Source organism: Ruegeria sp. CDSA089 (assembly GCF_059612205.1).
The window spans coordinates 443,346-499,200 of record NZ_JBXWQD010000002.1; the positions used below are offsets into that span (position 1 = coordinate 443,346).

General features: G+C 59.4%; 55 protein-coding genes and 1 riboswitch (2 of these 56 only partly in view). Of the genes, 31 read left to right on the forward strand and 24 right to left on the reverse strand.

The window, feature by feature from the left end:
* From AC2FJ6_RS07865 to secG, 7 genes are all read right to left on the reverse strand, one after another.
* A protein-coding gene (locus AC2FJ6_RS07865) for an ABC transporter ATP-binding protein (protein WP_170769362.1) crosses the window boundary here: on the reverse strand, positions 1-346 show its 5' portion. Its footprint begins 431 nt before the window's first position; only the first 346 of its 777 coding nucleotides appear in the window; the start codon lies at positions 344-346; the stop codon falls past the left edge of the window.
* Between the two features lie 125 nt (positions 347-471).
* The gene (locus AC2FJ6_RS07870) at positions 472-1,215 is read right to left on the reverse strand and encodes a phosphate/phosphite/phosphonate ABC transporter substrate-binding protein (RefSeq protein WP_174819334.1); all 744 of its coding nucleotides are present in this window, start codon (positions 1,213-1,215) and stop codon (positions 472-474) included.
* Positions 1,216-1,220: 5 nt separating this feature from the next.
* A complete protein-coding gene (locus AC2FJ6_RS07875) occupies positions 1,221-1,658 on the reverse strand; it encodes a tellurite resistance TerB family protein (RefSeq protein ID WP_170769364.1) in 438 nt (145 codons plus the stop codon).
* Positions 1,659-1,678: 20 nt separating this feature from the next.
* A complete protein-coding gene (locus tag AC2FJ6_RS07880) occupies positions 1,679-2,128 on the reverse strand; it encodes a tellurite resistance TerB family protein (RefSeq protein ID WP_170769836.1) in 450 nt (149 codons plus the stop codon).
* 103 nt (positions 2,129-2,231) lie between these two features.
* Entirely contained in the window at positions 2,232-2,999 is a 768-nt protein-coding gene (locus AC2FJ6_RS07885; protein ID WP_170769365.1) for an isocitrate lyase/PEP mutase family protein, read from the reverse strand.
* A gap of 94 nt (positions 3,000-3,093) precedes the next feature.
* Positions 3,094-4,737 carry a CTP synthase gene (pyrG, locus tag AC2FJ6_RS07890; protein ID WP_170769366.1) on the reverse strand — a complete coding sequence of 548 codons (1,644 nt, stop codon included), beginning with the start codon at positions 4,735-4,737 and terminating at the stop codon, positions 3,094-3,096.
* A 161-nt stretch (positions 4,738-4,898) separates the two neighbouring features.
* Positions 4,899-5,267 (reverse strand): preprotein translocase subunit SecG, encoded by a 369-nt coding sequence (gene secG / locus AC2FJ6_RS07895; RefSeq protein ID WP_170769367.1) that lies wholly within the window; start codon positions 5,265-5,267, stop codon positions 4,899-4,901.
* 150 nt (positions 5,268-5,417) lie between these two features.
* Here secG and nthA point away from each other — a divergent pair, with 150 nt between their 5' ends.
* The 5 genes from nthA (at position 5,418) to AC2FJ6_RS07920 (ending at position 8,789) form a co-directional block, all read left to right on the forward strand.
* Complete coding sequence (gene nthA, locus AC2FJ6_RS07900; RefSeq protein ID WP_170769837.1) at positions 5,418-6,032, forward strand: nitrile hydratase subunit alpha; 615 nt, start codon at positions 5,418-5,420, stop codon at positions 6,030-6,032.
* The gene (gene nthB / locus AC2FJ6_RS07905) at positions 6,029-6,706 is read left to right on the forward strand and encodes a nitrile hydratase subunit beta (protein WP_170769368.1); all 678 of its coding nucleotides are present in this window, start codon (positions 6,029-6,031) and stop codon (positions 6,704-6,706) included. Before nthA ends, nthB begins: the two co-directional genes overlap by 4 nt.
* Complete coding sequence (locus AC2FJ6_RS07910) at positions 6,703-7,038, forward strand: nitrile hydratase accessory protein (protein WP_170769369.1); 336 nt, start codon at positions 6,703-6,705, stop codon at positions 7,036-7,038. The genes nthB and AC2FJ6_RS07910 overlap by 4 nt, the downstream gene beginning before the upstream one ends.
* Before the next feature lie 213 nt (positions 7,039-7,251).
* On the forward strand, positions 7,252-8,547 hold the full coding sequence (locus tag AC2FJ6_RS07915; RefSeq protein WP_170769370.1) for an adenylosuccinate synthase: 1,296 nt from the start codon (positions 7,252-7,254) through the stop codon (positions 8,545-8,547).
* Positions 8,547-8,789 carry a DUF2842 domain-containing protein gene (locus AC2FJ6_RS07920; protein ID WP_170769371.1) on the forward strand — a complete coding sequence of 81 codons (243 nt, stop codon included), beginning with the start codon at positions 8,547-8,549 and terminating at the stop codon, positions 8,787-8,789. The genes AC2FJ6_RS07915 and AC2FJ6_RS07920 overlap by 1 nt, the downstream gene beginning before the upstream one ends.
* A gap of 15 nt (positions 8,790-8,804) precedes the next feature.
* Here the strand turns inward: AC2FJ6_RS07920 and AC2FJ6_RS07925 are convergent, their stop codons facing one another.
* Both AC2FJ6_RS07925 and AC2FJ6_RS07930 read right to left on the reverse strand, forming a co-directional pair.
* Complete coding sequence (locus AC2FJ6_RS07925; RefSeq protein WP_170769372.1) at positions 8,805-9,350, reverse strand: GNAT family N-acetyltransferase; 546 nt, start codon at positions 9,348-9,350, stop codon at positions 8,805-8,807.
* 167 nt (positions 9,351-9,517) lie between these two features.
* Entirely contained in the window at positions 9,518-11,191 is a 1,674-nt protein-coding gene (locus AC2FJ6_RS07930; RefSeq protein WP_496668763.1) for a hypothetical protein, read from the reverse strand.
* A gap of 123 nt (positions 11,192-11,314) precedes the next feature.
* Between AC2FJ6_RS07930 and AC2FJ6_RS07935 the strand changes: the two genes are divergently transcribed.
* The gene (locus AC2FJ6_RS07935) at positions 11,315-12,022 is read left to right on the forward strand and encodes a thiamine diphosphokinase (protein WP_170769374.1); all 708 of its coding nucleotides are present in this window, start codon (positions 11,315-11,317) and stop codon (positions 12,020-12,022) included.
* Here AC2FJ6_RS07935 and AC2FJ6_RS07940 read toward each other — a convergent pair.
* From AC2FJ6_RS07940 to AC2FJ6_RS07950, 3 genes are read right to left on the reverse strand one after another with little or no spacing between them, the layout of a single operon-like run.
* Positions 11,967-12,881: a DMT family transporter gene (locus tag AC2FJ6_RS07940; RefSeq protein WP_170769375.1), complete on the reverse strand. Its 915-nt coding sequence runs from the start codon at positions 12,879-12,881 to the stop codon at positions 11,967-11,969. The two genes, AC2FJ6_RS07935 and AC2FJ6_RS07940, sit on opposite strands and share 56 nt — an antisense overlap.
* Before the next feature lie 45 nt (positions 12,882-12,926).
* A complete protein-coding gene (locus tag AC2FJ6_RS07945; protein WP_170769376.1) occupies positions 12,927-14,300 on the reverse strand; it encodes an L-serine ammonia-lyase in 1,374 nt (457 codons plus the stop codon).
* Between the two features lies 1 nt (position 14,301).
* Positions 14,302-15,003 (reverse strand): glutathione S-transferase family protein, encoded by a 702-nt coding sequence (locus AC2FJ6_RS07950; RefSeq protein WP_170769377.1) that lies wholly within the window; start codon positions 15,001-15,003, stop codon positions 14,302-14,304.
* A gap of 168 nt (positions 15,004-15,171) precedes the next feature.
* Between AC2FJ6_RS07950 and rpiA the strand changes: the two genes are divergently transcribed.
* The 6 genes from rpiA to AC2FJ6_RS07980 all read left to right on the forward strand — a co-directional run bounded on the left by rpiA (position 15,172) and on the right by AC2FJ6_RS07980 (position 21,330).
* On the forward strand, positions 15,172-15,957 hold the full coding sequence (gene rpiA / locus AC2FJ6_RS07955) for a ribose-5-phosphate isomerase RpiA (protein ID WP_170769378.1): 786 nt from the start codon (positions 15,172-15,174) through the stop codon (positions 15,955-15,957).
* A 102-nt stretch (positions 15,958-16,059) separates the two neighbouring features.
* Positions 16,060-17,418 carry a glutathione-disulfide reductase gene (gene gor / locus AC2FJ6_RS07960; RefSeq protein WP_170769379.1) on the forward strand — a complete coding sequence of 453 codons (1,359 nt, stop codon included), beginning with the start codon at positions 16,060-16,062 and terminating at the stop codon, positions 17,416-17,418.
* 72 nt (positions 17,419-17,490) lie between these two features.
* The gene (gene hflK, locus AC2FJ6_RS07965; RefSeq protein WP_170769380.1) at positions 17,491-18,633 is read left to right on the forward strand and encodes an FtsH protease activity modulator HflK; all 1,143 of its coding nucleotides are present in this window, start codon (positions 17,491-17,493) and stop codon (positions 18,631-18,633) included.
* The gene (gene hflC / locus AC2FJ6_RS07970; RefSeq protein ID WP_170769381.1) at positions 18,633-19,511 is read left to right on the forward strand and encodes a protease modulator HflC; all 879 of its coding nucleotides are present in this window, start codon (positions 18,633-18,635) and stop codon (positions 19,509-19,511) included. The genes hflK and hflC overlap by 1 nt, the downstream gene beginning before the upstream one ends.
* Complete coding sequence (locus AC2FJ6_RS07975; protein ID WP_170769382.1) at positions 19,511-19,705, forward strand: DUF2065 domain-containing protein; 195 nt, start codon at positions 19,511-19,513, stop codon at positions 19,703-19,705. The genes hflC and AC2FJ6_RS07975 overlap by 1 nt, the downstream gene beginning before the upstream one ends.
* Positions 19,706-19,890: 185 nt before the next feature.
* Positions 19,891-21,330, forward strand: a complete 1,440-nt coding sequence (locus AC2FJ6_RS07980) for a Do family serine endopeptidase (RefSeq protein ID WP_170769838.1) — start codon at positions 19,891-19,893, stop codon at positions 21,328-21,330.
* A gap of 218 nt (positions 21,331-21,548) precedes the next feature.
* On the opposite strand, the gene AC2FJ6_RS07985 is transcribed toward AC2FJ6_RS07980, so the two are convergent.
* The 5 genes from AC2FJ6_RS07985 to AC2FJ6_RS08005 form a co-directional block, all read right to left on the reverse strand.
* Complete coding sequence (locus AC2FJ6_RS07985; protein WP_170769383.1) at positions 21,549-22,217, reverse strand: Crp/Fnr family transcriptional regulator; 669 nt, start codon at positions 22,215-22,217, stop codon at positions 21,549-21,551.
* A gap of 101 nt (positions 22,218-22,318) precedes the next feature.
* Positions 22,319-22,924 (reverse strand): inner membrane-spanning protein YciB, encoded by a 606-nt coding sequence (locus tag AC2FJ6_RS07990; protein WP_496668765.1) that lies wholly within the window; start codon positions 22,922-22,924, stop codon positions 22,319-22,321.
* A gap of 16 nt (positions 22,925-22,940) precedes the next feature.
* A complete protein-coding gene (locus AC2FJ6_RS07995; protein ID WP_170769385.1) occupies positions 22,941-23,843 on the reverse strand; it encodes an EamA family transporter in 903 nt (300 codons plus the stop codon).
* A gap of 87 nt (positions 23,844-23,930) precedes the next feature.
* Positions 23,931-25,070, reverse strand: a complete 1,140-nt coding sequence (gene ftsY, locus AC2FJ6_RS08000; protein ID WP_170769386.1) for a signal recognition particle-docking protein FtsY — start codon at positions 25,068-25,070, stop codon at positions 23,931-23,933.
* Positions 25,071-25,128: 58 nt separating this feature from the next.
* Complete coding sequence (locus AC2FJ6_RS08005; RefSeq protein WP_496668768.1) at positions 25,129-25,767, reverse strand: lysoplasmalogenase family protein; 639 nt, start codon at positions 25,765-25,767, stop codon at positions 25,129-25,131.
* 127 nt (positions 25,768-25,894) lie between these two features.
* Between AC2FJ6_RS08005 and AC2FJ6_RS08010 the strand changes: the two genes are divergently transcribed.
* On the forward strand, positions 25,895-26,290 hold the full coding sequence (locus tag AC2FJ6_RS08010) for a hypothetical protein (protein ID WP_496668770.1): 396 nt from the start codon (positions 25,895-25,897) through the stop codon (positions 26,288-26,290).
* Positions 26,291-26,297: 7 nt separating this feature from the next.
* Here AC2FJ6_RS08010 and xseA read toward each other — a convergent pair whose 3' ends face one another.
* A complete protein-coding gene (xseA, locus tag AC2FJ6_RS08015; RefSeq protein WP_496668772.1) occupies positions 26,298-27,788 on the reverse strand; it encodes an exodeoxyribonuclease VII large subunit in 1,491 nt (496 codons plus the stop codon).
* A gap of 75 nt (positions 27,789-27,863) precedes the next feature.
* Between xseA and purD the strand changes: the two genes are divergently transcribed.
* The gene (gene purD / locus AC2FJ6_RS08020; RefSeq protein WP_170784361.1) at positions 27,864-29,126 is read left to right on the forward strand and encodes a phosphoribosylamine--glycine ligase; all 1,263 of its coding nucleotides are present in this window, start codon (positions 27,864-27,866) and stop codon (positions 29,124-29,126) included.
* Positions 29,127-29,219: 93 nt separating this feature from the next.
* Here purD and AC2FJ6_RS08025 read toward each other — a convergent pair whose 3' ends face one another.
* Positions 29,220-29,939, reverse strand: coding sequence for an FG-GAP repeat domain-containing protein (locus tag AC2FJ6_RS08025; protein WP_237215749.1), 720 nt, complete (start codon positions 29,937-29,939; stop codon positions 29,220-29,222).
* Positions 29,940-30,001: 62 nt separating this feature from the next.
* Positions 30,002-30,325, reverse strand: coding sequence for a 2Fe-2S iron-sulfur cluster-binding protein (locus AC2FJ6_RS08030; protein WP_170769391.1), 324 nt, complete (start codon positions 30,323-30,325; stop codon positions 30,002-30,004).
* A gap of 127 nt (positions 30,326-30,452) precedes the next feature.
* Here AC2FJ6_RS08030 and AC2FJ6_RS08035 point away from each other — a divergent pair, with 127 nt between their 5' ends.
* The 3 genes from AC2FJ6_RS08035 (at position 30,453) to AC2FJ6_RS08045 (ending at position 32,862) form a co-directional block, all read left to right on the forward strand.
* Positions 30,453-30,842 (forward strand): OB-fold nucleic acid binding domain-containing protein, encoded by a 390-nt coding sequence (locus AC2FJ6_RS08035; protein ID WP_237215751.1) that lies wholly within the window; start codon positions 30,453-30,455, stop codon positions 30,840-30,842.
* A gap of 75 nt (positions 30,843-30,917) precedes the next feature.
* The gene (locus tag AC2FJ6_RS08040) at positions 30,918-31,868 is read left to right on the forward strand and encodes a hypothetical protein (RefSeq protein WP_496668775.1); all 951 of its coding nucleotides are present in this window, start codon (positions 30,918-30,920) and stop codon (positions 31,866-31,868) included.
* A 175-nt stretch (positions 31,869-32,043) separates the two neighbouring features.
* Entirely contained in the window at positions 32,044-32,862 is an 819-nt protein-coding gene (locus AC2FJ6_RS08045) for a DUF2189 domain-containing protein (protein ID WP_170769394.1), read from the forward strand.
* Positions 32,863-32,906: 44 nt separating this feature from the next.
* On the opposite strand, the gene AC2FJ6_RS08050 is transcribed toward AC2FJ6_RS08045, so the two are convergent.
* Positions 32,907-33,596, reverse strand: a complete 690-nt coding sequence (locus tag AC2FJ6_RS08050) for a glutathione S-transferase N-terminal domain-containing protein (RefSeq protein ID WP_170769395.1) — start codon at positions 33,594-33,596, stop codon at positions 32,907-32,909.
* Between the two features lie 130 nt (positions 33,597-33,726).
* Positions 33,727-33,804: riboswitch (SAM riboswitch) on the forward strand.
* A gap of 62 nt (positions 33,805-33,866) precedes the next feature.
* Between AC2FJ6_RS08050 and metZ the strand changes: the two genes are divergently transcribed.
* A complete protein-coding gene (gene metZ, locus AC2FJ6_RS08055) occupies positions 33,867-35,057 on the forward strand; it encodes an O-succinylhomoserine sulfhydrylase (RefSeq protein ID WP_170769396.1) in 1,191 nt (396 codons plus the stop codon).
* 173 nt (positions 35,058-35,230) lie between these two features.
* The gene (gene folE2, locus AC2FJ6_RS08060; RefSeq protein WP_496668777.1) at positions 35,231-36,334 is read left to right on the forward strand and encodes a GTP cyclohydrolase FolE2; all 1,104 of its coding nucleotides are present in this window, start codon (positions 35,231-35,233) and stop codon (positions 36,332-36,334) included.
* 387 nt (positions 36,335-36,721) lie between these two features.
* Here folE2 and AC2FJ6_RS08065 read toward each other — a convergent pair whose 3' ends face one another.
* Complete coding sequence (locus tag AC2FJ6_RS08065; RefSeq protein ID WP_170769398.1) at positions 36,722-37,477, reverse strand: hypothetical protein; 756 nt, start codon at positions 37,475-37,477, stop codon at positions 36,722-36,724.
* On the opposite strand from AC2FJ6_RS08065, the gene AC2FJ6_RS08070 reads away from it, so the two are divergent.
* Entirely contained in the window at positions 37,476-38,924 is a 1,449-nt protein-coding gene (locus tag AC2FJ6_RS08070; protein ID WP_170769399.1) for a TrkH family potassium uptake protein, read from the forward strand. The genes AC2FJ6_RS08065 and AC2FJ6_RS08070 overlap by 2 nt on opposite strands.
* Positions 38,924-40,501 (forward strand): thiamine pyrophosphate-binding protein, encoded by a 1,578-nt coding sequence (locus AC2FJ6_RS08075; protein ID WP_496668779.1) that lies wholly within the window; start codon positions 38,924-38,926, stop codon positions 40,499-40,501. The genes AC2FJ6_RS08070 and AC2FJ6_RS08075 overlap by 1 nt, the downstream gene beginning before the upstream one ends.
* 50 nt (positions 40,502-40,551) lie before the next feature.
* Here the strand turns inward: AC2FJ6_RS08075 and AC2FJ6_RS08080 are convergent, their stop codons facing one another.
* Positions 40,552-42,285 (reverse strand): serine protease, encoded by a 1,734-nt coding sequence (locus tag AC2FJ6_RS08080; RefSeq protein ID WP_496668781.1) that lies wholly within the window; start codon positions 42,283-42,285, stop codon positions 40,552-40,554.
* 203 nt (positions 42,286-42,488) lie between these two features.
* Here AC2FJ6_RS08080 and AC2FJ6_RS08085 point away from each other — a divergent pair, with 203 nt between their 5' ends.
* On the forward strand, positions 42,489-43,418 hold the full coding sequence (locus AC2FJ6_RS08085; protein ID WP_170769402.1) for a glycine--tRNA ligase subunit alpha: 930 nt from the start codon (positions 42,489-42,491) through the stop codon (positions 43,416-43,418).
* 8 nt (positions 43,419-43,426) lie between these two features.
* On the opposite strand, the gene AC2FJ6_RS08090 is transcribed toward AC2FJ6_RS08085, so the two are convergent.
* Positions 43,427-44,059, reverse strand: a complete 633-nt coding sequence (locus AC2FJ6_RS08090; protein ID WP_170769403.1) for a MarC family protein — start codon at positions 44,057-44,059, stop codon at positions 43,427-43,429.
* Positions 44,060-44,137: 78 nt separating this feature from the next.
* On the opposite strand from AC2FJ6_RS08090, the gene AC2FJ6_RS08095 reads away from it, so the two are divergent.
* The 9 genes from AC2FJ6_RS08095 to glmM all read left to right on the forward strand — a co-directional run.
* Positions 44,138-44,659, forward strand: a complete 522-nt coding sequence (locus AC2FJ6_RS08095) for a DUF6446 family protein (protein WP_170769404.1) — start codon at positions 44,138-44,140, stop codon at positions 44,657-44,659.
* A gap of 4 nt (positions 44,660-44,663) precedes the next feature.
* Positions 44,664-45,878: a sodium/glutamate symporter gene (gene gltS / locus AC2FJ6_RS08100; RefSeq protein ID WP_496668783.1), complete on the forward strand. Its 1,215-nt coding sequence runs from the start codon at positions 44,664-44,666 to the stop codon at positions 45,876-45,878.
* Positions 45,879-45,887: 9 nt separating this feature from the next.
* Entirely contained in the window at positions 45,888-48,086 is a 2,199-nt protein-coding gene (glyS, locus tag AC2FJ6_RS08105; protein ID WP_170769405.1) for a glycine--tRNA ligase subunit beta, read from the forward strand.
* Between the two features lie 108 nt (positions 48,087-48,194).
* Positions 48,195-50,690 (forward strand): putative PEP-binding protein, encoded by a 2,496-nt coding sequence (locus tag AC2FJ6_RS08110; RefSeq protein ID WP_331252071.1) that lies wholly within the window; start codon positions 48,195-48,197, stop codon positions 50,688-50,690.
* Between the two features lie 187 nt (positions 50,691-50,877).
* A complete protein-coding gene (locus AC2FJ6_RS08115; RefSeq protein WP_170769407.1) occupies positions 50,878-51,519 on the forward strand; it encodes a cell wall hydrolase in 642 nt (213 codons plus the stop codon).
* A gap of 73 nt (positions 51,520-51,592) precedes the next feature.
* Positions 51,593-52,963 (forward strand): multicopper oxidase family protein, encoded by a 1,371-nt coding sequence (locus AC2FJ6_RS08120; protein ID WP_170769408.1) that lies wholly within the window; start codon positions 51,593-51,595, stop codon positions 52,961-52,963.
* Positions 52,964-53,064: 101 nt separating this feature from the next.
* On the forward strand, positions 53,065-53,985 hold the full coding sequence (locus AC2FJ6_RS08125; RefSeq protein ID WP_170769409.1) for a dihydroneopterin aldolase: 921 nt from the start codon (positions 53,065-53,067) through the stop codon (positions 53,983-53,985).
* A complete protein-coding gene (folP, locus tag AC2FJ6_RS08130; protein ID WP_170769410.1) occupies positions 53,982-54,980 on the forward strand; it encodes a dihydropteroate synthase in 999 nt (332 codons plus the stop codon). Before AC2FJ6_RS08125 ends, folP begins: the two co-directional genes overlap by 4 nt.
* Positions 54,981-55,015: 35 nt before the next feature.
* Positions 55,016-55,855: the 5' portion of a phosphoglucosamine mutase gene (gene glmM / locus AC2FJ6_RS08135; RefSeq protein WP_170769411.1), read on the forward strand. The gene runs 504 nt beyond the window's last position; 840 of the gene's 1,344 nt are visible here — the first part of the coding sequence; the start codon lies at positions 55,016-55,018; the stop codon falls past the right edge of the window.

Here is a 55,855-nt window from a genome sequence, read left to right on the forward strand (position 1 = left end):
CCATCACGTTTTGCAAGATGGTCATATGGGACCACAAGTTGAATTGTTGGAACACCATCGACAGATTGGTGCGGATGCGCAGGACCTGTTTGGGGTCGGCGGGGCGGCGGTTGTGGCCCGAACCGCTCCACTGAACCGGTTCTCCCTTGAACAGGATTTCGCCCTGTTGGCTGTCTTCCAACAGGTTGCAGCAGCGCAGTAGTGTAGATTTTCCGGACCCGGATGAGCCGATCAGCGATACGACATCGCCGCGTCTGGCCGTAATATCCACCCCTTTCAGCACCTCAAGATTGCCGAAGCTTTTGTGTAGGTTCTTGATCTCGATGACCGGAGTGGAATCTGTCACGGGCGACCTGAGTGTTATTGGTGTTGGTGCGGTACTAGGGCTTAAAAATCAGCCTAATGCAATGCGCAAATGACATATATGAGGTCCGAAACCGTCAAATTGACCAGACGTTCTGGTCGAATCGATCAGGGATTGAGCAGCTTGGCAGCATCCTGCGAAGGGTTGGGGATGGCTAGATAGTCGCGGGCCGGTATCTCTATCAGATCCAAAAGGTGCAATGCATTGCGGTCGCGCGGGGATAAGGCGTTGATCGCACGCCGAACAGCTTGAGTTATGGCGGCCGCATCTTGAGTGCCCGATGTGATATAAGGCAGCGCCGGAGTGGGAGCTGTTGCCTCGACATCCCGCAATGCGGTTCCCAGCTTGGTGTGTTCCTTCAGCATCAACCAGGTTAGCGCATCCAGCGCTGCGAAATCGGCCAGACCGTCGGCAACAGCGCGCGCTGAGTTGGCATGTGCGCCTGTTTCCAAAGCAGACATCGGGCGTAGGCCCAAAGCCTCCAGGTGTACCAAAGGTCCGGTCCATCCAGACTGAGAAAGCGGCTCATTATAGGCAAAAACACCACGTGATAGCTCGGTCAAGTCGCGCGGGTCCTGAGTTCGCGCCACAAAAACCGAACGATAGTGGCCCGGTGGGCATCCCGAAAGCCCATGATCCGGTGTTCCTACCAGTTGCACCTGATCTTGCAAATGGGTGCGATAGGGCATTCCGCAGGTCTGCGCGAACAACAGGTCAGGGCTTTGCCAAACCTCCCATGCGTCGACATCGCGGGTCAGTTCGACAGGTCCATAGCCCAGATTGTCTCGGATCAGGGTCCAAAAGCGGTCGTGGGCAGGCCGCAGGCCGGGCATGTCGTACATGCCCAGCATCGCAATCACGACTTGGCGGCCTTTTGTCTGGCCAGCGCAGAATCCACATCGCTGACGCCAAGCAAGCTAACCACAAGTCGTAGCAGCGAGTCCTCCTCGCCGGTGCGGTGCCCATCAGCCAGCGCTACAGACCAGAGCGCCTGTACGACGGCCAGACGATCGTCATAGGCCACGGCTTCTTTGATGGCGCGGGTAAAGCGCACGGTATCGGGGGCCTCGGACTCAAGATCTTCGGCGCGGGCGCGCAGACCGGCCGCCTCGAACGGGGACAGGCCATAGCGTTCGGCGGAAATTCGGTCGATTCGCGCCATTTCGCTGTCGGCATAGTCATTGTCAGACCGCGCGATGCGCACCAGCAGCGCCGTTAGGGCAAGGCGGGCATCATCATCGACAAGTGGGTCGGGCTGGGGCTGCGTGAGCCGGGACAAGAAATCACTGAACATGGGTCAGATATAGATTGGGCCTAAGCCTCTTCCAAGCGCCTTTGCACCCGTTCGCGGGCTGTCTGGCTGTCATTATAGCTGAGCCCCATCGAAATACGGGCCTCTTCCACGATTTTCATCTCTCCCTCATCTGACTTTCCGTCGGCCAACACGACTTCCCACAAGGCGTCAAGCGCGGCGAGGCGTTCGTGCAGATCTGTGGTTTCGCGGATCAGTTTGCCGAACGTGTCGGTTTCTGGCGCAGCAGCGTGTAGCTTTTCGCAGGTGGCGCGAACCTTGGCGGCCTCGATCGCGTTATGCTGATAGAGCCGCGCAAGAATGCGGTCGATCAGGCTGATCTCTTCCAGTTTATAGTCCCGGTCCGCTTGCGCGACCCGCACCATCAGAGCCCCAAGGGCCAATTCGGCATCGGGGTCGGGCAGGGCATCGTGTTGGGGCGGGCGAAAGGCCTGAAAGAACTTTTTCAACATAGCGTGAGGATATTCCATATTTTGTAGTCCGCCAAGCACGGACTACAGGCCATAGCCTCAAATTGACATTTCTTTGCCGGGCGTCGCCCTGCGTGGCGGGGCGTCAGCCCAAGGCCGCTGCGGCCTGTTCCTGTAGCCACGCCACCATTTTGCGATAGGGCACAGGGCCATAGCTGATCCGCGCAACCCCCAGCTTGGCCAAAGTTGCGGTGTCGGGAGTGCCGGGCAGGGCAATGATGTTCACCGGCAGATCCGTGGCCTCACACAGGCGACCGATCATGGCTTCATCCTTTAAACCGGGGGCAAAGAATCCGCTGGCACCTGCATCGGAATAGGCTTTGGCGCGGGCGATGGCGTCGTTCAGCATCGCGTCGTCATGGGTGTCCGGCTGCGCCTTGAGGAAGATATCAGTCCGCGCGTTGACAAAGGCGGGGATACCGGCGGCATCACAACCCGCGCGCATCGCGGCCACGCGGGTCGCCTGCGTTTCGATGTCAAACAGGTCCTTGGTGCCGATGATCTGATCTTCGAAATTGAAACCGATGACCCCGGTCTCCAGCGCGCGCTGTACGTTATCCGAAATGCCCGCCGCATCCGTGGCATAAGCCCCTTCGAAATCCAGCGTCACTGGAAGGTCCACCGCACCGATGATGCGCCGAGCGTTGTCCAACACATAATCCATGGGAATGTTCTGACCGTCCCCGAAACCCTGCGCCATCGCAACTGGTGCGCTGCCCGTGGCCAAGGCTTTGGCCCCGGCATCCTGCACGGCCTTGGCGCTGCCCGCGTCCCAGATATTGTAGAGGATCACCGGATTGCCCTTTTGATGCAGGGCGGCAAAGGTCTTGGCGCGGGTGGTTTGATCGGTCATGGCAGGGCTCCTGTCTTGAAATTTGAAGACAGTTAACCCTGCAAAGGGGCGTTTCGAATAGAAAAATCGAAAGCGCCCCTCACTTTGAGGTGACTTAGACCAGACGCGACGTCTCTTTCGCAGCGCGTACGAAGTCGCGGAACAGAGGGTGGGGCTCAAACGGTTTGGATTTGAGCTCGGGGTGGTATTGAACCCCGATGAACCATGGATGATCGGACCATTCGACAATCTCGGGCAGACGGCCATCGGGTGACATGCCCGAGAATTTCAGGCCCGCTTTTTCTAACTTATCCCGATATTTGATGTCGACCTCATAGCGGTGACGGTGACGTTCTTCGATATTTGAGCCGCCATAAACCTCGGCCACCTTGGATCCATCCGCCAGAACCGCATCATAAGCGCCCAGACGCATGGTGCCGCCCTTGTCGTCGCCAACTTTGCGTTCGACCTTGTGGTTGCCCTGTACCCATTCTTTCAGATGGTACACCACGGGTTCAAAACGCTTTTTCCCGGCCTCATGGTCGAATTCTTCGGACCCGGCCTCGGTGATGCCTGCTGCGTTGCGGGCGGCCTCGATCACAGCCATCTGCATGCCTAGACAAATGCCCAGGTAAGGCACCTTATGTTCGCGGGCATATTGGGCCGCCTTGATCTTGCCCTCGGTGCCGCGCTCACCAAAGCCGCCGGGGACGAGGATTGCGTGGAAGCCCTCTAGATGCGGGGCGGCGTCTTCGGTGTCGAAGACCTCGGCATCGACCCACTCGACCTTTACGCGGACACGGTTCGCCATGCCGCCATGGGTCAGCGCCTCGGCGATTGATTTATAGGCGTCTTCCAATTGGGTGTATTTGCCGACGATAGCCACCTTCACTTCGCCCTCGGCGTTGTGGATGCGGTCGCTGACGTCTTCCCATTTCGCCAGATCTGGCTTGGGGGCCGGGCTGATCTGGAACGCGTCCAGAACCGCCTGATCCAGACCTTCGCGGTGATAAGCCAGCGGGGCGTCATAGATGGTGCTGAGGTCCTGCGCCGCGATCACGCTGTCTGGGCGAACGTTGCAGAACAGGGCCAGTTTCTCACGTTCTTTCTTCGGAATCGGGCCTTCCGAGCGGCACACAAGAATATCCGGTGCCAGACCGATGGAGCGCAGTTCCTTGACCGAGTGCTGGGTCGGCTTGGTTTTCAGCTCGCCGGACGCCTTGATGTAGGGCAGCAGCGTCAGGTGCATAAACATGCACTGACCACGCGGCTTGTCCTGACTGAACTGACGGATGGCCTCGAAAAAGGGCAGGCCCTCAATATCGCCCACGGTGCCGCCGATTTCACACAGCATGAAATCAACCTCGTCCTCGCCAATGGCGATGAAATCTTTGATCTCGTTGGTGACGTGGGGGATCACCTGAATGGTCTTGCCCAGGTAGTCTCCGCGACGTTCTTTCTCGAGCACGTTAGAGTAAATCCGACCCGAGCTCACCGAGTCGGTCTTGCGCGCAGCAACACCTGTAAAACGTTCATAGTGGCCAAGGTCCAGATCGGTCTCGGCCCCGTCGTCGGTGACGAACACTTCGCCATGTTCAAATGGCGACATCGTGCCGGGGTCAACGTTCAGATAGGGATCCAGCTTGCGCAGGCGAACCGAGTAGCCCCGCGCCTGCAACAAAGCGCCCAAAGCCGCCGAAGCCAGCCCTTTGCCCAAGGACGAAACCACACCACCGGTGATGAAAATAAAACGCGCCATGTTGTTCGGCTAGCTCCCGTGAGACGTCAAAATCAGCTGCCCGACGGTTTACGAAAAACCGTTGCATCACGGGACTTCACACATAAAGGATTCGCGCCCATAGCGCAAGAGAACCGCAAGATGCTGTTGCAGTTCTCTGTCAGATTCCTAAGTTTTGTGGCTTAATCCGCTTGCGGGATCAGCGGCGCGTTGTCGCCCTGCGCTGGCGGCAGCAGATCGTCCGCCGACGGAACCGCCGGTGCGCTTTCTTCGGTCGAAGCCGGAGCAGGGACGCCCAAACGGTCAATGACCGAGCTGCCCGAGGATTTCTGCGCCGCAATGATCGTCAGCGTGATCGAGGTGACGATAAAGCACGCCGCCAGAATCCATGTCACCTTGCTCAGCGCTGTTGCAGCGGCGCGTCCGGTCATGGCACCGCCACCGCCGCCGCCACCCATGCCAAGGCCACCGCCTTCGGACCGCTGCATCAGGACGACGGCGATCAGGCCCAAGGCCAAAAGAAGATGGATGATGAGAACGACGTTTTCCATGGTGGTCCTGTACAGCGTGGCGTGTATCGCGTGGTACTTATGCAAGTTTGGGTCCGGGGGCAAGACACGAGTTTCCATCACCTCTGGTGATGTGTGATATCACGTCAAAGGGACTGGACAGAATGGCGGATCGTGACGCAACCTGCCGCCATGCCACATGACGATCACGACCACCCGCACGCGCTGTTGCCGCCGGAACCTGCGCTTCGAGTCAAGGCGCTGGAGACGATTCTGACCCGTAAGGGTCTGATCGACCCGGCGGCTTTGGATGAAATTATCGACACCTATCAGAACAAGATCGGCCCTCAGAACGGGGCGCGCGTTGTCGCCAAGGCCTGGGCGGACCCCGAGTTCAAGCGCGCCTTGCTGGAAGATGCAACGCCAGTTGTCGCCGATCTGGGGTTTTACGGGCGTCAGGGCGAACATATCGTGGTCGTTGAAAACACGCCCGAGCTGCACAATATGGTCGTGTGTACCCTGTGCAGTTGCTATCCGTGGCCGCTGCTGGGTATTCCGCCGGGCTGGTACAAATCCGATGCCTACCGCGCCCGCGCCGTGCGTGAACCACGCAAAGTTTTGGCTGATTTCGGCGTGTCTCTGCCCGAAGACACCGCCATTCGCGTCTGGGACTCAACGGCTGAGATTCGGTATCTGGTTCTGCCGATGCGTCCCGAAGGCACAGAAAGTCTGTCCGAGGACGAGCTAACCGCCCTTGTTACCCGCGACAGCATGATCGGCACCGGTCTTCCCAAGGTGCCCTCATGACCCGCGTTCACGATATGGGCGGGCGGTTCGGGGATGGCTCAGTTATCCCCGAGGCGGAAGATGCTCCAGTTTTCCCGCAGGAATGGCATGGGCGTGCTCTGGCCGTAACTTTGGCTGCTGGCTTCCTGGGGCAATGGAATATCGACATCTCGCGCCATGCGCGCGAACGTCTGTCACCAAAGGACTACACACGGTTTTCCTACTACGAGAAATGGATTTCGGGCTTGGCCGACCTCTTGATTGAACGGGGTGTCCTGACGTTGGAGGACCTAAAAGGCGGGAACGGTGACACCCCCCATCCGTTGGCGTCGCGAGCCCTGAAAGCAGAGAACGTCAGCGCCGCCCTGGCCAAGGGCGGACCTGCGGATCGTCCGTCCCAGATTGCCATTCGTTTCCAACCGGGACAGTCCGTTCGCACGGCGCACCCATCTGCCAACCGCCTGATGGATGGAGGGCACACTCGGCTGCCAATCTACGCGGCCGGTGCGCAAGGGCGGATTTTACGCCTCCATGGGACACATGTATTGCCTGACTCCAACGCGCATGGGTTGGGGGAAGCTCCTGAACCACTCTATGCAGTGGCATTTGCGGCTTCAGAGCTTTGGGCAAACCCGGAAAACCCAAAGGACGAGGTCGTGCTGGACCTCTGGCAAAGCTATTTGGAACCCGCATGACTGAACGCATCACACACACTGCGCCCGAGCCGGTTTTCGCCAAACCCTGGCACGCCCAAGTCTTCGCAGTGACTGTTGCATTAAACGAAGCAGGCCGATTCGAATGGCCGGACTGGGCTGCCCGGTTTTCGGCAACATTGAAACGAAGAGGACTTGCGAAAGAGTTGGACGGCGGCGACGATTATTTCCATGCATGGTTGGAAGCGCTGGAGACTTTGTTGGAAGACAGCGGAGAAACCAGCGCGCAGGATATCGGCAAGATGTCTAGAGCTTGGGAAAACGCATATCTGAATACGCCGCATGGTGATCCGGTGAAATTGGCAACCGGGTAGGGGGCTCTGCCCCCGCCGCCCGTTCCGGGCGTCTCCCCCGGGATATTTCTGGCCAGATGAAGCAGGGGACCGGCTCTTCATCTGGCTATAAATATCCCCGCCGGAGGCACCGCGCGCAGCGCGGTTCGAAGCTGCGGCGAATTATCGGTTTCCCTGTCGCTGACACATCGCTATACGAGCCGAGTTTGATTACTCAGCGCAAAAGGACCTGTTATGGCCAATGTGGTTGTTGTCGGCGCCCAGTGGGGCGACGAAGGTAAAGGCAAGATCGTCGACTGGCTTAGCGAGAGGGCAGATGTGATCGCGCGTTTTCAGGGTGGACACAACGCCGGTCATACACTGGTTATCGATGGCGAGGTCTACAAACTGCACGCGTTGCCGTCCGGCGTAGTCCGCGGAGGCAAGCTGAGCGTGATCGGTAATGGTGTTGTGTTGGACCCTTGGCATCTGCTCAAGGAGATTGGGACCATTCGCGCGCAGGGTGTCGATATCTCTCCTGAAACACTAATGATCGCCGAGAATACACCTTTGATCCTGCCTATTCACGGCGAGCTCGATCGGGCACGTGAGGAAGCCGCAAGCAAGGGCACCAAGATTGGGACCACTGGTCGTGGGATCGGCCCGGCTTATGAGGACAAGGTGGGGCGCCGATCCGTTCGTGTTGCTGACTTGGCCGATGAGGCAACGCTCGAGGCGCGCGTCGACCGGGCGTTGCAGCATCATGATCCGCTGCGTAAGGGCTTGGGGATCGAGCCGGTTGACCGCGACGCGCTGATTGCGCAGTTGAAAAACGTCGCGGCGGAGATCCTGCCCTTCGCCGCACCGATCTGGAAAGTGCTGAACGAAAAGCGCAAGGCCGGTAAGCGCATTTTGTTCGAAGGGGCACAGGGGGCTTTGCTGGATATCGATTTCGGCACCTATCCGTTTGTGACCTCGTCCAACGTGATTGCCGGTCAGGCGGCAACGGGTGTGGGTATCGGGCCGGGATCGATCGATTTTGTGCTGGGCATTGTCAAAGCATACACGACCCGTGTTGGCGAAGGTCCGTTCCCGACCGAACTGGATGATGCCGACGGTCAGCGCTTGGGCGAGCGGGGCCATGAATTCGGTACCACCACGGGGCGCAAGCGCCGCTGTGGCTGGTTTGATGCCTGTCTGGTGCGTCAGACCTGTGCAACCAGTGGTGTGAACGGCATCTCGCTTACGAAACTGGACGTTCTGGACGGGTTCGAGACCTTGAAGATCTGTGTTGGGTACGATCTGGACGGTGAACGTCTGGACTACCTGCCCACCGCTGCGGATCAGCAGGCGCGTTGCAAGCCCATTTACGAAGACATGCCGGGTTGGAGCGAATCCACTGAAGGCGCGCGGAGCTGGGCGGACTTGCCTGCCAATGCGATCAAGTATGTGCGCCGGGTCGAGGAACTGATCGAATGCCCTGTGGCCCTTTTGTCCACCAGCCCGGAGCGGGACGACACCATTTTGGTGACCGACCCGTTTGCTGACTGATGAGCGGCGAAGAAAAGCCGGGCCTTAGCTATAAGGCGCGGCGCAGATGGTCTCTGGTTCTGCTGTTGGTGGGATTGCCGGCCTATATCGTGGCGGTTGTAACGGTCGTGAACTGGCTCGATCGACCGCCGATTTGGTTAGAACTTCTGGTCTATGTGGTTCTGGGCGTGCTCTGGGCTTTGCCGTTCAAATTTGTGTTTAAGGGTGTTGGCAAGGACGACCCGGATAACCCACAGGATTGACCGCCAATACCGACCTCACCTTCGAGGCCAACTGAGAATTGCACGGGCGAATGCATGGTATTCTCCGGAGATTTCTTCAGCCAGGCTAAAGGGTGAAGGCCATGGCGTCGCCAGTGTTGCTTCGATCTGGCCTGTGATTAGTTTCAATTCTGCTTTGTGCTTGGCTGCCAGACGACGCATCTTTTGGTTGGTGGCAAGGCACAGCATGTGGACTTCGTTGATCCCGCGATTGCGTGCAGCGGTAAGGAGGCGGGAGAGCAACCCGTCTCCAATGCCCCTGTCTTGCCAGCCAGTTTCAACAGTTAGCGCGACCTCTGCTACGTAGTTCAGGCTGTCCGGAACAGCCCGAAGTTCCCCTACGCCGCGCAGTCGTGAATCCGGGAAAGCCCCAAAAATCAACGCCGCATCATCAAAGATACCGGAAAGATAAGCTTCAACGAATTCTGTGCTGACGGGCGCGCCGAAACGCGATGTCAGTGCGTCACTATCCAATGATTTGAAGTGGCTTTCGATTTTGGGCCTGTCATAGGGCCTCAGACGGCGAATCGGAAGTTCATACATGGCGCGACCTCTGTTTGAACCGAGGGAAAAGTGCCTGGCGTAGTGGTTCAAACCTAGCATAATTCTGCGGTGCAGCATAGCAGGACGCTAGGTACTTTCAGTTTAGTGCTCAAAAAAAAGGGCCAGAGGAATTTCTCTGGCCCTTCTGGTTTTAGTTTTTTTGGCGGTCAGCCCGCGGCGCGTTCGTCGTCGTCGGGGCGGAAGCCGATATCCGTTGAGGCTGCAAACCGGCCACCACCGGCTTTTTCGATTTTGCCGTCGCGCAGCAACTGACCGAATGAGCGCAGGCTTTCCTCGCGGTTGAAATCCGCCTGTTGGAGCGACCGGATTTTGTTCATCAATTGCGGACGCGAGAACTGCTCCTGACCTTCGATAAATGACAGATAGGATGCGGCGGCTTCCAGAAGGTCGGGCAAGGACTGGGCGCCCTGTTCTTGTGCGAAAAGGGCAAAGCCGCCTTCTTCGCCCGCCTGAGCATCCTCAGATGAAGACACGCGGCGCGGCGTGACGGGGGCTGCCTCAGGGGCATCCGCGTCGATACGCTGCTCGGCGACCAGTTTCAGCGGGGCCATCTTATCTGATTGCGGGCGCGTGCCGGTGACCTGAATGTCCGGCCGGCGTGGGCTGACCGATGCGGTCAGATCACGATAGACGCTGTCATCAGATGTTTCTTCGGCTTTTGGCTTGTCCTTGCGCTCGGCTTCGGTCGCGGCCACTGCAGCGCGCAGGTGCGAGTATGTCTCGCGCTGATCTGTGGTTGCCGGGTCCTCCATCTGGACATCGGCTTTGTCCATAAGACGCGAAACGTCCTGGTCCAGGCTTCCGGTATCCGAGGCAGAGTCCGCCGCGCGTCGGGCAAGAAAAGCCTCGACATTCGAAATCTCGCTCAGCAGGTCTTCTTCATCGTCGGCAGTCAACACCCCTTCCTCTTGGGTGGTGTCGTCCTCCGGCATATCCATGGCTTCCTCGTCCTCCTGCAGCAGGTTGACGGGATCGTTTTCTTCCATGGCATCGGCTTCGGGTGTCAGGTCTTCTTGCGCTGCTTCCTCGGCCTCTTCAACCATCGCGGCAAGCTGAATTTCTTCTTCCGGCTCACCATCAGATACTTCGGTTGGGGCTGCTTGGACTTCTTCTGCAGGTTCACCGAATTCGGTGCTCAGGGTATCGTCGAAGACCTGCTCAGTTTCTTCAGGCGCATCTTCGACAATCTCATCTTCGGCCAAGGCTTCTTCGATCGCGGCCACGGCCTCTTCCGGGGATTCCTGCGGTTCAGTATCGGACGCTTCGCCCAAATCCTCGGCGCTTAGCGAACCAGCTTCGAACGCTGCGGCCACAGCGTCCGACGGTCCGGCCGCCGCCTTCATCAAGGTCGTTTCTTCATCCTCGGAATAGATGACGGTGTTTTCGTCCGAATGGGAAACGACCGCGCGGATGCGTTGCAGTTTGGCGGCGATGCTGTCGGCGGCAGGGGGGGACGCGTCTTCGATCTCGTCCGCCTCGGCAGCCACCGGATCGGGTTGAGTCGGTACAGGCTCAGGGTCGGCGGCGGGCGTGGGTGCGGCGGCAATCGGGGCGGGTGCGGGTTGTTCAGTGGCACGCAACAGCAGGCCGGAGTCATTCTGGCTGGCTTCCACCCGCCGCGCGACATCGCGCTGAGCGATGCGGGCCAACATCTCGGCATCCGGTTGCGGGGGTTCTGACCCAAAGTAGCGATCCTCGGCGGCAAGGTCGCGGAAATATTCTGCGATTGCCTTCATTGTCTCGAAGGAATCGTCAAAGCCTTCCAAAGTGCATGAGAAGGTTCCGTATGAAACGGTCAAAACCTTGTTATTCTGTACCATCAGACGCACGTCCTTTACAAACTACGAGAGCCAACCCGCCCGGCGATGGGCATACCCATTGGCCCTGAACTATGCCAATCAGCCTATCATTTTGTGGTTTCAATGTGTCCAAATCCGGGAAAAATGATCAATCTTAGAAAAAACACGGGAATTGTACGCTGTGATGGGCCAATAACGCTAGTCGGCGGCGGAGAAATCAACCCAAAGGACATCGAGCTGGCGCTGATTCGCGCCGAAACCTGCGTTGCAGCTGATGGAGGGGCCGCACCGCTGCTGGATGCAGGGGTCATTCCCGACGCGGTGATTGGCGATTTTGATTCGCTTTCACCGGATCACAAGGCGCGGATTCCGGCGGATCGGTTGTTTCCCATACGTGAACAGGACAGCACGGATTTCGACAAGGTTCTTCGCAATGTGGAAACGCCGCTGGCGCTGGGTGTCGGGTTTCTGGGTGCGCGTCTGGATCATCAGCTGGCGGTGCTTAACGCTCTGGTTCGGCATCAGGATCGCCCCTGTATCTTATTGGGCGCGCAGGAAGTGGTGTTTCACGCACCACCCCGGATCACATTGCCTTTGGCGGTGGGGGAGACCGTGTCATTGTTTCCTTTGCGGCGCATAACCGGGCGCAGTCAGGGGCTGGAATGGCCGATTGACGGGTTGGAACTGGCCCCGGATGGGCAGGTCGGGACCTCGAACCGCGTAGTATCAGAGGTGACGCTGGAAATGGAAGGGCCGGGGCTGCTTGTGATGGTGCCTCGGGATGCGTTGGATCAGGTCATGCAGGCGTTTCTGTCGGGGCAGACCGGGCGCTGGCCCGCTCTCGCAGAATGACGAAAAGTCCGGCGGCGATGGTGATGGCGATCCCGATGGCTGCGATTCCGTCGGGCAGGTCGTGGAAGATCAGCCAGCCAATCAATGTGGCGACGGGGATTTCCAGATATTGCATCGGGGCCAGTGTGGCCGAAGGCGCATAGCGCAGGGACCACGTCATGAACAGATGCGCCACGGTGCCCAACAGACCGATGGCCCAGAGAAGCACATAGGTGCCATAGGCGGGTGCGATCAGCGACAGTTCCCATACACCTGCGGCGGTTCCGATCAGAAGAAACGGCAACATAAGGCCTGCGGCCATGGTGCCCGAGACCGCTTGCAGGGCGATTGGGTCCGTCTCCTTCGCAATGTGCCGTGTGACCAGCATGAACAGCGAAAAGACCACGGCAACCACCAGCGGCAACAAAGCCGCGGCGCCGACTTGCACAAAGCTGGGCTGAATCACCAACAGCGTACCGATAAACCCGACGATACAGGCGATCAGGCGGCGCAGGCCGACCTCTTCCCCCAGAACGTATTTGCCGAGTAGCAGCATGATGAAGGGCATGACAAACGCGATGGCCACCGCGTCTGCCAGCGGCAGATATTGCAGCGAGGTGAACATCGCGCTGATCCCGATGATGTGCAGAACTGTACGTAGCAAGGTCAGCCGAAACACGCGACGGGACATCCGCCAGAGCCGCCCTGTCATGGCGACCAGCGGCACAAGCACCAGCGCCTGCACGGCGAAGCGCACAAAGACCAGCATGGCTACTGGGGTCGTCTCGCCCAACAGCTTGGCCATCGCATCGCCCGCCGGGGCGAGGACGCAAAAGCCAAGCATCAACATGATGCCAAGAACAGGACGATCCTGAGTCATGGGCGGCACGCTACGGGGTTTGCGCCGCCGATGAAAGCGACAGTCTCAGCAGTTTGGGACGTTCACGGCCAAACCGCCCAGCGAGGTTTCCTTGTACTTCTCGTGCATGTCGTGCCCGGTCTGGCGCATGGTCTCGATCACCGCGTCAAGCGGGACAAAATGATGCCCGTCCCCGCGAAGCGCCAGAGACGCGGCTGAAACCGCCTTGATCGCCCCCAATCCATTGCGTTCGATGCAGGGGACCTGAACCAGCCCGGCGACCGGGTCGCAGGTCATGCCAAGGTGATGCTCCAACGCGATTTCAGCGGCGTTTTCTACCTGTTCCGGCGTACCGCCCATCACCGCGCACAAACCTGCGGCGGCCATGGCTGAAGCGCTGCCGACCTCGGCCTGACATCCGGCCTCGGCCCCCGAGATTGAGGCGTTGAACTTGACCAACCCGCCAATAGCGGCGGCAGTCAGCAGGAAATCCTCAATGCGGCTTTCAGAGGCACCCGGCACGTGGTCCAGGTAATAACGCAGCACCGCAGGCAGCACGCCCGCCGCGCCATTGGTTGGGGCGGTGACGACCTGACCCCCAGCGGCGTTTTCCTCGTTCACGGCCATGGCGTAGACGCTCATCCAGTCGTTGATCGTATGCGGGGCGTTCAGGTTCATGCCCCGCTCGGCTTGCAGCGCGTCATGGATGCCCTTGGCGCGGCGGCGCACATGCAGGCCACCAGGCAGGATGCCATCGGTGTTCAGACCACGCTCGATACAGTCGTTCATCACTTGCCACAGGCGCGCGGTGCCCTTGGCGAAACTGTCCGCGCACCCGCGCGCGATCTCGTTGGCGCGCTTCATTTCGGCGATGCTTTTGCCACTGGCTTTGGCCATGTCAAGCATCTCGACTGCGGATTTGAAGGGGAAGGGCACCGGGTCGCCTTCGTCGGTCGCCTTGCCCTCGGCCAGTTCCTCTTCGGTCAAAACAAAGCCGCCGCCGATCGAGTAATAGACTTGTCGCAGGATCACATCGCCCTGTGCATCTGTGGCCATCAGGATCATGCCGTTGGCGTGGCCGGGAAGGTTGTGTTCATAGTCAAAGACCAGATCAGTCTTCGGATTGAACTCCAGCGTCGGCAGCCCCTCGGGCGTGACGCTATGCGTTTCGTTGATCGCGGCCAGCGCGGCCTCGGCCTTTTCATTGTCATAGGTGTCGGGCACGAAACCGGCGAGGCCCAAAATGGTGGCGCGGTCGGTGGCATGGCCGACTCCGGTGAACGCCAGCGATCCGTGCAAAGACCCGCGCAGCCCCGAAAATTCGAACGGAGAGGCGCGCATCTGGTCCAAAAACCGCGCGGCGGCCACCATCGGCCCCATAGTGTGCGACGAGGACGGGCCGATGCCCACTTTGAACATATCGAAGACAGACAGGAACATATCAGGTAGCAGAGCCTTCTGGAGGGTTAGCATAAGTCGGGGCGGTGAAGGGCGTGGCGCCCAACCCCTCGGCCGCGATGGCGGCGCGGGTTGCGGGACGGGCTTCCAACTGCATCACGATGCGTTGCAAATGGGGTGAATCAGCCAGTTGATACCAACTGCGATCCGCCTTGGCAGGATAGAGCGCCATCCAGCGCATCTGGCAGGCCAAATAATAGGTCAAAACCGACGGGCTGTCAGGATGCAGCCAGTTCGGAGTGCTTTGGGCCAGCGCATCCAGCAATTTCAGGTGATGCCGCAGGCGCGGGCGGATACCTGCGCGCAGGGCGTCGGCCTGTGCCGCGTCGATATATTTCTCGGCATAGAATAAAATGCGCAGATCTGCGTGCAGCGTGTTCGAAGCAAAGAACATCCATTTCAGAAACGCGGCCCGCTCGGGATCGGTGGCAGCGGGGGCCAGCTGCCCATGGGTGTCCGACAGCCACAGCAGAATGGCGGCTGTTTCGAAAATCGGGCCCTGCGGCGTTTCCAGCACCGGGATCAGCCCGTGCGGGTTCAACGCGCGATAACCCGCGCTGTCCTGCGCGTTGCGGGCGCGATCCACCAGCACGGTCTCGAACGGCAGGCCCATCTCGGACAGTGCCAGCCGGATCACCAGCGAGGCGTTGTCGGGGGCATAGTGCAGGCGATAGGGCGCGGTCATGAAATCTATCTATACCTTACATCATTTTCCTAAAGCCCCGATTGCGACGTTTCCAATCGGAAACGCGTAGTTTCGCGACGTGTTGGCCTGCGCGGTTCTGCAATTCGCCCTCGCAGTTGGCGCGGGCATTCCGTATACGTTGCCTCAGTAAGACAGGGGGATACCGCCATGACCGCAGAAATGTCACCGATCGACCGGGCAAAATACGTGGCCGCGCGTCGGGCCGCCGATCTGGTGCAGGACGGTATGCGCGTGGGGCTGGGGACCGGGTCCACCGCCGCCTGGATGGTGCGCCGTTTGGGCGAACGGGTGCAGGAGGAAGGCCTGAAGATCAAGGGCGTTCCCACCTCGACCCGGACTGCGCAGCTTGCGCGTGAGGTCGGGATCGAGGTCGTGTCTTTGGATCAGGCGGGGTGGTTGGACATGACCATCGACGGCGCGGATGAGTTCGATCAGGAGATGAACCTGATCAAGGGCGGCGGCGGCGCGCATTTGCAGGAAAAGATCGTCGCGACGGCCAGCGATCAGATGGTGGTCATCGCCGATGCCGGGAAAGAGGTTGAGACCCTTGGCGCTTTCCCCCTGCCGCTCGAGGTCATTCCTTTTGGCTGGCAGACCACGCGCACTCTGGTCGAAGAGGTTCTGGATACGATGGACGTTCTGGGGACTTCGACTGCTTTGCGGATGGATGGGGACGTGCCCTTCGTCACGGATGAAGGCAACCATGTGCTTGACCTGCATCTGCACCGTATCGGAAATGCCCGGCAGCTGGCTTTGGTGCTGAATCAGGTGCCCGGCGTGGTCGAAAACGGGTTGTTCATCGACATCTGCGACAAGGTGGTGATTGGCCATGGCGATGGCAGGGTCGAGATCAGGGATATCAATGAGGGCACGACCGAAACAGAGCAACCTGCCGACAGCGATGAGAACCTGTTTTTGGACATTGCGGACTGATCCGAATGATTTCTTCGCAAAATTCGGCCCATCAAGGGTTGGCAGTTTAGCAATCGACCCCAGATAAGCAACGAAATTTGGCCTGACAAAAAGGAACTCGGGATGAGCTTTGACTATGATCTTTTCGTCATCGGCGGAGGCTCTGGTGGAGTCCGCGCCGCGCGTGTCGCGGCGGGTGAAAACGGGGCCAAGGTGGCGCTGGCCGAGGAAGATCGCTATGGCGGAACCTGCGTTATCCGGGGCTGTGTGCCCAAAAAGCTGATGGTTTTCGCCAGTGAGTTCTCGGGCATGGTGGGTGACGCGCAGGCTTATGGTTGGGATATCCAGCCCGGCGCGTTCGACTGGAATACGTTCCACGGCAAGCTGGTAACAGAACTGGATCGGCTGGAAGGCATCTATCGCAACATCCTGAAGAACAACGGCGTGGAAAGCTTTGACCAGCGGGCCACCGTGGTGGATGCGCATACGGTTGAACTGGCCGATGGCACCCGCAAGACCGCCAAGCATATCCTGATCGCCACCGGCGGTCGCCCGGTTGTGCCTGAGTTTCCGGGATCAGACCTCGCCGTCACTTCAAACGAGATTTTCCACCTGCCGAAACTGCCCGAAAACATCCTGATCGTGGGCGGCGGCTATATCGCCAGCGAATTTGCAGGGATCATGAATGGGCTGGGCGTCAAGACCACGCAATTCTATCGCGGTGAACAAATCCTTCGCGGCTTTGACCAAGAGGCCCGCGATTTGATCTGCAACGAAATGCGCGCAAACGGGATCGACGTGCGCCTGGGTACCAATGTGGTTGAAATGGCCAAGGATGGCGACAAGATCCGCGTCAAAGCCACCGACGGGACCGAGGATCAGTTCGACGTGGTCATGTACGCCACCGGTCGCGCGCCCAATGCCGACAATCTAGGGCTTGAGGCTGTTGGTGTCGAACGTGGCCGCAAGGGTGAGATCATCGTGGATGAATACAGCCAGACCGGCGTGCCCTCGATCTATGCCATCGGGGATGTGACTGATCGTGTAAACCTGACCCCGGTTGCGATCCGCGAGGGCATGGCCTTTGTGGAAACTGTGTTCAAGGGCAACCCGACGCCCGTGGATCACGAACTGATCCCGACCGCGATCTTCACCCAGCCCGAAATGGGCACCGTTGGCCTGAGCGAAGAAGAAGCGGCAGCACAGGAACCGGTCGAGATTTATGCAACCTCGTTCAAACCGATGCAAAAGGCGTTTGCGGGTGGGACCGACAAGGTGATGATGAAGCTGATCGTGTCTCAGGCGACGCGCAAGGTGCTGGGCTGTCACATCGTCGCTCCGGGCGCGGGTGAGATGATCCAGCTGGCGGGTATTGCCGTAAAGATGGGCGCAACCAAGGAAGATTTTGACCGCACGGTCGCCGTTCACCCGGTCATGGCCGAAGAACTGGTGACAATGCGTCAACCTGTGCGCACTGCTTGATTTGCAACCACGCGCACACAAGTTACAAGGGAACCCGTGATCACACGGTCCAACACAAGGGAAAAGATACATATGGCGGGCAACAGCGGTGGCCCCTGGGGGGGCGGAGGCTCCTCGGGCGGCGGAGGAAATCGGGGTAACAACGGGAACGGGCAACGCCCGCCCGAAGGCGATGGTCCGCAGATCCCCGAGATCGACGATCTGGTGAAAAAGGGTCAGGAACAGCTGCGTGTGCTGATGGGTGGACGCGGAGGTTCGGGTCGTGGAGGCAACGGCAAGGGCGGCGGCGGTGGTCCGCTGTTCACGAAGGGGACCGTGCTTATCGGTCTCGTCGTTGGTGCTGTGCTGTGGGGCGCGGCCAGCTTTTACACTGTTAAACCCGAAGAACAGTCGGTTGAACTGTTTCTGGGCGAGTTTTCATCGGTTGGAAATCCCGGCCTGAACTTTGCCCCTTGGCCGTTTGTCACCGCCGAGGTTATCCCGGTCACTCGGGAACAGACGGAAGACATGGGTGGAGCACGCGGCAGCGACGATGGATTGATGCTGACCGGGGACGAAAACGTGGTCGATATCGACTATCAGGTCGTCTGGAACATCAGCGACCCTGCCAAGTTCCTGTTCAATTTGCGCGATGCGCGTCAAACGATCCGTGCGGTGTCTGAATCGGCTATGCGTGAGATTATCGCACAAAGTGAGCTGGCACCGATCCTAAACAGGGATCGTGGTGTGATCGCAGAACGCCTGCAAGAGCTGATCCAATCGACAATGGACAGCTATGATTCCGGCGTAAACATCATCCGTGTGAACTTCGACAAGGCCGACCCGCCGCAGGACGTGATCGCCGCCTTCCGCGACGTTCAGGCCGCGGCGCAGGAACGTGACCGTCTGCAAAATGTGGCGGACGCTTATGCCAACCGCGTGTTGGCGGAAGCGCGCGGTGAAGCCGCGCAGGTGCTGGAGGAGGCTGAAGCCTATCGCGCCCAGCAGATCAACAGCGCCATGGGTGAGGCCAGCCGCTTTAGTGCGGTTCTGGAAGAGTATTCCAAAGCACCCGACGTAACCCGGAAGCGCCTCTATCTGGAACGGATGGAGCAGGTTTTGGGTGACGTGGACAAGATCATTCTGGACGAAAACTCGACCGGTTCGGGGCAGGGCGTTGTGCCGTACCTGCCGCTAAATGAACTGCGCCGCAATTCTGGGCAGGAGAGCAACTGATGCGTAAATCACCAATTATTCTAGGTGCAGTTGTCTTGTTGGTAGTGGGCATCCTGTCCTCTATTTTCATCGTGGATGAACGTGAACGGGCGTTGGTCCTGCAATTCGGACGCGTGGTTTCCGTCAAGGAAGAACCCGGTTTGGCCTTTAAAATTCCGCTGATTCAGGAAGTTGTGCGCTATGACGACCGTATCTTGTCGATCGACGTGCAACCGCTTGAAGTGACGCCTCTGGACGATCGCCGTTTGGTGGTCGATGCGTTCGCGCGCTACCGGATTTCGGATCTGGAGCAGTTCCGTCAGGCGGTCGGTGTCGGCGGCATTCCGGTGGCAGAGGATCGTCTGGACCGTATCCTCCGCGCTGAAACGCGGGAAGTGCTGGGGTCGGTCTCGTCCCGTGACATCCTGAGCTCCGACCGTGCAGCGTTGATGCTGCGCATCCGCAACAGCGCGATTGCCGAAGCGCGGGCGCTAGGTGTGAACGTGATCGACGTACGCCTGAAGGCGACGGATCTGCCGCAGGCAAACCTGAACGCAACCTTCGATCGGATGAAGGCCGAGCGGGAACGTGAAGCGACCGACGAACGTGCCCGTGGTAACGAGGCCGCTCAGCGTGTGCGCGCACAGGCCGACCGGACCGTGGTTGAACTGGTGTCGGACGCCAACCGTGAGGCCGAGATCATCCGCGGTGAGGCTGACGCCGAACGCAACGCGATCTTCGCCGAAGCCTTCGGCAAAGACCCGGAATTCTTCGAATTCTACCGGTCGCTGTCGGCCTATGAACGCGCGCTGGGCGGTGGCAACAGCTCGATGGTGCTGAGCCCGGATTCCGAGTTCTTCAACTACCTTAAGTCGCCCACAGGGCAGGCAACCCAGTAATGGGAATGATCCTTCTGGCCTTTGGGCTGGTGTTGATTGTCGAGGGGCTGGCCTATGCGCTGGCCCCTTCGCTTATTGAACGCATGTTGGAAGCGTTGCGCAGCCTGCCCGAACAGGCGCGGCGGCTGGCCGGATTGCTGTGCGTGGTCTCGGGTCTGGTGCTGCTTTGGGCCGCGTATCAGGTCGGGTTTTAATACAGCCTTTTCACTTGCCGGTGATTTCCCCGCGATCCTCAGTTGCGGGCTTGGCCAAACCGACTACATTGGTTGTCAAGAAGGACCGCCTGCGGGCGATCCACCGTGTATTGACGACAAGGAGTTCCCAAGTGCAGGCACAAGCGCGCAGTATTTCCGTCCGGCGGGACGAGGTTGTTGGTTTCATGCGGCTGATGTGGTTGGCCATTGCCGGGATGGTTCTGGTTCTGGCCCAAACCGTCGCCGCGCAGGCGCGCGGGGAAAGCCTTGCGCCTCTGGCTGAAAAGATCAGCCCGGCGGTGGTGAACATCACCACTTCAACCTTGATCGAAGGGCAATCCGGGCCGCAAGGCATTGTGCCCGAGGGCTCTCCGTTTGAAGATTTCTTTCGGGAGTTTCAGGATCGAGAGGGTGATGACGACAACCGCCCGCGCCGCAGTAACGCGCTGGGTTCGGGTTTTGTGATTTCCGAGGATGGTTTCATCGTCACGAACAATCACGTGATTGCCGAAGCCGATGAAATCCTTGTTGAATTTTTCCCCGGCGACGGTCAACCCAAGAAAGAGCTGCCTGCAAAGGTCATCGGCACTGATGAGAAAACCGATATCGCACTGCTTAAGGTCGAGGCCTCGGGGCCACTGCAATATGTGCAGTTCGGCGATAGTGATGTGGCACGTGTGGGCGATTGGGTGATTGCGATGGGCAACCCGCTGGGTCAGGGCTTTTCGGTTTCAGCCGGGATCGTCTCGGCCCGCAATCGTGCGCTGAGCGGGTCCTACGACGACTACATCCAGACCGATGCAGCGATCAACCGGGGCAACTCGGGTGGGCCGCTGTTCAATATGGATGGAGAGGTCATTGGTGTGAACACCGCGATTCTGTCGCCCAATGGTGGCTCAATCGGGATTGGTTTCTCGATGGCGTCGAATGTGGTGATCAAGGTCGTGGATCAACTGCGCGAGTTTGGTGAGACCCGCCGTGGTTGGCTGGGTGTACGCATTCAGGACGTGACCGAGGATATGGCCGAAGCCATGGGTCTGGAAAAGCCCGGCGGTGCGTTGATCAGCGATGTGCCGGACGGCCCAGCCAAAGAGGCTGGCCTGCTGGCGGGCGATGTGATTCTCAGCTTTGATGGTGTTGAGGTTGAAGACACGCGCGGTCTGGTGCGGCAGGTCGGTGAAACTACGGTGGGCAAATCTGTCCGCGTAGTTGTGCACCGTGATGGCGGCACGCAGACCGTTCTGGTGACATTGGGCCGCCGTGAGGATGCCGAGCGTTCCGGTGGGAGTGAAGAAGAACCTGCAGAGGAAGCTCCGGTCGAGGAAGACGCGGATATTCTGGGTCTGACGATCTCACCGTTGACTGAGACGCTGCGCACCGATCTGGAATTGGATGCTGACGCTGAGGGACTGGTTGTAACAAATGTGGATGAAGCCTCGGAAGCTTATGCCAAGGGCCTTCGGGCGGGTGATCTGATCACCGAAGCCGGTCAGCAGAAGGTCGCGTCGATTCAGGATCTTGAGACGCGCATGGACGAAGCACGCGAAGCGGGCCGCAAGTCGCTGCTGCTGCTGGTACGGCGTGGTGGCGATCCACGTTTTGTAGCACTTAGCCTGGGCGAATAACCTGCCTTTCAGATTGCAAGAATGGCCGGGGTCTGCACCCCGGCCTTTTTTTTCATACACCGGAAATGAGAAGAGCCGCACACCGGGGAAGGCGTGCGACTCTGATACAGGGAGAGGTCAGTGGACAGATATCGGGGATGATTCTCTGACCTCCTACGGTAACAGTTATGAAGATAGTCTTAACGGCTACACAGGTATGTGAAGCAGGTCACAGCGGATCAGATAAGATCGGAATCCGCCAGTTCTCGAAGCGCGTCAAAGTCGTGGATCATCAACCCGCCCCGCGATGCCTCGACCACCTTGTCGCGCTTCCAGGTCGAGATGGTTTTCGACACGGCCTCGCGCGTGGCGCCAACAAACTCGGCCAGTTCGCTTTGTGACAGGGACAGGCGGCTTGAGGGGTCCTCTTGCAGGTCGGTCAGGTGCAACAGCTTGCGGGCCAGACGGATCGGCATGGGCAGGAACACCTGTTCGTTCAACTGCGAGCCCATCCAGCGCATCCTGAGACCGGCCAGACGGATCATATCAACTGCCAAATCCGGGTGTTGTCGGATTTGGTCCATCACATCTGTACGCCGCACCCGCAATACGCGAGAAGGCTCGGCGGCGGCAATGGTCGCTGTACGCGGACCGCTGTCGAACAGCGCAATCTCACCAAAAACTTCGCCGGGTTTCATCAGGGTCAGCGACAGTTTGCGACCGCTCATCGCCAGAAAGGACACTTCGAGCGTACCGGCGAGAATGGCGTAGAGCGCGTCGCCCTCATCGCCCTGTTCAAACAATGTCTCGCCTTCATCAAGCGTGATTTCGGTGGCCTGGGCCGACAGCATCGCACGCAGACGGTCGGATGCTTCGGCCAAAAAACCGGTATTGGGAAAAGCCGTCATTTGGAAGTGGTGCTCCGGCTGGCAGGTGTGAGTGGTGTCACAACTTTCCACAGCAACGGCGATTAGCCAAGGATTTTATGTAGTTTTACGGAATCTACGGCCTATTGCTGGTCAGGATCGTCCATATAGGTCTGCAACATGCTGAACTGGAGCATGAGAAAAACCATTAGTGCGATCGGAAAACCAAAGGTTTCGATTTTGACCCACAGATCGGTCGACATGGTGCGCCAGACGAATTCATTGGCGACGGCCAGCACTGCGAAACAGGCACACAGCCGGCGTGTCAGAATCATCCAACCTTCGTGGCGCATGGGCAGCATCTCGTCCAAAACATAGGCGAGGTAGGATTTCTTTTGCAGCAGACCAATGCCGAGGATCAGGGCGAAAAAGCCATAGACCAGGGTGGTTTTCATTTTGAAGAACCGCTCGTCATTGAACCATGCGGTCAGGCCGCCGAAGAAGATCACCATGAAAGCGGTGAAGATCTGCATCCGGCTGAGTTTGCCGGTCAGGAACCACAATATCCCCATTGCGCCCAGCATAAGTGGGACGAAGATGATCGTTGCGACGATAAAGCCGGAATATTCCGTTCCTGCGAATTGGAAACTGTCGTCGCGCAGGCGCAAATAGATGAAGAAGAAAGCCAGCGGCGGGCCAAGCTCCAGCACCTGTTTCAGAAACGGGTTGATCGCATTCTTGCCTGTCATGTCGGTTTCCTGCTGTTTACCCGCCCATTTCAACTATTACGGCGCCGAGTGCAATCAATGCCATCAGTGCGATGCGTCTGGGGCCAACGGTTTCTTTCAAAACCAGCCAGCCAATAAGCGCTGCGAAGACGGTTGAGGTTTCACGAAGGACAGCTGCTTCGCCGACTTTATCCAGACGGGTGGCGAGCATGATCGAACCGAAAGACAGAGGTGCAATGATACCGCCAGCCAGCCCGCGCAGCATCAAAGGGCCAAGCGCGGGGCGGTGGATCATCGCGCGCCATCTGAGGAAGGCATAGAAGGGTAGCGTGGCGCCGTCGATCATGAAGAACCAGGCGAGGAAGGTGAACGGGTCGGCGGTGGCGCGGATGCCATAGGCGTCATAGGTCGTGTATAGCGCGACGAACAAACCGGTCGCGATGGCCAGCGCCAAGGCGATGCCCAGCGTTTCGCGGTTGGTTTCGAGAAACCGGAAGTTATAGGCGGCCAGTCCGAAAATCCCGCAAAGCAGGACAGCCACACCGAGCCATTGGGTGCCGGTGAAGGTTTCGTCAAACAACAGGTAAGCGCCAATCACGGTGAACAGCGGACCGGTACCGCGCACGACCGGGTAAACCACTGTGTATGAGCCTTTGGTGTAGGCCAGGGCCTGAAGGATTTTGTAGAGGATGTGGATCAGCCAGACGACTGCGAATATGGGCCACATAAAGGGTTCGGGCCAAGGCACGACGAAGAGGGCAAACGGGGCCGCCATAAGGCAATAGCAGGCGTCAATCACCCCGCGCGACATCCAGGGATCGTGGCGTCCTTTTTGCAGCGCGCCAAAGGCTGCGTGCAGGAAAGCGGCTGACAGCGCAAGCGCCAGGGCGAGCCTGTGGCCCGCTTCGGTGCCTTCAAGGGAGATCAGCCAGTCGCTCAAATTTCGGTCTTTGTTTTGGCGGAGAAGTGGGGGGCTGTCTGCCCCCCACGCCCCCCGAGGATATTTTTGGCCAGATGAAGCGGCGGATCAGCTTTGCAGGCCGGTGAGGGCGGCGGCGAATTCTTCGGGGTCGAACGGGGCGAGGTCGTCGATTTGCTCTCCGACGCCAATGGCGTGGATGGGCAGACCGAATTTATCCGCCAGCGCCACCAGAACCCCGCCTTTGGCGGTGCCGTCGAGCTTGGTCATCACCAGACCGGATACATCAGCCAATTTCCTGAAGGTTTCGACCTGGCTGAGGGCGTTCTGGCCGGTGGTGGCGTCCAGTACCAGCAGGGTGTTGTGAGGGGCGCTGTCGTCGACCTTGCGAATGACGCGGACAATTTTTGCCAGTTCCTCCATCAGGTCGGCGCGGTTTTGCAATCGGCCAGCGGTGTCGATCATCAGAAGGTCGGCACCTTCGTTCTGCGCTTTGGTCAGCGCGTCGAAGGCGAGGCTGGCCGGGTCAGAGCCTTCGGGCGCGGTCAGGACGGGGACGCCTGCGCGGTCGCCCCAGACTTGCAATTGTTCCACTGCAGCGGCGCGGAAGGTGTCACCCGCCGCGATGACGACTTTTTTGCCCGCGGCTTTGAACTGGCTAGCCAGCTTGCCGATGGTGGTGGTTTTGCCCGAGCCGTTGACGCCCACCACCAGCACCACTTGCGGGCGTTTGGGGTAAAGTGGCATGGGTTTGGCTACGGGTTCCATCACGCGGGCGACTTCTTGCGCCAGAAGCTGTTTGATTTCTAGCGTTGATAGTTTGCGACCAAAGCGCCCCTCGGCCATGTTCGAGGTGACGCGCAGGGCGGTATCGACGCCCATATCCGAGGCGATCAGCAGCTCTTCGAGCTGTTCCAGCATGTCGTCGTCCAGGGTTCGGCGGATGACGGTTTTATTGTCGGATCGGAAAAATAGGCGGCCCAGAACGCCTTTGGAAGGCGTGGTGTCTTCTGGCGCAGCTGGCATGGGCGTGGGTTGCGCAACCTCGACCGGCTGCGGCGTGGTCTCGGGTTCTGGCTCTGGTTCCGGTGGTGCGGCGACGGGTTCGGGGAGTGGCTCAGGCTCGGCAGGGGCAGGCTGTGGCGCTGTTGTTTCCTCTCCGCCATCTTCGACGATGGCATCGAGCCCCTGTTCGAGGCGGGACGAGGATTTGAACAGCTTGTCCTTGAGCTTTGAGAAAAACGCCATTTTTGGTCTCCGCAGGTGTTCCTTTCACCTAATGCGGATTTGCGGCAGTTGCAAAGGGTCAGAGAAAGGCGATCAACAGACCGGCCTGTGCGCCCCAGTATAGCGGCCAGACCAGATAAGGCGTCATCCGCAGGGCCGGGTGATGGGCGGGCAGCAGGAATTTCTCGGTCGCAAGGATCAGGTCCGAGGCGATGAAGGCCATCGCTGCGGGCAGGGCCCAACGCAAAGCGCCGGTGTCGGGCAGGGCCAAAACGGTGACGCCCATGCCCAGAATGATCGGGATATAGCCCAGAACTGGTAGTTTGAGATCCCCGGCACGTGGGGCCAGAAGAGTTGCCGCGACGATACCCAGCAGGATCAGGGACCAGAATAGGCCGGGGTGAGTTAAAATCAGGCTGGTATCGCTGCTGGGATGCGACAGAAACAGTGCGATATAGGCCAGGTGTCCGGCTGCAAAGGCACCGATCCCTGCCATGAACGTTGCGTCGGTTTCGCGCGACAACAGCGCGTCTCCGATGGCGCAGAGGCTCAGTGCGGCGATCAAAAGGAGTGGCGCCTCAGACAGCAGGGCGATGACGGCAAGGCAGGCGACCGAGGCGGTTTTCAGCACCGACCTAAGTGTGCTGGCCGGGCGAGGCGCCAAAGGCAGATAGGCCAACGCGCAGGCAGCAGCGACCAGAAACAGCGCAGTTGTCATTCAAGTGTCCCTTTTTTCGCCCAGCTTCATCGGGAAGGCGTCCGCAACTCAACCCGTGACGTTAAGGCAGCCTGTCCTGACAGATTGGTAATTGGCATTGCTGGTCGGCATCTGACATCATGCGGAAATGATCAGGCATGTTGCGATTCTTCTGGCTATGTCCGCGCAGATGGCGGGGGCGCAATCCGCGTTATCTGGGGCTGAATTTGACTCGTATACGCGGGGTAAAACCTTGTTTTACGGCTTTGAGGGGCAGGTTTACGGGGTCGAACGTTATTTGCCTAACCGACGCGTGATCTGGTCCTTTCTGGACGGAGATTGCAAGGAAGGCGTCTGGTACGAGCAGAATGACCAGATTTGTTTTCTGTACGAAGACCGGCTGGACCCGCAATGCTGGGTGTTTGTCGAATCCGGCAGCGGCTTGATTGCTCAGTTCGAAGGCAACCCCGAGCAGACGGAGCTGTACGAGGCCGAAGATATCGATGAGGAGATGGTCTGCCTCGGCCCCGAGGTTGGCGTTTGAGCGAGACCTAGAACAACGAGCCCTGATCAGGCGGCGTTTTCTTTGCTGATTTCTTTGCAACAGGTTTTGCTGAGGCCGGGCCCATCGCCAATGTGCCATCAGAGAATTCAATCTCAATAGCTGTGTGGCTTGCCGCCTGTGCCTTGGTTGTCAGAACCTGACCTTCGGCGCGCACAACGGCATATCCTCGCTGCAACGTGGCTTTGTAGCTGAGCGTTTCACGTAGCCGATCGGTGGCTTCCAACGCCTGACGCATCCGATCCAATCGTGTGGTCTGGGCAGCGTTCAGACGCTCGGTCAGGCGGGCTAGGTTTTGCCGTTGAGTGTCGATGTCGCGCTGAATAGGGCGTAGGGACAGGCGCGATGACAGGTTGCGCAACGCCTCCTGCCGTGAGGACACCAGATTTCGCAGGGTTGAGGGGCGCAGATGGGCCGACAGTTCCACAACTTTGATGCGTCGCGCCTGAACGCCGCGTTCCAAAGCCGGGGTCAGGCGATCTGCAATCAGGTCAAGACGTTGGCGCGGTGTGTTCAACAAGCTGTCGGGGCGCGGCAACGCACGCGACAGGTCGCGCAGGCGTTGGCTGCGGCGCTGCACTGCGTCGGTCGCGGCACGGGACAGGCGCGCGCCTTGTTCGCCAGTCCAGGCCAACAGTTCCATCCGCACGGGCACGGCCAGTTCGGCGGCGGCGGTGGGCGTCGGCGCGCGACGGTCCGAGACATAGTCGATCAGTGTCGTATCCGTTTCGTGCCCCACGGCTGAGATTAGTGGGATGTCTGAAGTCGCAGCCGCCCGTGCGACGGCCTCTTCGTTGAAACCCCACAGGTCCTCGATCGACCCGCCGCCGCGGGCGACGATGATCAGGTCTGGGCGCGGCAGGGCGCCTCCGGGGGTGAGTTGGTTGAAACCGTTGATCGCGTTGGCAACCTCGGGCGCGCAGTTCGATCCTTGCACGGCGACAGGCCAGATCAGCACCTTGCGCGGGAACCGGTCGCGCAGGCGGTGAAGGATATCGCGGATCACCGCGCCAGATGGTGATGTCACTACGCCGATGATCTGCGGTAGATAGGGCAGGGGTTTCTTGCGTTCAGGCGCGAACAGCCCTTCGGCCTCTAGCTGTTTCTTACGCTTTTCCAGCAACGCCATCAGTGCGCCTTGGCCTGCGACGGCGACCTCATCGACATTCAGGTTGTATTTCGATTGCGCGCCAAACGCGGTGAGACGCCCGGTTACGACGACCTCAAGCCCTTCTTCGGGCACCACGGACAGTCCCGAGATCTGACCCTTCCACGTGGTGCAAGCCAGCACGTTCCGGTCATCCTTGATATCATAGTAAAGATGGCCTGAGCGCGCCTTGAACACGCGCCCGACCTCACCACGCACACGGATTCGGCCAAAGGTGCCTTCCAGTGTGCGTTTTACCTCGCCGGAAATGTCGGAAACACTGTATTCAGGTGTGTTTTGGCCGGGAATGGGATCGTCAAGCAGGTCGGACATTTCAGCGCCTTGTGTCAAATGCCCACCCAGCTTAGAACGCGCGGAAGGCGAGGCCAAGCAGATCGGAGAGCAGTCATGAATATCCTCATTCTCGGGAGCGGTGGACGCGAACACAGCCTAGCCTGGGCGGTGATGCAGAACCCCAAGTGTGACCGTCTGATCGTCGCGCCGGGCAATGCCGGAATTGCTCAGATTGCCGATTGCGCGGCTCTGGACATCGAAAATGGCGGCGCTGTGGTCAGCTTTGCCGAAGACAACGCGATTGATTTTGTGATTGTCGGCCCTGAGGCCCCCTTGGCGGCTGGGGTTGCCGGCCGCCTACGCGAAGCGGGTGTTCTTGTCTTTGGCCCCTCGGCTGCGGCGGCGCAGTTGGAGGCATCAAAGAGTTTTACCAAGGAAATCTGCGACGCCTCGGGCGCGCCGACGGCAGCCTATGGGCGCTTTACCGAGGCCGAGCCCGCCAAGGCCTATATCCGCGAACAAGGCGCGCCGATTGTGGTCAAGGCCGATGGTCTGGCCGCCGGCAAGGGCGTGATCGTGGCGATGGACGAGGCGACCGCGCTGGAGGCCATCGACGACATGTTTGGCGGGGCTTTTGGCGGGGCCGGGGCCGAGGTGGTGATAGAAGAATTCATGGAGGGCGAGGAGGCCTCGCTTTTCGTGCTGTGTGACGGTGAGGATATCCTGTCGGTCGGCACCGCGCAGGACCATAAGCGCGTAGGCGAGGGGGATACCGGGCTGAATACAGGCGGGATGGGAGCGTATTCTCCGGCTCCGGTCCTGAGCGCCGAGGTCGAAGCCCGCGCGATGGAAGAGATCATCAAGCCGACCGTGGCCGAGATGAAAAAGCGCGGGATGCCGTTTCAGGGGGTTCTCTATGCGGGTTTGATGATCAAGGACGGGCAGCCGCGACTGGTGGAATACAATGTGCGCTTTGGCGATCCCGAATGTCAGGTGCTGATGATGCGCCTGGGCGCGCAGGCGATGGATCTGATGCATGCCGCAGCCGAGGGCCGTTTGCGTGAAGCGCAGGTGAACTGGGCCGATGATCATGCGCTGACCGTTGTGATGGCGGCTCAGGGATATCCGGGGTCTTACGAGAAGGGCAGTGTTATTGGCGGTCTGGACGGGCTGCCTGAGGACAGCAAGAACATGGTCTTTCATGCCGGGACCAAGGCTGCGGATGGGCAGGTATTGGCCACGGGTGGTCGGGTTCTGAACGTCACCGCTCGGGGCGAGACATTGCAGGAGGCGCGTGATCGGGCTTATGCGATGGTGGATGGGATTGACTGGCCCGATGGGTTCTTTCGCCGCGATATCGGCTGGCGCGCTTTGTGATCTGATTGCCGGGCTGCGCCCGTCTCGATTTTTTGGCGCGAGGGGCCAGCCCCTCGCGCTCCCCGGGATATTTTGGGCCAGATGAAGGGCGGATCAGCAAATGAGTGCGTTTGTTAGGTCACTGCGCTTCTTGAGGGGGCCAAGGTCGCGGGTTTGCCAATCGCCTCGGTAAGAAACGCTGACGATGGTGCTCCAGTCGGCGCTGGCGACGACCATCTCGGGGCCGGTGCCGCAATCGCGGATGGCGCTCGAAATATAAGCTTCTCCAATTTTGTGGTTTGTCAGACCAGGCAGTACCGCGATTTCGGTCAGTGCGCCATCTTTGAAGCGCCAGATGCGCAGGGTTTTGGCCAGGTGAGGGCGGTCGATATAGGCGATCTCGACGTAGCCGTCGCCGTCCAGATCGGCCGCGCCGATCGGTGCGAGCCAGCGGAAACGGGTGCCGATATGCGGGGTGGCGGCGATCTTTTCCCCGTGCGCGTTATAGATGGCGAGTTGTGCGCCTGTATCCTTCTGGGCTTCGACAACCAGAACTTCGAGCGTGCCGTTTTGATCAACGTCCGACAGCCGAGGCGCTAGATCTTCGAAAACACGGTCCTCGGGCAGGCGGATGGTCAGGGCAGATCGTTCCTTGGCGCCCGTCGAGCCTTGTGTGGCAGGCGTGTTTTCTATGGTAAGCTCAAGCGCTCCATATTCGATCTGATCCCCCAGGACGCCATGAGGATATCGGGTCGTGGGTTCGGTATAACGAGCCGCGACAATCGTGTCTGCAATGGCAGGGGCTGTTGTGACCAACCACAAGCACATTGCCATAAGCGCGCCGCGTGACCTGCCTTGCCAGAGGCGAGAGAGTCGGCGCGGCGCTTTGGAGATCATCAGATCTGTTTCTCGGGCATCTGAACGACCAGACCGTCCAGCGCGTCGGTGACTTTGATCTGGCAGGTCAGGCGGGACCGCTCTGGGTCGGGCTCAAACGCAAAGTCCAGCATGTCTTCTTCCATGTCGTCTTTGGCTGGCACTTTCTCGACCCAATCAGGGTGGATATAGACATGGCAGGTCGAGCAGGCGCAGGCGCCGCCGCAATCGGCCTCGATGCCGGGGATGTTGTTGTCACGGGCCCCTTCCATGACGGTCAGTCCGTTGGCGACCTCGACAGTGTGCTCGGTACCGCCATGCTCGACATAGGTGATCTTTGCCATTGCGTGCGTCTTCCTTTTACGATGTTCGAAACCTTCCTTAGTCAAGCCATTTAGGTCTTTCCACCCTCATTTGCGACTCGGGATGCCGCGACTGGACATTCCTGTGATATGTTCTATTTTTGTTCTCATGCTTGTTGCCCCTGTTCGCAGTGCAGTTTCAAACCGAGACTGGCCGCGCCCACCCGCTTGCCTGCCAGCCAATCGGCTGGACGATCCGCCCGATCATGCGCGTGTGACCGTGGCCGGGCTGGTGATCTTGCGGCAGAGGCCGGGTACAGCCAAGGGCGTGATCTTTCTGACGCTGGAGGACGAAACCGGCATCGTGAACGTGGTTGTCTGGCGCGCGATGTATGAACAATTTCGCCGGGCGGTGATCTCGGGCCGGTTGCTGCGGATCACGGGGCGGATGCAGCGGGCGCATTCCGTAACCCATGTGATCGCGGAAGAGATCGAAGATATCTCGGCCATGTTGGACGTGTTGGTACGGGGGGAGGGACAATCGCCCCAAAGCAAGTGAGAAGAAAACACCCAGACGTCATGGTTTTGCCAAGGTTGAATGTAATTCAGTCACCAGTTTGACGGGTATTACATTATGAAAAACAAGTATTTGTACCGCGTATTTCGACTGCGCCGGCTGATATTTCTTAGTTTGTTTCTTTTGTTCGTGCCATGGGCTGTGGGGACGCAGGTATTTGGTCATTCCGCACTTTTGGCGGGTCCGAAAATGCAACTCGTGACGGCCTTGTTTGGTGTATTTGCAATCATGTTACTGGTGCTCATTTACCCGCGGGTCTGGTGGGAGACGGTCACAACGGCCTTGGTGCTTGGGATAACGCTAATGCTCTTGCCGGTGATTGAGATGCTGCCCGACCTTGCGCCAACACAAAATCAAGGGAAGGCAACAGCCTGGACGATTATCGGAACGGTTCTGGTCAGTTTTTTCTTATGGCTCGGCCTGAACTGGCTGCCCAGCGTTTTTCTGCATGTTCCCCTTGGTTTGCGGGAATGGAAGTCGCGCGCCAGATACCTCATCCCTGCACAGCGTGCCTTTGACATTCTGAAGACAGCACCTGACAGCTATAGCGGAAAATACAAAACCGGCCCGGTGGGGGATGATGGGTTGTTCACGGTCTCGATGAACATGAACACGGTAAATCCCGACACCTGGGACCCGGAGAACATGGAAATGCTCTATAAATGCAAGATCGAGCAAGAGAGCGGTACGAGTCAGGTTATTTCGACGTATTATATGGTTGAAGGAGAGGCCAACGTGGATGTCGAACTCTTGACTGTCCGCGGCGAAGGGCAGGCCGCGATATGTGAGACAGTGACAATCAGAAGCCGACGAAACCTGTACGAAGATTTGGGTTTTTGGGTGCAGGATTTCGGAGCGGACCATTTGCATGCTAGATTGGATGCCGCCGAAGATCTGTCCTCGATTGCGCTGGTCGACTTGCCGTATGTGTCGCCATTGGTCGGGCTTGCGCGGTTTTTCGAGCAGTTTAATGAAGATCCGCCTGGTAAAAGCGGCGGATCGATTTAGCACTCTGCCGACTATCGCTTGTCCCGGTGGTTCTTGGACATGCCGACATACGGTACACGGCCCGCCTGAAACTTACTCCTGCCTTGCCCAAACGTCAGCGTTGATGCACAGTTTCATCATCGGAACTTTGGCGGCGCCGACAGGCTGCCGTGCCACGCTTTGGGAGGACCGTGACATGCCATCCAAAACCGCAGATTCCACACCGCCAGACGACCTGACGCCCCAGCCACAGGACAGGGCCAACGTCAATACGATCACTGCTGACGATATCACGGCCTCTTTGAAGGCCGGGTTTTCCGACTTTCTGGCGCGCCCGGTCATGAGCGGCTTTTTTGGTCTGTTCTATGCGGTCTTCGGCATTCTACTGGTTTGGGTCATGGTCTGGCTGGGCAAGATCTGGATGATCATTCCGGCCATTGTCGGCTTTCCGTTGATTGCACCATTTGCAGCCGCCGGGCTGTATGAAATGTCACGCCGGTTGCAAAAGGGACAGGCGTTCGGGTGGTCCGACATCCTGACCGTCATGGCCCATCAGCGCAAACGCGAGATGGGCTGGATGGCCTTTGTCACCCTGTTCATTTTCTGGGTATGGGTTTATCAGGTTCGGCTGTGGCTGGCGATTATCCTGCAAAACGCCTCGTTCTCGGATTTGGACGGGTTTTTGAACATCGTCTTCTTTACCCCGCAGGGCTGGACGTTTCTGGCCGTTGGCACGGCCATAGGCGCATTCCTTTCCGCGGTCCTGTTCTCGGTCACTGTCGTCGCCATGCCCATGTTGCTGGATCGCGAGACCAACTTTGTCTCGGCCATGCTTACATCTATCCGCGTCGTCACCGAAAACCCTGTGGTCATGCTGAGTTGGGCGGCGATTATTTCGGTCACGATGCTGTTGTCACTAGTTCCGGCATTTCTGGGCCTGATCTTCACCTTGCCGATTCTGGGGCATACGACATGGCATCTCTACCAGCGGGCGGTGCCACCGGTAGAGGGGTGATTTGAATGTGAACCCTTCGGAAAAGGGTCAGCCGCCGACCGTGTTCATCGCTTGAACAAATTGCTCTGCGATTGCTTGTCCCGGTGATCTCCGCGCAACTCGGCGTGCAGCGCGCGACCGGCCTGAACGCCGGGGCGGGCGCTGACGGTTTCCAGCCAGCGGGTGAAATGAGGTTTGTCCTCCAGCACCTGTTGCTGACCTTCCCACAGGCTGGCCCAGCCCCAGATCGACATGTCTGCAATCGAGTAGAAATCGCCCGCGACATATTCATTCTCGGCCAGCCGCCGGTCGAGCACGCCGTAAAGCCGCCCAACTTCGGTGCGATAGCGATCCTTGGCATAGGGCAGGTCTTGTGGCGGATCCAGTTGCGGGGCGTATTTCAAAAAGTGGTGCGCTTGACCGGCCATGGGTCCGACCCCGCCCATTTGCCACATCAGCCATTCCTCAACGGCGATCCGGTCACGCTCGGTTTCGCCATAGAACCGCCCGGTCTTGCGGGCCAGATACATTAGGATAGCACCGCTTTCGAAGACCGAGATCGGCTCTCCATCCGGGCCGTCGGGGTCCACGATGGCAGGCATCCGGTTGTTGGGCGCGATTTTCAGGAATTCGGGGTCGAACTGATCGCCCTTGCCGATATTGATCAGGTGGGTGGTGTAGGGCAGCCCCATCTCTTCCAGAGCGATAGACGCCTTCCACCCGTTTGGCGTAGGCCAGAAATACAGATCAATCATGGTCTCTCCTTCGGTTGACGGCGATCATGAAGGTTTCGGGCCATTGGGCAAGGGGGCAGGGGCAAACTGTTACGAAACCGTGACTGATTGCGCCTAAGGCTTGACGCCTTTGCATGCGCGGCGTAAGGGCAAGGCACCACGTGGCGATTTGTTACCGGATTGCGGGCCACGCTAAACAACACCGCTAAAAGGTCAGGATGAAAGACCCCTTTCGCTTGGCCGCGTCTGGGGTTTTTTGTTTGCCTCCAAAGAGGGGCCGAAAGGAATGACATGAGCGAGAATTGGAACAAACGCACACAGGCCGTCCATGGCGGCATCCGTCGCAGCCAATATAACGAAGTGTCCGAGGCGATCTTTCTGACGCAGGGCTTCGTTTACGAAAACGCCGAACAGGCCGAGGCGCGGTTTATCGAGACCGGCCCGGATGAGTTCATCTATGCCCGTTATGGCAACCCGACCGTGTCCATGTTCGAACAGCGCATCGCGGCGCTGGAAGGGGGCGAGGACGCCTTCGCCACTGCATCCGGCATGGCGGCGGTGAACGCGGCGCTGGTGTCGATGCTGAAGGCTGGCGACCATGTGGTGTCGGCCAAGGCTTTGTTCGGCTCTTGCCTCTATATCCTTGAAAACATCCTGACCCGCTACGGCGTTGAAGTGACCTTTGTCGACGGCACCGATCTGGACGCGTGGAAAGCGGCGATCCGCCCCGACACCAAAGCGGTTTTCTTCGAATCCATGTCGAACCCCACCCTTGAGGTGATCGACATCGAAGCGGTGGCCACGCTGGCCCATGCCGTCGGCGCAACCGTGATCGTGGACAATGTGTTCTCGACCCCGGTCTTTTCGCGCGCGATCCAGCAGGGCGCGGACGTGGTGGTCTATTCCGCAACCAAGCATATTGACGGGCAGGGCCGGGCTCTGGGTGGCGTAATCATCAGCACCAAAGAGTTCATCCGTGGCACCGTTGAACCCTATCTGAAACATACCGGCGGCGCGCTTAGCCCGTTCAACGCGTGGGTCATGCTCAAAGGGCTTGAGACGATGGCTCTGCGGGTGAATGCGCAGGCCGAGACGGCGCAGATCATTGCCGAGGCGCTGGAGGACCATCCCGCGCTGGAACGCACCTTGTATCCGGGGCTGAAAACCCATGCCCAAAATGCGTTGGTGCAATCTCAGCTGGGCGGCAAGGGTGGTACGGTTCTGTCGTTGGACATCAAGGGTGGGAAAGCGGCGGCGTTTGCTTTCCTCAACGCGATGACGATCCCGGTGATCTCGAACAATCTGGGCGACGCCAAGTCGATCGCGACGCATCCGGCAACAACGACCCATCAACGCCTGAGCGATGCGCAGAAAGACGAGTTGGGCATTACACCCGGCTTGATCCGGTTCTCGGTCGGGTTGGAAGATGCTAGCGACCTGCTTGCCGATATTAAACGCGCATTGGACGTTTCTCAGCAGTAAACGTCGCGTCAACGGTGCTACAAACAGGCTCAAAGAGATGTGTGCGGGGTGGTAAATCGCTCATCCCGCACCAAAAATCGATCCGGACTGTGTTTTCCGGCGTATACGGTTAAACTGGAAAACACGCCCAAGCTGTATATAGTCCGGCGGCGAACCCCGAGGAACCCCAAGCGATGAACGTGCATCCCCGTGACATTGACGACGCCCCCGACAATGACGAGGCCGCTGCGGCGCTGAAAGTTCTGCGCAAATGGGCAGTATCCGCGACCGACGCCGAGATCAGTCAGCTTGATCCGGCAATCGCGCGCCTTGTGCCGGGGCAGGAGACGTCCAACTATCCGTCTTTGTCGCGCGACTACCCCGAGGACTTCAAGGCCGATGAGGCCTATCGCGCCACGCTGCCCGATCTGCAAAACGGTCCGTCCAGCTTGATCCGGGGAGCGAAGCAGCAAATTCAGCATGTGGGTATCTCGAATTTCCGCCTGCCGATCCGGTTTCACCGCAAGAATGGCGAAGACCTGACGCTTGAGACCTCGGTCACGGGCTCGGTCAGCCTTGAGGCCGAGAAGAAGGGCATCAACATGTCCCGTATCATGCGGTCCTTTTACAAACACGCCGAGCGCACGTTCAGCTTCGAAGTCATGGAAGCCGCGCTGGATGATTATATGACCGATCTGGACAGCTTTGACGCGCGTATACAGATGCGATTTTCCTATCCCGACAGGGTGAAAAGCCTGCGCTCGGGGCTGGAAGGCTATCAGTATTACGACATCGCGCTGGAGCTGGTGGAACAGAACGGCGTGCGCCAGAAGATCATGCATCTGGACTATGTCTACTCTTCGACTTGTCCCTGTTCGCTTGAGCTGAGCGAACATGCTCGTTCAACACGTGGCCAGTTGGCGACGCCGCATTCACAGCGGTCGGTGGCGCGGATTTCGGTAGTGGTGGATTGCGACGCCGATTGCCTTTGGTTCGAGGACCTGATCGCGTTGTGCCGTCGTGCCGTGCCCACGGAAACACAAGTGATGGTTAAACGCGAGGACGAGCAAGCCTTTGCCGAGCTGAACGCCGCAAACCCGATCTTTGTCGAAGATGCTGCGCGCCTGTTCTGCGCCGAACTTCTGGCCGACCACCACGTGGGTGATTTTCGCATAGTGGCCAGTCATCAGGAAAGCCTGCACAGCCACGACGCTGTATCAGTTCTGACCGAAGGGCCGACCTTTGTGTCATCCAGCCTTGACCCAAGGCTGTTCTCGACTCTGTTCCATGTCGGCTGAACGCGCAAAGTCTCAGGATTAACCTTACGGCACGTTTTTGCCGCATCGCAGCAAAAAATGCTGCACTCGCACGGTCTTTGAAGTAGACTGATGTGGAATGCAGCCGTGGTTAGACCGTTGGTCAATGGGAAAGCCACTCCAAAGGAAGCTGAAACGTGCAACGCTTGATCCTGCGTGACATCGTTTCCCGCCCGTTATCCCAGGGCGGGCAGGGCCTCTTTTTCTCAAGCGTGCTGCGTTACTTTCAGAGGAGAGACTACGTATGAATCCGATTACCCAGCCCTTGGAATTTCAGGCTGCCGCAATCCGCATGGCAGGCTACGCGGTGAGCAACCAGATGAAAATCATGCAAATTCTGGCTTGCTCGGCGATGGAGCTGCCATTTTTTCAGGTGCAGGCACTGCACACCTCATCCGCTGCGCCCGCGCCTGTTGCACCGAAACCTGCAGCGCCGGCCAAGCCGAAACCGGTAGCCCGTGCTGCCAAGGTGAAAACGCCGCCGGCGGCTAAAGCCAAACCTGCGGTAAAAGCGAAACCGGCAGCGAAGCCAGTCGCCGAATCACCTAAACCGGCAGCCGTGAAATCCACACCGGCCAAAGCAGTGGCTGCCAAACCGGCCAACAAACCGCACATAGCCAAACCAGTGGCGAAAAAACCAGCTGCGGCCAAGCCAGCGGCAGTTAAATCGCCCATCGTAGCTAAGCCTGCGGCTGCAAAACCGGTAGCTGCCGCCGTTGCGGCGAAGCCTGCGGTTAAGGCTGCGCCGAAACCGGCAGCGGTCCCTGCTGCATCCAAGCCAGTGACCGCAAAAGCTGCGCCGAAACCGGCCGCTCCTAAGCCTTCGGCGGTAAAACCCGCAGTTGCAAAAACGGCAAAGGTCAAGGCAGAGGCACCCAAACCAGCTGCACCCAAGGCGCAACCTGCCAAACCCGCGGCACCCAAGGCCGAAGCCGCGAAACCCGCAGCACCCAAAGTCGAAGCCGTGAAACCTGCAGCCCCCAAGGCAGAGGTTGCGGCACCAACCCGCCGAACCCGCGCGCCATCGAAGCCGCCCGCAATGCCCAACGCGACCAACAAAACGCAAAAGTAAATCGGGGCATCCGCTTGACACAGTCGTGCAGGCGCGCCAACGCTGCGCCTCATGACGGATATACGCCCGGTTGGATATGTGATTGGCCTGCTGGTCGCCATTCTTGGGGCGACCATGATTCTGCCTATGCTTGCGGACCTGATCGAAGGGCGCGACGAATGGCATGTGTTCCTTGAAAGCGGGATCATCACCGTCCTGACCGGCGTCATTCTGGCAATGAGCTGCTCGAACGGGGTGGGCGAAGGTCTGACGATCCGTCAGACCTTTTTGCTGACCACCGGGGTTTGGGTCGCTCTGCCGTTTTTCGGCGCGATCCCGTTTTTGATCGGCGCAACAGAACTGCGCTTTGTCGACGCTTACTTCGAAGCGATGTCCGGCCTGACGACCACCGGTTCGACCGTGATTTCCGGGTTGGATGAGCTGCCGCAGGGCCTGTTGCTGTGGCGCGGAGTGTTGCAATGGTTGGGCGGGATCGGGATCATCGTCGTCGCTATGGTGTTTCTGCCCGAGCTTCGGGTGGGCGGGATGCAGATCTTCCGCTCGGAAGGGTTTGAAACTATGGGGAAAATTCTACCCCGCGCGCAAGAGATTGCGGGTCAGATTTCCCTGATTTACGTCTTTCTGACATTCGCCTGTGTGCTGGTCTATGCCGGCTTTGGCATGAGCTTTTTCGACGCCGTCGTCCACGCCATGACCACAATCGCGACTGGAGGGTTCTCGAATTACGACGCCTCGTTCGGGACGTTCTCGGGGCCGACGGAATATGCCGCCTCGGTGTTCATGATTTTGGCGGCGCTTCCTTTCGTGCGCTATGTGCAACTGGCAAATGGCAACACCAGTTCGCTGTGGAAAGACAGCCAGATCCGTGCCTTCCTGGCCACGATCCTTCTGCTGGTCGCGATAATGACCGTCTTTCTGCTAACCGTCTTTCCGCATCACTGGGAACAAGCGTTCCGGGAATCTCTGTTCAACATCACCTCGATCATCTCGGGCACAGGCTATGCCAGCGTGAACTACATGACCTGGGGCAGTTTCCCGGTCATGGTTTTCTTCTTGATCGGCCTGATCGGTGGCTGTGCGGGCTCGACCGCCTGTTCGATCAAGGTGTTCCGCTACCAGCTTTTGTTTGCCTCGATCAAAACCCAAATACGCCGCATCCGCTCGCCCCATGGGGTGTTCATGCCTTTGTATGATGGACGGCCGATAAGTACGGATGTTCTGACCTCGGTGATGAGCTTTTTCATGTTCTTTGTGCTGTCAATGGGCGTTCTGGCCTGGGCTCTGGCGCTGACGGGTCTGGACTTTATCACCTCGGTTTCAGGCGCGGCGACGGCGTTGGCCAATGTAGGGCCGGGGCTTGGTGATCAGATCGGTCCGGCAGGCAATTTCGCGGGGCTGAGCGATACCGCCAAGTGGTTGCTGTCCATCGGGATGCTGGTCGGGCGGCTTGAGCTTCTGGCCGTTTACGCCCTGTTCACCGTTCAATTCTGGAGAAACTGATGAAAAGACCCCTCGGCGCGCAAATCTCGCATATGCTTCGGGATCGCGGTGTGGATGTGATTTTCGGCATCCCCGGCGTGCATAATCAGGAAATGTACCGGGGGATCGAAGAGGCGGGCATCACCCATGTTCTGGCTCGGCACGAACAAGGGGCCGGGTTCATGGCCGACGGCTATGCGCGGGCAACTGGTAAGCCGGGGGTGGCCTATGTGATTACCGGGCCGGGCCTGTGCAACATCATGACACCTATGGGGCAGGGATATTCGGATTCGGTGCCGATTCTGGTTCTGTCCTCATGTCTGGACGAGACCGAGGCGTCAAAGGGCCAGTTGCACCAGATGAAGGACCAGCGCGGGGCCGCCGGTACGGTTGCTGATTGGTCTGTGCAGGCAAATTCGGCCCAAGCCGCTTACGGGCTGGTCGAGCGCGCCTTTGAGGAATTCGAACTGTCGCGCCCGCGTCCCAAGCATATTCAGGTGCCGATCAAACAGCTTCAGGCCGAAGCAGATCCGGCCCCGTTTCCCAATCAGCCGGGGCTGCGCACCAAGGCCGCGCCGCCGGATGTCGCGCCCGTTCTGTCGATGCTGAACATCGCCCGCAGGCCCTTGTTCATTCTGGGGGGCGGGGCGCGGTCCAACCTGTGGCGGCAGATCATGACCCAACTGGGGGCGGCCTGTTTCACCACCTATGCGGGGCGCGGCATGGCCGGGTTGAACTATGCGTTGGATTTTGGTTCCTACCTGCCCAGGCCGGGCAGCGCGGAAGTTATCGACTCGGCCGATCTGGTTGTGGTCGTTGGATCGGAGCTGGGTGAAGTTGACCTGTGGCGCGACGATCTGGGGCATTCCGGAAATCTGGTGCGGGTCGATCTGGACCCGGCTGTACTGTCCGACCGCCACCGGGCAGCGGTCAAATTGCAGGTGGATGGAGAAAGCTTCGCCCATGCGCTTTGGGCGGCGATCGACCATGTAAAACCGGCAACTGGCTGGACCGAGGACGAAGTGGCGCAAGCCCGCGCGAAATGGCGGGTCGAGGTGGACGCCGAACGCCCCGGCATCGTCCCCGTGCTGGACGCGCTGCGCGAAGCGATGCCGGCCGAGACCATGATCTATTCGGACATGACCCAGCTAGCCTATGTCGGCAAAGAGGTCTGGGACATGACCTTCCCCTACCACTGGCATCACCCGACCGGGTTCGGCACGCTGGGTTACGCTCTACCCGCCGGGATCGGCGGTGCGGTTGCACGGCGCGGAAAACCGACGGCGGTGATGGCCGGGGATTACGGGTTTCACTACACAATGGCCGAGCTGGGTGTCGCGGTCGAGTTGGGCGTGTCTCTGCCCATCATTCTCTGGGACAACGCCAAGCTGAAAGAGATCGAGGACAGCATGGTCCGGGGTCAGATCGCACCCAACGCCGTGGTCGCGCGCAACCCCGATTTCTGCAAACTCGCCGAAGCGTTTGGCGCTCTGTCCGCAAACCCCTCTAGCCTGGAGGAGATGCAGCAGACGGTTCGTGGGGCATTCTCGGCGCCGGGTCCGACGCTGATACGGGTGACGCCCGACATCCTGACATAAGAAAAGCGCTGCATGGGTTTTGCGGCGCTTTTTTGTTTTGGATTAAGTGCTTACTCCCAGCAGTGAACCAGTACAGTCATACCTGTAGCGCGACGGTTCAGTTCGTTGGGCGACACCTGACCGGTGGATTGACCGGCCTGACCGACAACGCCCGCCTTATCAAGGATTTCACCCAGACGCGCCGCGGTTGCGGCCAAACTGACCGAGGCGGGCAGGGTTCGGCCGTCCGCGGGCGTCGGCAATAGCATCCCCACAACCTGACCGCTGGTGTCAAAAATCGGGCCACCTGCGTCGCCGGGTTGTGCGGCCAGCGCCAGACGTTTCACGCCCTCTTCACCGTTCAGCCCGCGCACATCGGCGATCTGGCCATAGGTCAGCGTCGGTGCGCCCAACGCGCCTTCGTAGGAGAACCCGGACACGGCGACCTCGGTCTGAATGCGCGGAGTAGCGGCGTTGAACTCGGCAACATTCAGCGGGGCGAGGGTGGTTTTGGGACGCAGGACGGCGACTCCAAGATCCACATCGGTCCAGGCGACCTGAAGTTCCTGATCACCGTCCAGGGTCAGACGGGTGCACATGTCGGTGGCCTCGGTCACAGTCAAAATCGTACCGTTGGCGTCCGCGAAAAAGCCCGAACGCGACAGACGGGGTTTGCGCAGCTGCAGGCCCGAGATCAGGTCAATGCGCTGCTCAGCCTCGGCCCCGGCGCTGGCATCCAGAACGGCGTCATTGGTGGCAAAACTGGCCTTCATTCCCGCCAGCACACGGGCGCGGCGGGCCTCATCCCCGTCGGGCCATACAAGGGTAAAGCCCTTGATCTGGCCGTCTTGCAGCTGGGCTTCGGTATAAGACACGATGCCATTGCCGCGCCCTTCGAGCGTAAAACGGTCACCGCGCAACTGACGAGGGCCGTCCAGCGGCACGATCTCGAGCGATTGCATGACCTCGTAAAGCGCGCGCAGGGTGTTCTTGTCGCCTTCCTGACTGATCAGCAGTGCCTTGGCATTCAGGTCAGAGATACTGTTGAAATGGGCAAACGGGGCCTCATACCGGTCAAAGGCAACAGCGCTAAGCGGCAGGTCCAGATCAATCCCCGCCTGCGGGTCGGAATGGCGGGCCATCCCGACGCTGATCAGAGGGGCGTTGTAGTCGTCCATCAAGGTGGTGCGTTGCGCGGTGGTTAGAACTCCGGTGGCCTCGAACCCGTTGAAGCGCTGCCAATCCGCCATCGAACGACGGGTGCCTTGCCCGAAAGCTCCATCAATGGTCGAATTGTAGAACCCGGCGGCCTGAAGGGCGGTTTGCAACGCGCGTCGATCCTGCGCGCTGAGCAGCCGTTCGGATTGTAGCGCCTGCGCGCGGGTTTCATCTGATGTCTGCGGCGTCAGCCCGGTTGCAGGTTGTTCCGGCGCAGCGGTTGTCGGAGGTTGTACTGCGGCGCGGTCTTGGCTGGTGCTCGAAACAGGCCAGAACTGCGGCCCAAAACTGTTGGAAAACGCGATGTAACTGTCGGAGGGGATTTGGCCTTCAGCGCGATAAACCCTCAGAACTTGCTCGGCATCAGCGCGTAAATACGGTCCGATAACAATGGCGTACCAGCCAGAGTTCAAGCGAAACCCATTCACGTCTGGTAGAAGGGACGCATAGGCCTGCGCGCGCTCTTGGGCTTGGCTCAGGGATGGCCGTGCCTCGACCTGAACCCAGACGCCTGCCTCTTGCTGGGCGAAAACGGCGCGGGTGCCGAAGAGGAAAAGAAATAGAATTGCCGTAAATATGCGTGTCATTGTCTGCCCGTGTCCGCAATTTTTATCTGGGTGGCAGAGTACGCCAAGTGCAGGGTTGAACACCATGCCCAGATTGCGGGGAATTTGCAGTGTGGCGACGCAGTGACAGGCCGGACGCACTGGCCCGTTGACGCCCCTTGGCCCCTTGCATAGGAAGGGCAAAACCCATCGTTACCGGCGCAGCGGCGCCCAAAGGGAATGTCATGACCGAACAGTCCAGCGCACCTCGTTCTTTTCAGGAGATTATCCTGCGGCTTCAGTCCTATTGGGCCTCGAAAGGCTGCGCGATCCTGCAGCCCTATGACATGGAGGTCGGTGCAGGCACATTCCACCCGGCGACGACTTTGCGCGCCCTGGGGTCCAAGGCATGGGCTGCTGCCTATGTGCAACCCTCGCGCCGCCCGACCGACGGGCGATATGGTGAGAACCCCAACCGATTGCAGCACTACTACCAATATCAGGTGTTGATCAAACCCAGCCCACCGGACCTGCAAGAGCTGTATCTGGGTTCGCTTGAAGCGATCGGTATCGACATGGAGCTGCACGATATCAGGTTCGTCGAGGATGACTGGGAAAGTCCCACTCTGGGCGCATGGGGTCTGGGCTGGGAGGTTTGGTGCGACGGCATGGAAGTCAGCCAGTTCACCTATTTCCAGCAGGTCGGCGGCCACGACTGTACACCCGTTTCGGGCGAACTGACCTATGGGCTGGAACGTCTGGCCATGTATGTGCTGGGTATCGACCATGTGATGGACATGCCCTTCAACGACCCTCAATCGCCCAGCCCGTTGAAATATGGCGATATCTTCAAACAGACCGAGGAAGAATACGCCCGCTGGAATTTTGACGTGGCCAATACCGAGGTCCTGCTGCGCCACTTTGAAGAGGCCGAGGCGGAATGCGCCACTATTCTGGCGCAAGAGCATGATGATCCAAAGACGGGCAAGCGCATCGTGATGGCGCATCCGGCTTATGATCAGTGCATCAAGGCCAGCCATATCTTCAACCTGCTGGATGCGCGTGGGGTGATTTCAGTCACCGAACGGCAGGCCTATATCGGGCGGGTGCGTGCCCTGGCCAAACAATGCGCAGATGCGTTTGTCATGACCGAGGCTGCCGGGTACGAGGCTTGATGGCCAGATCACGCCAATCCGGGCAGCAACACCTTCAGGCCGTCGGCGATCATGCTTATGGCGATGGCCGAAAGGATCATGCCCATGAAGCGGCTCATAATAACGCGCGCGTTTGCGGACAAGCGTTTGGCCAGCTCCGATGCGTTCCAGAAGGTGACGAACAGCAACAGCAGGACGACCAGAAATACGCCTGCATAAAGCATCGCATCCACTGGTTTGGTGATGTGATGAGCATAGAGGATCAAAGTCGTGATCGTGCCCGGACCGACCAGAATGGGAAAGGCCAGCGGATAGAATGCAACGGTGTCGGGTTCGGGATAGGATTGCTTTTCATCCTCGGTACCGTGATGGGTGGTGCTTTGATTGCCACTCAGCATGTTGAGGCCGATCATCAGGACGACCAGTCCTCCCGCAACGCGCAGGTCATCGACCGAAATGCCAAACAACCCCAACGCCTGATTGCCGATGGCCGCAAAAGCCCCCCCCAGGATCAGGCAATAGATCGTCACTTTCGCCGCCACCTTACGCTGATCGGTCGAGGACAACCCTTCGGTCACGCTGAGGAAAACGGGCAGGTTGGTGATCGGGTTCATGATCGCAAACAAAGCGCCGAAGAATCCGACGGTAAGGGTGGAGTCCATTCGATAAGCCTCGTATCAACCTGTTACGTGCCGGACCCTGTCCGATTTCATGCGCATTTGAAAGAGGCTGCGTGACCAATGACCGGAAAACTGCTTGCTCTTCTGTTGCTTGGCTCGGCCGTTTTGGCCGGGGCAGGGATGTACTACCTTCAGGTTTACGGGTTTTACTATTCGGTCGATCCGCAGCCGGGACGCGATGTCCAGCTGGTGGCTGTGACGTCTGAAAAAGCGGAGCCAATTGCTTACTCGGGGTTTCAGGCGATTGATGCCGACAGCTCTCCGATCCGGTATCGGGCCTGCTTTGAAACCGAGCTGACCCAGGAAGATCTGGCCGCTTTCAAGCTGGTGGACAATGCTGAGCCACTGACCGCGCCCGGGTGGTTTGACTGTTATGATGCCGTGACGATTGCGGATGCACTGAAATCGGGACAGGCGCAGGCTTTCATGGGGCAAAAGAACATCCACTATGGCGTGGACCGGATCGTTGCCGTGACGCAGGACGGCAAAGGCTATGTCTGGCATGCGCTGAACAATTGCGGCGAAAAAGCTTATGACGGAACCGTGGTGGGCGAAGAGTGCCCGCCGCGCCCGCAGGAGTAGCGAAATGATCGAAGAGATGCTGCAAATCCCGGATTTCCTGACGGCCACAATGGGGTTTGCTGTCTATCTGATCGGGGCCGAGATCAACGCCCGTGTAGCAGCGCTACGGCAATTCAACATCCCTGAACCCGTAACCGGAGGGTTGCTGGCCTCGGTCTTTCTGCTGGGGCTTTATCTGCTTTTCGGGATTGAGATGACTTTTGGTCTGGCCGCGCGGGATTTCCTGCTGGTGGTGTTCTTTGCAGGGATCGGTTTGAATGCCCGGCTGTCGGATTTGATCGCGGGCGGGAAGCCGTTGCTTTTGCTTCTGATTCTGACACTTGTGACGATTGTTTTGCAAAATGGCGTGGGCGCTGTTGGGGCAGTGCTTTTTGGCTATCCGGCGCAGGCCGGGGTGCTGTTCGGCTCGGCCGCGCTGATCGGCGGGCACGGCACAGCAATCGCCTGGGCCCCCGAAGTGGGTGCGGTAACTGGATTAGAGGGCGCGACCGAACTGGGGGTGGCCGTTGCAACCTTGGGCCTTGTATTGGCGGCTCTAGTCGGCGGCCCCATCGCGCGTTATCTGATCGAGGGCCGGAACCTGACACCTGAACGACCGGACGAAGAGCACACCGTCGGCCTACCCGAAAACCCCTCCGAGGCTGCCTCAAAGGTGGATCACCTGACCATCATGCGGGTGATGCTGTATCTGAACATCGCAATTGTTGCCGGGTATTTGCTTCATAAGGCCATCAGCGCGGCGGGGTTGAAGCTGCCGCTTTTCGTGCCTTGCCTAATCATGGGGATCGTGATTGCCAATCTGCGTTCTGCGCTTTTCCCCAAGGCTCCGCCAGTTGCTCGAACGCCCTCGCTGGCGCTTATTTCCGAGTTCTCGCTAGGCGCGTTTCTGGCCATGTCACTCATGAGTTTGCAGCTGTGGACCATTGCCGAGTTGGGACTGGCTATCATTGTGATTTTGGCAGCGCAGACACTTATGGCCGTGGCTTTTGTTATCTGGGTATTGTTCCCGGTGATGGGCGGCAGCTACCGCGCTGCTGTCTTGTCAGCGGGGTTCGGCGGGTTCGCCCTTGGGGCCACTCCGACCGCTATCGCGAATATGACCGCTGTTACCAAGCGATATGGCCCGTCGCCTATTGCCTTTATCGTGCTGCCCCTTGTATCCGCGTTCTTTGTGGATATTGCCAATGCCATCGTCATCCAGACGATCGTGAACTTCTAAGGACCGACCATGCCCGACCTGCTGATCGAACTGTTTTCCGAGGAAATCCCCGCACGGATGCAAGCCCGTGCCGGTGAGGATCTGAAAAAGCGGATTACCGATGGTCTGGTCGAGGCCGGTCTGACCTATGCCGGGGCCGCAGCGCTGACCACGCCGCGCCGCCTGACTCTGGCGGTTGAGGGGCTGCTGGCGGAAAGCCCAACCATCCGCGAAGAACGCAAGGGCCCAAAGGTCGCCGCCCCGGACAAAGCCATCGAAGGCTTCCTGCGCGGTGCGGGTCTGACCCGTGATCAGCTGGAAGAACGCGACACCCCCAAGGGCGCGGTTTATTTCGCCACCATCGAAAAAGCCGGTCGCCCGGCAGCCGAGATCGTGGCCGAAGTGCTTGAGGCCACCATCCGCAATTTCCCATGGCCCAAGTCGATGCGCTGGGGCAGCGGCCCGCTGCGCTGGGTACGCCCTTTACACTCGATCCTGTGCATCCTGTCGGATGAGGCGGGCGCGCAGGTCGTGCCGCTTGAGGTCGAGGGGATCAAATCCGGGGATACCACGGGGGGGCACCGTTTCATGGCTCCGGATCGGTTCTCGGTCACGTCTTTCGAAGACTATGCCGCCAAACTTAAACGCGCCTTTGTGGACCTGAACCCTGCGGACCGGGCCGAGCATATCTGGAACGACGCGCAGAACATGGCCTTTGCCGCCGGTTTGGAAGTGGTCGATGACAAGGGCCTGCTGGCTGAGGTTGCCGGTCTGGTCGAATGGCCGGTGGTTCTGATGGGTAAGATCGATGACGAATTTCTGGACCTGCCCCCTGAGGTTCTGCAGACCTCGATGAAAGAACATCAGAAGTTCTTTTCGGTGAAGAACCCCAAGACCGGTCGGATTGAACAGTTCATAACCGTCGCCAACCGCGAGACCGCTGACAATGGCGCGACTATTCTGGCAGGGAACCAAAAGGTGCTGTCCGCCCGGCTGGCGGATGCGAAGTTCTTCTGGGAGAACGACCTGCGCATCGTCAAGTCCGACGGGTTCGAACCTTGGGTCGAGAAACTGAATGCGGTGACGTTCCATGCCGAACTGGGCTCGCAGGGCGAGCGGGTTCTGCGCATCGCCGCGCTGGCGCATGAACTGGCCGGGGCAACGGGTGCGACGCCCGCACTGGCGATGATGGCCGCACAGTCGTGTAAGGCCGATCTGTCATCCGAGATGGTGTTCGAATTTCCCGAATTGCAGGGCTTGATGGGCCGCTACTACGCTCAGGCTGCCGAATTGCCAGCCGAGGTGGGGCAGGCCAGTCAGGAGCATTACTCGCCGCTTGGCCCGTCGGATGATGTGCCGACCGCGTCGGTCTCGGTGGCGGTGGCGCTGGCCGACAAGCTGGACACGCTGACGGGGTTCTGGGCGATTGACGAAAAGCCGACGGGCTCGAAAGACCCGTTTGCGCTGCGCCGTGCGGCGCTTGGGGTGATCCGGTTGATCCTGACCAACGATCTGCGCCTGTCATTGAATGATACCTTCACGTCGGCATTGGGAAGCCTGCTGAAACTGCCCGAATGGCAGGCAGCCCTGCTAGAGGCCAAGGCGAAACAAGCCAAGGCCGAGGATGCTGAGGCCGCCGCGCAAGAGGTTCATGGGCTGGCTCATCAGGTCGAAGCCGCGACAGCGATCGTCAGCAATGCTCCGGCGGACCTGCTGTCCTTCTTCCACGACCGCCTCAAGGTGTTCCTGCGAGACGAGGGCATCCGCCACGACATCATCGACGCCTGTATCGCGATGGACGGCAATGATGACCTCAACCTGTTGGTCAAACGCGCTCGTGCTCTGAACGCGGTGATCGCGACCGAGGATGGCGAGAACCTTGTTCAGGGCTTCAAACGCGCCAACAACATCCTCACACAGGCCGAGGAAAAGGACGGGGTCGAGTATTCCTACGGTGCGGATGTGAAATTCGCCGAGACCGACAGCGAAAAGGCGCTGTTTGCGGCGCTTGATAACGCGCAAGGTAAGATCGAAGCCGCGCAGAAGGCCGAGGATTTCCCCGCAGCCATGACCGCTATGGCCGCACTGCGCGGTCCGGTGGATGCCTTCTTCGAGGATGTTCAGGTCAATACCGACAATGACATCCTGCGGCGCAACCGCCTGAACCTGCTCAGCCAAATCCGGCAGGTCTGCGCGCGCGTCGCGGACCTCAGCAAGATCGAGGGCTGATCCAGATCGCCCTTGCGCCATTGGTGCAGGGGCTTATGCTGCGGGCAAACAAAAGGTGCCGCAGTGCAGAATAACCCGCATACTACATTAATTACGCCCACAGCGCCCGTGACCGCTTCGTCGCACGGGGGGCGTGCGAAGTGCCTGCAACGGCTTGTGCGTCTGGATATGCCGGTTCCGCGCACTGTGGCTCTGTCTTTTGATGCGGTGCAGAACATTGCGCAGGGCCAAGTTCCTGATATCGACGCTATTCTGGAGCAGTTCGCGCAGACGGATCTGTTGTGTGTCCGTCCCAGCTCTGAAGACCCCGATTGGGGTGGTCCCGGCGCAATTCTGAATATCGGGATGAACGACGCGCGCTATGTGGACCTGTCGGATTCGATGGGCGTCGAGGCTGCGGCAGCTTTGTACCTGCGTTTTGTCCAAAGCTACGCGATCCACGTGGCACGTCTGGACGCGGATGTTTTTGACGAGATCGACGCGGATGGGCGCGAAGGTCTGCAACAATCCTTGCGCGCCTACGAAGACGAGACGGATGAAAGCTTTCCGCAGGACCGGGGCGAGCAATTGGTTGCGGTTTTGCGCTCGATGGCGCGGGCGTGGGATGGCACTTCGGCGCGGTTGCTGCGGCAGGCCAAAGGTGCGCCCGCGGATGCCGGGCTGGGCCTTGTGATTCAAGAGATGATACCCGGTGTCGGTCAGGGAGAATGCGGGTCGGGCGTGTTGCAACTTATTGATCCGACAACAGGAATGCCGCAGATCACCGGTCGCTATCTGAGCCAGAGCCAGGGCCGCGATGCGCTGGGGGAAGGGGTGGCCGCGCTCTATCTTGAAAAGGACCCGCGCGGGAAATCTCTCGAAGAGGTTGCGCCTGACGCGTTTGCTGACCTGAAGGCACATGCCGCGCAGATGCGAGCCAAGCTACGCGAGGAGATGCAGGTCGAGTTCGTGATCGAAAACGGTCATGTCCATATTCTGGACGGTGTGCGGGTGCAACGCAGCGCTCGGGCGGCGGTCCGGATTGCCGTGCGTCTAGCCGAAGACGGCATCATACCGCCGCAAGAGGCCGTGATGCGAGTCGATCCGCATTCGCTGAACGAGTTGTTGCACCGTCAGGTTCACCCAGACGCGCAGCGCGACGTCCTGACCACCGGGATTGCCGCCAGTCCGGGTGCTGCAACCGGCAAGATCGTGTTCACAGCCGCCGAGGCGCAGGCCAGCGCCGCACGGGGTGAGCCCTGTATTCTGGTCCGCCGCGAAACCGCGCCAGAGGATGTGCGCGGGATGCATGCAGCTGTTGCCGTGTTAACCGAGAAGGGCGGAATGACCAGCCACGCGGCGGTGATTGGCCGTGGTCTGGGTCTGCCCTGCATAGTCGGCGCGTCCGAGATGCGATTCCAGACAAAGAAGAAGCTGCTGACCGCACCGGATGGTCGGATGTTCAAAACCGGGGATGTTCTGACAATCGACGGTAGTTCGGGCCAGGTTCTAGCAGGGCAGCCCGCAATGCTTGAAGCTGCTCTGGACGATTGTTTTCAAACGCTTATGGGCTGGGCTGACGCGGAGCGTGACATTGCCATCCGCGCCAATGCCGACACACCTGCCGATGCACAGACTGCACGCAACTTTATGGCGCAGGGTATAGGACTGTGCCGGACCGAACACATGTTCTTTGATCCCGGTCGTCTGATCGTGATGCGCGAGATGATCTTCGCGCAAACCTCTTCGGGTCGCGCGGCGGTGCTGGAACGCCTTTTGCCGATGCAGCGCGAAGACTTTGTCGAACTGTTCCGCATTATGGAAGGCCAACCCGTCTGTATCCGCCTGTTCGACCCACCATTGCATGAGTTCCTGCCCACCACTCGCAGCGGTCAGCGTGAGCTGGCCGAAGCGCTGGATCTGCCGGTCTCGGACGTTGAACGCCGGGTGGACGCAATGACCGAATATAACCCCATGTTGGGTTTGCGCGGCGTCCGTCTGGGCGTGACCGTGCCTGAGATTTACGACATGCAGGCCCGCGCCATCTTTGAGGCGACGCTTGAGGCCAGCAAGAACGGCGCACCAGTTGTGCCGGAGGTGATGATCCCTCTGGTTTCGGCCAAGCGCGAGGTCGAGCTCGTCAAATCGCGCATCGACACGGTTGCCGCCTCGGTCGCGGCTGAGCGCGGGCAAGAGTTTGAATATCGGCTGGGTGTCATGGTCGAAACCCCGCGTGCCTGTCTGCGCGCCGATGAGATTGCGCCGCAGACTGCGTTTCTGAGCTTCGGTACCAACGACCTGACCCAGATGACTTACGGCCTGTCGCGCGACGATGCCGGGCGCTTTATGTCGGCCTATGTCCAGCAGGGTGTATTCGCCGAAGACCCATTCCACGTGTTGGATTCGGATGGCGTGGGAGAACTGCTGAAACTGGGCGCTGAGAGGGGGCGGCAAGTTAAACCGGACGTGACCCTATCGGTCTGTGGTGAACATGGCGGAAACCCCGAATCAATCGCCATCTGCCGTGCGCTTGGATTCGACTATGTCTCCTGTTCACCCTTCCGGGTCCCGGTCGCTCGGCTGGCTGCCGCTCAACTGGCGATTTCGTCCAGACTTGGGGGTTGACAGCGGCACAGTCCGCTAGGATTAGTAGGAAACAAATCACACCGTCGTCATATATTTTTGACGTTACGGCGATTTTCCACTTGCTTTTTTTAGAAAACTGGACGTTTCCGATTCAATTCGGTATGAGCCTCGTCGCGCCCGCCGGGGGAGGGTATGGCGCCGAATGTGCCTGTGCGAGGTTATCTGAATGCTACGATACATACTGGCTGCTGCCACATTGGCGGCAACCGTGCTGCCAAGTGTTTCCGTCGCTGAGAGGGAAACCACTGATACTGCCAAGCGTGAACTTGTGACTCGGACTGAACTGCCCGGTCAAAACTTCCGCGAATACTTGAATTTGTTCAAGCCCCGAAAGGTACTTGAACAGCAGAAAATATCCTACTCCAAGGACTGGCTGGATGACCAGCCCGCCGCAACCGGGGATGAGCACTTCAAATGCCTGGCCGAGGCGCTTTACTTCGAAGCGCGTGGGGAAAGCGTGCGCGGTCAATTTGCCGTGGCTGAGGTCATCATGAACCGTGTGGACAGCAGCCGCTTTCCGGACACGCTGTGTGGGGTGATCAAGCAAGGGACCGGCAAGAAATACCAGTGCCAGTTCACTTATACTTGTGATGGCCGCAAGGAAGTGATCCGAGAGAAAAAAGCCTATGAGCGGGTGTCCAAAGTAGCCCGTGCCGCGATTGACGGCCTCAGCGATGCGCTGACCGAAGGGGCGACCCATTATCATACCAAGGCGGTGAAACCGTCCTGGGCGCGGGTCTACAAGGAAACGGCTCGGATTGGTGTGCATATTTTCTATCGCCACAATTATCGGACGGCTAGCAACTAACTGACGCACCCGCGCTGGAACCCTGATGGCGCGGGGCGTTGGATGATCTATGTTATGGGCCAGGAGGCCCATAATGCTGTTTAACCGTCGACAATTCCTGGGCGCGTCTGCTGCCCTATCTGCCTTTCCAAAAGTGGGCTTGGCTGCGTTTCCAGAACTAGTGGCGCGCGAAGCGGCGCAACAGATTGCGCCGGTGGAATTCCCGAAAACACCGGTTTGGGGCTTTGGCGGAACCGTACCGGGGACAGAAATCCGCGTACCGCAAGGCGGGCGCGTTCAGCGCCGGGTTTCGAATGCTCTGCCTCAGGCCACGTCGGTGCATTGGCACGGCATTCGAATTGACAATGCGATGGACGGTGTGCCGGGGCTGACGCAGGATGTCATCGAGTCCGGGGGCGCGTTCGACTATGACTTTGCTGTCCCTGATGCCGGAACCTATTGGTATCACTCACACAATCGCACGGTTGAACAGGTGGCCCGTGGCCTTTATGGCCCGCTGATCGTCGAAGAGCCTGACGCGCCAGACGTCGATCGGGATCTGACGTTGATGCTGGATGACTGGCGGCTGGACCCGGAAACCGGGCAGATAACGGATGATTTCGACAATGGACATGACCTCAGCCATGCCGGGCGGCAGGGTAATATAATTACCGTAAATGGTCAGTTGGATCCCTCGTATCAGGTGGGTGCGGCCGAGCGGCTGCGCCTGCGTCTGATCAACGCCTCGAATGCTCGGATATTCGATCTGGGTATAGATGGGCTGACCGGCTGGATCGTGGCGCTGGACGGGATGCCGTTGGAGACCCCGCTGGAGATTACCGACACCTTCCCGCTGGGGCCGGCGCAACGGGCAGACATGATCGTTGACGTGCGCGCCTTGGCCTCAGAAACCGCCAGCCTTGTCAGCTTTGAGCGTGACGGTGGTTTCGGCCTGGTCCGCTTTGACGTGTCGGGTGCGGGCAGAGCGGTGCGATCCGGCATCGCGGCGCTGCCGCCCAATCCTCTGCCGGTGATATCCACGGATAGTGCACCACTGCATCGGATGGAGATGCAGGGCGGCGCGATGCGTTGGCTCAGCTCGGCCAAGCTGGGCGAAACCGAGCTGACGGGGCAGGAACTGGCCCAACTTGGGCGGTTTTGGGCGTTGAACGGATATGCTGAACGCCCCAAGGACCCGTTTCTGGACACCCGACTGGGGGAAACCCACCAGATCGAGTTTGCCAACCAGACGGCGTTTCCCCATGCGATGCACATGCATGGCCATCATTTCCGTATCATCTTGTCGGATGGCAGCCTTGGTCCGTGGCGCGACACCGTCCTGCTGGGGCGGGGGCAAACCCGACAGGTCGCTCTGGTTGCGGATAATCCGGGCAGTTGGCTGTTGCATTGTCACATGTTGGGCCATGCCGCATCGGGGATGATGAGCTGGTTTCGCGTCACCTGACGACGCATTCGACGACTGGAAAGGCGTTTGTTGCGGTGCTATACGCGCCCGCAATGTCTAATTTGGGCAGATCAGTCCCAATGCCCGAGAAGGTCCGTCTTATGAGTTCTGAAATCCGCCTCGCCTTTGCGCACCCTTCGGAACGGTCCGAAGCGATGGCCGCCGGAGAGCCTTTGGATCGAATCTCGCTGAGGGATCACATTGTTGAGGTCGAGATTGGTGCCTTTCAGGCCGAACGTGGGACCACACAGCGCATCTGCTTCAACATTGTGGTCGAGGTGCGGCCTTTGACCGATGCGATTGATGACGATGTTGACCGCATCCTGTCCTATGACCGCGTGACCGAGGCGATTGCCTTTGAACTGGCTGCCGAGCGGTTGAACCTGCTGGAAACATTGGCAGAGCGTGTTGCCGAGCGTATTTTGCTTGAACCGCAGGCTGTAAAAGCTTTTGTTCGAATTGAAAAACTGGATCGCGGGCCTGGCGCACTGGGGGTCGAGATTGTGCGTGGCAAGGATGCTGTGCACCACGACGTGGTCGAGGAAGAACGTCCCCATCCACGTCTTGTCTTCCTGTCGAACGAGGCGATTGCCTCGGGCAATCTAACCGGTTGGATCGACCAGCTTGAGAACCGGCAACGCCCGCTTATCCTGTGCGTTGGAAGTGCAGACTTGGCTGTTCCCCAGACGGGTCATGCGATGACCCAGCGTCGGATCGATCTTTTGGCGATCGAACAAAATGCCTGGGTTCTGGCCGCGCGGGATCACCGCTGCGTTGTTGTCTCGACCCGGACCGAGCTGGATTGGGCGATGAAGAACGGGCAGATTTGCGTTTGGGCCCCGTCCAAGATCGTGCTGGATGCTGTTGATGGTCCCTCGGCCGCGCCGTCGGACGCGGTGGCGCTGGCGGCCTGGTTTGCGGCCACATTTGAAGCCAGCGAGATGATGGTCATTGGAGGCGCACTGCCAGACGACCCTAAAACACCATTGCGCGCTGTCTCTGTGGATCAGGCGCAACTGTGACCACCTACTACAGACCTTTGGTTCAGAGCGGCGCTCGGCGTCCTGAAGGGGCCGTGACGTTGGCCGGGCAGGCGCTTTGGTTTACCCATGTGGAACGCTTGAGCCGGACAGAAAACGCCTCTGTTGTCGCAGTGCAGGACGTGCCTGATGAGATTCTGGCCATCCTTTCGCGTCCCCGCGCGCCCATTGCAGGGCTGGATATGAACTGCCCGCACATCATGGGCATCTTGAATGCAACGCCGGACAGTTTCTCGGACGGTGGGGTGCACAATTCGGTGCAAACTGCCCGGGACGCGGCGGAGCAAATGGTTGGGCAAGATGCGACGATCCTGGATATCGGCGGCGAATCCACCCGACCCGGAGCCGCGTTTGTCCCAGAGGACGAAGAGATCGCCCGGACCAAGCCCCTGATCCAAGCGATCTGCGAGCGGACCAAAGCGCTGATTTCGATCGACACGCGCAAAGCCAGCGTCGCAAAGGCGGCGTGGCAGGCGGGGGCTGGCCTGATCAACGATGTCTCGGGCTTTACTTTCGATCCAGACTTGGCCCCGTTCTGCGCAGAAGTTGGGGCACCGGTCTGTGTCATGCATATGCAGGGCGACCCGACCAACATGCAGGACGATCCCAGATATAATGACGTGCTGCTGGACGTGTATGACTTCTTGAACGATCAGGTGCAGTATCTGGAAGCCCTTGGTCTGAACCGCAACCAGATCATTGTCGATCCGGGTATCGGTTTTGGCAAGTCCGTGGACCACAACGCAACTCTGTTGCGCAATCTCAGCCTGTTTCACGGGTTGGGATGTCCAATCCTGTTGGGTGTGTCGCGCAAGGGGTTCATCGGGCAGATCGGCAAAGAGACGCGCAAGGACGCCCGCGCGCCCGGTTCGATTGCGGTTGGGCTGGCTGGTCTGGCACAAGGGGTGCAGATCCTGCGGGTTCACGACGTGGCCGAGACTGCTCAGGCCTTGCGTCTGTGGGCCGCCGTCCGGTAATCCGGACGCAGGCAAGAAACGACGGAGAGAGATCAATGCGCAAGCTGTTCGGAACTGACGGGGTGCGGGGCACTGCCAATACCCATCCGATCACGGCCGAGATGGCCCTGCGCATGGGAGCGGCCGTGGGCCGGTATTTCCGCCGCGACCAATCCGGCGCGCACCGCGTGGTCATTGGTAAAGATACGCGCCTGTCCGGTTACATGTTGGAAAACGCGCTGACGGCGGGGCTGACCTCGACCGGGATGAACGTGCTGTTGCTGGGGCCGGTGCCCACGCCCGCGGTTGGATTGATGACGCGGTCCATGCGGGCGGATCTGGGCGTGATGATCTCGGCCAGCCATAACCCGGCCGAGGATAACGGCATCAAGTTCTTTGGCCCGGACGGGTTCAAACTGTCGGATCAGGCTGAGATTGAGATCGAGCGTCTGATCGAAGAGGGTGTCAAACCCGCGCAAGCGCAAAATATTGGCCGCGCACGCCGGGTGGACGATGCGCGGTTCCGTTATGGTGAGCGGGTCAAATCCTCGCTGTCGCGCGATCTTCGGCTGGATGGGTTGAATGTGGTGGTTGATTGCGCCAACGGGGCCGCCCACCGCACCGCGCCCGAGGTTCTTTGGGAGTTGGGGGCCGAGGTCATCCCGGTTGGCGTCACGCCAAACGGTAAAAACATCAACTTGAATTGCGGCTCGACCAAACCTCAACTCGCGGCTGAGACGGTTGTGGCCCATGGTGCCGATGTAGGCATCTGTCTGGATGGCGATGCGGACCGGGTCGTTATGGTCGATGAACACGGGCAGGTTGCGGATGGCGACCAGTTGATGGCTCTGCTGGCCGGGAGCTGGGCCGAGGCTGACCGCCTTAAAGGCGGTGCT

Excerpts from the sequence above, each read along its gene's own strand:
- AC2FJ6_RS07870 (WP_174819334.1), bottom strand. The coding sequence starts at position 1,215 with ATGCTGGGCATGTACGACATGCCCGGCCTGCGGCCTGCCCACGACCGC.
- AC2FJ6_RS07875 (WP_170769364.1), bottom strand. The coding sequence starts at position 1,658 with ATGTTCAGTGATTTCTTGTCCCGGCTCACGCAGCCCCAGCCCGACCCA.
- AC2FJ6_RS07880 (WP_170769836.1), bottom strand. The coding sequence starts at position 2,128 with ATGTTGAAAAAGTTCTTTCAGGCCTTTCGCCCGCCCCAACACGATGCC.
- AC2FJ6_RS07885 (WP_170769365.1), bottom strand. The coding sequence starts at position 2,999 with ATGACCGATCAAACCACCCGCGCCAAGACCTTTGCCGCCCTGCATCAA.
- pyrG (WP_170769366.1), bottom strand. The coding sequence starts at position 4,737 with ATGGCGCGTTTTATTTTCATCACCGGTGGTGTGGTTTCGTCCTTGGGC.
- secG (WP_170769367.1), bottom strand. The coding sequence starts at position 5,267 with ATGGAAAACGTCGTTCTCATCATCCATCTTCTTTTGGCCTTGGGCCTG.
- nthA (WP_170769837.1), top strand. The coding sequence starts at position 5,418 with ATGCCACATGACGATCACGACCACCCGCACGCGCTGTTGCCGCCGGAA.
- nthB (WP_170769368.1), top strand. The coding sequence starts at position 6,029 with ATGACCCGCGTTCACGATATGGGCGGGCGGTTCGGGGATGGCTCAGTT.
- AC2FJ6_RS07910 (WP_170769369.1), top strand. The coding sequence starts at position 6,703 with ATGACTGAACGCATCACACACACTGCGCCCGAGCCGGTTTTCGCCAAA.
- AC2FJ6_RS07915 (WP_170769370.1), top strand. The coding sequence starts at position 7,252 with ATGGCCAATGTGGTTGTTGTCGGCGCCCAGTGGGGCGACGAAGGTAAA.
- AC2FJ6_RS07920 (WP_170769371.1), top strand. The coding sequence starts at position 8,547 with ATGAGCGGCGAAGAAAAGCCGGGCCTTAGCTATAAGGCGCGGCGCAGA.
- AC2FJ6_RS07925 (WP_170769372.1), bottom strand. The coding sequence starts at position 9,350 with ATGTATGAACTTCCGATTCGCCGTCTGAGGCCCTATGACAGGCCCAAA.
- AC2FJ6_RS07930 (WP_496668763.1), bottom strand. The coding sequence starts at position 11,191 with ATGGTACAGAATAACAAGGTTTTGACCGTTTCATACGGAACCTTCTCA.
- AC2FJ6_RS07935 (WP_170769374.1), top strand. The coding sequence starts at position 11,315 with ATGATCAATCTTAGAAAAAACACGGGAATTGTACGCTGTGATGGGCCA.
- AC2FJ6_RS07940 (WP_170769375.1), bottom strand. The coding sequence starts at position 12,881 with ATGACTCAGGATCGTCCTGTTCTTGGCATCATGTTGATGCTTGGCTTT.
- AC2FJ6_RS07945 (WP_170769376.1), bottom strand. The coding sequence starts at position 14,300 with ATGTTCCTGTCTGTCTTCGATATGTTCAAAGTGGGCATCGGCCCGTCC.
- AC2FJ6_RS07950 (WP_170769377.1), bottom strand. The coding sequence starts at position 15,003 with ATGACCGCGCCCTATCGCCTGCACTATGCCCCCGACAACGCCTCGCTG.
- rpiA (WP_170769378.1), top strand. The coding sequence starts at position 15,172 with ATGACCGCAGAAATGTCACCGATCGACCGGGCAAAATACGTGGCCGCG.
- gor (WP_170769379.1), top strand. The coding sequence starts at position 16,060 with ATGAGCTTTGACTATGATCTTTTCGTCATCGGCGGAGGCTCTGGTGGA.
- hflK (WP_170769380.1), top strand. The coding sequence starts at position 17,491 with ATGGCGGGCAACAGCGGTGGCCCCTGGGGGGGCGGAGGCTCCTCGGGC.
- hflC (WP_170769381.1), top strand. The coding sequence starts at position 18,633 with ATGCGTAAATCACCAATTATTCTAGGTGCAGTTGTCTTGTTGGTAGTG.
- AC2FJ6_RS07975 (WP_170769382.1), top strand. The coding sequence starts at position 19,511 with ATGGGAATGATCCTTCTGGCCTTTGGGCTGGTGTTGATTGTCGAGGGG.
- AC2FJ6_RS07980 (WP_170769838.1), top strand. The coding sequence starts at position 19,891 with ATGCGGCTGATGTGGTTGGCCATTGCCGGGATGGTTCTGGTTCTGGCC.
- AC2FJ6_RS07985 (WP_170769383.1), bottom strand. The coding sequence starts at position 22,217 with ATGACGGCTTTTCCCAATACCGGTTTTTTGGCCGAAGCATCCGACCGT.
- AC2FJ6_RS07990 (WP_496668765.1), bottom strand. The coding sequence starts at position 22,924 with ATGACAGGCAAGAATGCGATCAACCCGTTTCTGAAACAGGTGCTGGAG.
- ftsY (WP_170769386.1), bottom strand. The coding sequence starts at position 25,070 with ATGGCGTTTTTCTCAAAGCTCAAGGACAAGCTGTTCAAATCCTCGTCC.
- AC2FJ6_RS08005 (WP_496668768.1), bottom strand. The coding sequence starts at position 25,767 with ATGACAACTGCGCTGTTTCTGGTCGCTGCTGCCTGCGCGTTGGCCTAT.
- AC2FJ6_RS08010 (WP_496668770.1), top strand. The coding sequence starts at position 25,895 with ATGATCAGGCATGTTGCGATTCTTCTGGCTATGTCCGCGCAGATGGCG.
- xseA (WP_496668772.1), bottom strand. The coding sequence starts at position 27,788 with ATGTCCGACCTGCTTGACGATCCCATTCCCGGCCAAAACACACCTGAA.
- purD (WP_170784361.1), top strand. The coding sequence starts at position 27,864 with ATGAATATCCTCATTCTCGGGAGCGGTGGACGCGAACACAGCCTAGCC.
- AC2FJ6_RS08025 (WP_237215749.1), bottom strand. The coding sequence starts at position 29,939 with ATGGCAATGTGCTTGTGGTTGGTCACAACAGCCCCTGCCATTGCAGAC.
- AC2FJ6_RS08030 (WP_170769391.1), bottom strand. The coding sequence starts at position 30,325 with ATGGCAAAGATCACCTATGTCGAGCATGGCGGTACCGAGCACACTGTC.
- AC2FJ6_RS08035 (WP_237215751.1), top strand. The coding sequence starts at position 30,453 with ATGCTTGTTGCCCCTGTTCGCAGTGCAGTTTCAAACCGAGACTGGCCG.
- AC2FJ6_RS08040 (WP_496668775.1), top strand. The coding sequence starts at position 30,918 with ATGAAAAACAAGTATTTGTACCGCGTATTTCGACTGCGCCGGCTGATA.
- AC2FJ6_RS08045 (WP_170769394.1), top strand. The coding sequence starts at position 32,044 with ATGCCATCCAAAACCGCAGATTCCACACCGCCAGACGACCTGACGCCC.
- AC2FJ6_RS08050 (WP_170769395.1), bottom strand. The coding sequence starts at position 33,596 with ATGATTGATCTGTATTTCTGGCCTACGCCAAACGGGTGGAAGGCGTCT.
- metZ (WP_170769396.1), top strand. The coding sequence starts at position 33,867 with ATGAGCGAGAATTGGAACAAACGCACACAGGCCGTCCATGGCGGCATC.
- folE2 (WP_496668777.1), top strand. The coding sequence starts at position 35,231 with ATGAACGTGCATCCCCGTGACATTGACGACGCCCCCGACAATGACGAG.
- AC2FJ6_RS08070 (WP_170769399.1), top strand. The coding sequence starts at position 37,476 with ATGACGGATATACGCCCGGTTGGATATGTGATTGGCCTGCTGGTCGCC.
- AC2FJ6_RS08065 (WP_170769398.1), bottom strand. The coding sequence starts at position 37,477 with ATGAGGCGCAGCGTTGGCGCGCCTGCACGACTGTGTCAAGCGGATGCC.
- AC2FJ6_RS08075 (WP_496668779.1), top strand. The coding sequence starts at position 38,924 with ATGAAAAGACCCCTCGGCGCGCAAATCTCGCATATGCTTCGGGATCGC.
- AC2FJ6_RS08080 (WP_496668781.1), bottom strand. The coding sequence starts at position 42,285 with ATGACACGCATATTTACGGCAATTCTATTTCTTTTCCTCTTCGGCACC.
- AC2FJ6_RS08085 (WP_170769402.1), top strand. The coding sequence starts at position 42,489 with ATGACCGAACAGTCCAGCGCACCTCGTTCTTTTCAGGAGATTATCCTG.
- AC2FJ6_RS08090 (WP_170769403.1), bottom strand. The coding sequence starts at position 44,059 with ATGGACTCCACCCTTACCGTCGGATTCTTCGGCGCTTTGTTTGCGATC.
- AC2FJ6_RS08095 (WP_170769404.1), top strand. The coding sequence starts at position 44,138 with ATGACCGGAAAACTGCTTGCTCTTCTGTTGCTTGGCTCGGCCGTTTTG.
- gltS (WP_496668783.1), top strand. The coding sequence starts at position 44,664 with ATGATCGAAGAGATGCTGCAAATCCCGGATTTCCTGACGGCCACAATG.
- glyS (WP_170769405.1), top strand. The coding sequence starts at position 45,888 with ATGCCCGACCTGCTGATCGAACTGTTTTCCGAGGAAATCCCCGCACGG.
- AC2FJ6_RS08115 (WP_170769407.1), top strand. The coding sequence starts at position 50,878 with ATGCTACGATACATACTGGCTGCTGCCACATTGGCGGCAACCGTGCTG.
- AC2FJ6_RS08120 (WP_170769408.1), top strand. The coding sequence starts at position 51,593 with ATGCTGTTTAACCGTCGACAATTCCTGGGCGCGTCTGCTGCCCTATCT.
- AC2FJ6_RS08125 (WP_170769409.1), top strand. The coding sequence starts at position 53,065 with ATGAGTTCTGAAATCCGCCTCGCCTTTGCGCACCCTTCGGAACGGTCC.